The 54,199-nt window shown below is 62.6% G+C and carries 45 protein-coding genes, 1 tRNA gene and 1 pseudogene; 22 read left to right on the forward strand and 25 right to left on the reverse strand.

What is annotated here, in order from left to right; all coding sequences use genetic code 11:
* Positions 1-50 precede the first annotated feature (50 nt).
* Together GKC28_RS01675 and GKC28_RS01680 are read left to right on the forward strand one after the other, a co-directional pair.
* Positions 51-1,025, forward strand: a complete 975-nt coding sequence (locus GKC28_RS01675; RefSeq protein ID WP_174144796.1) for a DUF808 domain-containing protein — start codon at positions 51-53, stop codon at positions 1,023-1,025.
* Positions 1,026-1,200: 175 nt separating this feature from the next.
* On the forward strand, positions 1,201-1,758 hold the full coding sequence (locus tag GKC28_RS01680; protein ID WP_174144797.1) for an ankyrin repeat domain-containing protein: 558 nt from the start codon (positions 1,201-1,203) through the stop codon (positions 1,756-1,758).
* 118 nt (positions 1,759-1,876) lie between these two features.
* Here the strand turns inward: GKC28_RS01680 and tkt are convergent, their stop codons facing one another.
* Entirely contained in the window at positions 1,877-3,898 is a 2,022-nt protein-coding gene (gene tkt / locus GKC28_RS01685) for a transketolase (protein ID WP_174144798.1), read from the reverse strand.
* Between the two features lie 243 nt (positions 3,899-4,141).
* Here tkt and GKC28_RS01690 point away from each other — a divergent pair, with 243 nt between their 5' ends.
* On the forward strand, positions 4,142-4,987 hold the full coding sequence (locus GKC28_RS01690) for a colicin transporter (protein WP_174144799.1): 846 nt from the start codon (positions 4,142-4,144) through the stop codon (positions 4,985-4,987).
* A complete protein-coding gene (locus GKC28_RS01695; RefSeq protein WP_174144800.1) occupies positions 4,987-5,382 on the forward strand; it encodes a cell division protein ZapA in 396 nt (131 codons plus the stop codon). Before GKC28_RS01690 ends, GKC28_RS01695 begins: the two co-directional genes overlap by 1 nt.
* An 83-nt stretch (positions 5,383-5,465) precedes the next feature.
* Here GKC28_RS01695 and grxD read toward each other — a convergent pair whose 3' ends face one another.
* The 7 genes from grxD to GKC28_RS01730 form a co-directional block, all read right to left on the reverse strand.
* Positions 5,466-5,828, reverse strand: a complete 363-nt coding sequence (grxD, locus tag GKC28_RS01700) for a Grx4 family monothiol glutaredoxin (RefSeq protein ID WP_174144801.1) — start codon at positions 5,826-5,828, stop codon at positions 5,466-5,468.
* Between the two features lie 144 nt (positions 5,829-5,972).
* Positions 5,973-6,209 (reverse strand): BolA family protein, encoded by a 237-nt coding sequence (locus tag GKC28_RS01705; RefSeq protein WP_174144802.1) that lies wholly within the window; start codon positions 6,207-6,209, stop codon positions 5,973-5,975.
* Between the two features lie 65 nt (positions 6,210-6,274).
* Positions 6,275-6,793: a hypothetical protein gene (locus tag GKC28_RS01710; protein WP_217433942.1), complete on the reverse strand. Its 519-nt coding sequence runs from the start codon at positions 6,791-6,793 to the stop codon at positions 6,275-6,277.
* A 93-nt stretch (positions 6,794-6,886) separates the two neighbouring features.
* Complete coding sequence (gene purL / locus GKC28_RS01715; RefSeq protein ID WP_174144803.1) at positions 6,887-9,052, reverse strand: phosphoribosylformylglycinamidine synthase subunit PurL; 2,166 nt, start codon at positions 9,050-9,052, stop codon at positions 6,887-6,889.
* Positions 9,053-9,155: 103 nt separating this feature from the next.
* Positions 9,156-10,226 (reverse strand): BamA/TamA family outer membrane protein, encoded by a 1,071-nt coding sequence (locus GKC28_RS01720; protein WP_254604114.1) that lies wholly within the window; start codon positions 10,224-10,226, stop codon positions 9,156-9,158.
* A gap of 43 nt (positions 10,227-10,269) precedes the next feature.
* On the reverse strand, positions 10,270-12,540 hold the full coding sequence (locus tag GKC28_RS01725; RefSeq protein WP_174144804.1) for a mechanosensitive ion channel family protein: 2,271 nt from the start codon (positions 12,538-12,540) through the stop codon (positions 10,270-10,272).
* Between the two features lie 376 nt (positions 12,541-12,916).
* Entirely contained in the window at positions 12,917-13,822 is a 906-nt protein-coding gene (locus GKC28_RS01730) for a LysR family transcriptional regulator (protein ID WP_174144805.1), read from the reverse strand.
* A gap of 169 nt (positions 13,823-13,991) precedes the next feature.
* Between GKC28_RS01730 and GKC28_RS01735 the strand changes: the two genes are divergently transcribed.
* The 11 genes from GKC28_RS01735 (at position 13,992) to GKC28_RS01785 (ending at position 26,492) form a co-directional block, all read left to right on the forward strand.
* On the forward strand, positions 13,992-17,411 hold the full coding sequence (locus GKC28_RS01735; RefSeq protein ID WP_174144806.1) for an indolepyruvate ferredoxin oxidoreductase family protein: 3,420 nt from the start codon (positions 13,992-13,994) through the stop codon (positions 17,409-17,411).
* Positions 17,412-17,758: 347 nt separating this feature from the next.
* Positions 17,759-18,235 carry a dimethylsulfonioproprionate lyase family protein gene (locus tag GKC28_RS01740; RefSeq protein WP_254604115.1) on the forward strand — a complete coding sequence of 159 codons (477 nt, stop codon included), beginning with the start codon at positions 17,759-17,761 and terminating at the stop codon, positions 18,233-18,235.
* Between the two features lie 119 nt (positions 18,236-18,354).
* Positions 18,355-19,233 (forward strand): lysophospholipid acyltransferase family protein, encoded by an 879-nt coding sequence (locus GKC28_RS01745; protein ID WP_174144808.1) that lies wholly within the window; start codon positions 18,355-18,357, stop codon positions 19,231-19,233.
* A gap of 9 nt (positions 19,234-19,242) precedes the next feature.
* Entirely contained in the window at positions 19,243-20,052 is an 810-nt protein-coding gene (gene murI, locus GKC28_RS01750; RefSeq protein ID WP_174144809.1) for a glutamate racemase, read from the forward strand.
* A gap of 113 nt (positions 20,053-20,165) precedes the next feature.
* Positions 20,166-21,194, forward strand: a complete 1,029-nt coding sequence (gene argC / locus GKC28_RS01755; protein WP_174144810.1) for an N-acetyl-gamma-glutamyl-phosphate reductase — start codon at positions 20,166-20,168, stop codon at positions 21,192-21,194.
* Between the two features lie 38 nt (positions 21,195-21,232).
* Positions 21,233-21,676: a cytochrome c maturation protein CcmE gene (gene ccmE, locus GKC28_RS01760; protein WP_174144811.1), complete on the forward strand. Its 444-nt coding sequence runs from the start codon at positions 21,233-21,235 to the stop codon at positions 21,674-21,676.
* Between the two features lie 196 nt (positions 21,677-21,872).
* A complete protein-coding gene (locus GKC28_RS01765) occupies positions 21,873-22,484 on the forward strand; it encodes a holin-associated N-acetylmuramidase (protein ID WP_174144812.1) in 612 nt (203 codons plus the stop codon).
* A complete protein-coding gene (locus tag GKC28_RS01770; RefSeq protein WP_174144813.1) occupies positions 22,475-23,050 on the forward strand; it encodes a holin family protein in 576 nt (191 codons plus the stop codon). Before GKC28_RS01765 ends, GKC28_RS01770 begins: the two co-directional genes overlap by 10 nt.
* A 108-nt stretch (positions 23,051-23,158) precedes the next feature.
* Positions 23,159-25,123: a heme lyase CcmF/NrfE family subunit gene (locus tag GKC28_RS01775; protein WP_174144814.1), complete on the forward strand. Its 1,965-nt coding sequence runs from the start codon at positions 23,159-23,161 to the stop codon at positions 25,121-25,123.
* Positions 25,120-25,602, forward strand: a complete 483-nt coding sequence (locus GKC28_RS01780; protein ID WP_174144815.1) for a cytochrome c-type biogenesis protein — start codon at positions 25,120-25,122, stop codon at positions 25,600-25,602. Before GKC28_RS01775 ends, GKC28_RS01780 begins: the two co-directional genes overlap by 4 nt.
* Positions 25,603-25,712: 110 nt before the next feature.
* On the forward strand, positions 25,713-26,492 hold the full coding sequence (locus GKC28_RS01785) for an enoyl-CoA hydratase-related protein (protein ID WP_174144816.1): 780 nt from the start codon (positions 25,713-25,715) through the stop codon (positions 26,490-26,492).
* 27 nt (positions 26,493-26,519) lie between these two features.
* Here the strand turns inward: GKC28_RS01785 and GKC28_RS01790 are convergent, their stop codons facing one another.
* The 3 genes from GKC28_RS01790 to gltX form a co-directional block, all read right to left on the reverse strand.
* Complete coding sequence (locus GKC28_RS01790; protein WP_174144817.1) at positions 26,520-27,347, reverse strand: calcium-binding protein; 828 nt, start codon at positions 27,345-27,347, stop codon at positions 26,520-26,522.
* A 277-nt stretch (positions 27,348-27,624) separates the two neighbouring features.
* Entirely contained in the window at positions 27,625-28,920 is a 1,296-nt protein-coding gene (locus tag GKC28_RS01795; RefSeq protein ID WP_174144818.1) for a citrate synthase, read from the reverse strand.
* Positions 28,921-29,048: 128 nt separating this feature from the next.
* A complete protein-coding gene (gene gltX / locus GKC28_RS01800) occupies positions 29,049-30,449 on the reverse strand; it encodes a glutamate--tRNA ligase (protein WP_174144819.1) in 1,401 nt (466 codons plus the stop codon).
* Between the two features lie 79 nt (positions 30,450-30,528).
* Between gltX and GKC28_RS01805 the strand changes: the two genes are divergently transcribed.
* Positions 30,529-32,592 (forward strand): ComEC/Rec2 family competence protein, encoded by a 2,064-nt coding sequence (locus tag GKC28_RS01805; RefSeq protein ID WP_174144820.1) that lies wholly within the window; start codon positions 30,529-30,531, stop codon positions 32,590-32,592.
* On the opposite strand, the gene lexA is transcribed toward GKC28_RS01805, so the two are convergent.
* From lexA to GKC28_RS01840, 7 genes are all read right to left on the reverse strand, one after another.
* Complete coding sequence (lexA, locus tag GKC28_RS01810; RefSeq protein WP_174144821.1) at positions 32,586-33,293, reverse strand: transcriptional repressor LexA; 708 nt, start codon at positions 33,291-33,293, stop codon at positions 32,586-32,588. The two genes, GKC28_RS01805 and lexA, sit on opposite strands and share 7 nt — an antisense overlap.
* 146 nt (positions 33,294-33,439) lie before the next feature.
* The gene (gene glp / locus GKC28_RS01815; protein ID WP_174144822.1) at positions 33,440-34,612 is read right to left on the reverse strand and encodes a gephyrin-like molybdotransferase Glp; all 1,173 of its coding nucleotides are present in this window, start codon (positions 34,610-34,612) and stop codon (positions 33,440-33,442) included.
* Entirely contained in the window at positions 34,613-35,083 is a 471-nt protein-coding gene (gene moaC / locus GKC28_RS01820; RefSeq protein ID WP_174144823.1) for a cyclic pyranopterin monophosphate synthase MoaC, read from the reverse strand.
* An 11-nt stretch (positions 35,084-35,094) separates the two neighbouring features.
* Complete coding sequence (trpC, locus tag GKC28_RS01825; protein ID WP_174144824.1) at positions 35,095-35,907, reverse strand: indole-3-glycerol phosphate synthase TrpC; 813 nt, start codon at positions 35,905-35,907, stop codon at positions 35,095-35,097.
* Positions 35,904-36,575: a uracil-DNA glycosylase gene (locus GKC28_RS01830; RefSeq protein WP_174144825.1), complete on the reverse strand. Its 672-nt coding sequence runs from the start codon at positions 36,573-36,575 to the stop codon at positions 35,904-35,906. The genes trpC and GKC28_RS01830 overlap by 4 nt, the downstream gene beginning before the upstream one ends.
* Positions 36,572-37,591, reverse strand: a complete 1,020-nt coding sequence (gene trpD / locus GKC28_RS01835; protein ID WP_174144826.1) for an anthranilate phosphoribosyltransferase — start codon at positions 37,589-37,591, stop codon at positions 36,572-36,574. Before trpD ends, GKC28_RS01830 begins: the two co-directional genes overlap by 4 nt.
* Positions 37,588-38,169, reverse strand: a complete 582-nt coding sequence (locus GKC28_RS01840; protein ID WP_174144827.1) for an aminodeoxychorismate/anthranilate synthase component II — start codon at positions 38,167-38,169, stop codon at positions 37,588-37,590. The genes trpD and GKC28_RS01840 overlap by 4 nt, the downstream gene beginning before the upstream one ends.
* A 188-nt stretch (positions 38,170-38,357) precedes the next feature.
* Here GKC28_RS01840 and GKC28_RS01845 point away from each other — a divergent pair, with 188 nt between their 5' ends.
* Positions 38,358-39,929, forward strand: coding sequence for a divergent polysaccharide deacetylase family protein (locus tag GKC28_RS01845; protein ID WP_174144828.1), 1,572 nt, complete (start codon positions 38,358-38,360; stop codon positions 39,927-39,929).
* Between the two features lie 96 nt (positions 39,930-40,025).
* Here GKC28_RS01845 and trpE read toward each other — a convergent pair whose 3' ends face one another.
* From trpE to fabI, 5 genes are all read right to left on the reverse strand, one after another.
* Positions 40,026-41,537, reverse strand: coding sequence for an anthranilate synthase component I (gene trpE, locus GKC28_RS01850; RefSeq protein ID WP_174144829.1), 1,512 nt, complete (start codon positions 41,535-41,537; stop codon positions 40,026-40,028).
* Between the two features lie 16 nt (positions 41,538-41,553).
* Positions 41,554-43,395: a peptidylprolyl isomerase gene (locus GKC28_RS01855; RefSeq protein ID WP_174144830.1), complete on the reverse strand. Its 1,842-nt coding sequence runs from the start codon at positions 43,393-43,395 to the stop codon at positions 41,554-41,556.
* A 118-nt stretch (positions 43,396-43,513) separates the two neighbouring features.
* On the reverse strand, positions 43,514-44,689 hold the full coding sequence (locus tag GKC28_RS01860; RefSeq protein ID WP_174144831.1) for an aminotransferase: 1,176 nt from the start codon (positions 44,687-44,689) through the stop codon (positions 43,514-43,516).
* A gap of 148 nt (positions 44,690-44,837) precedes the next feature.
* The gene (gpt, locus tag GKC28_RS01865) at positions 44,838-45,341 is read right to left on the reverse strand and encodes a xanthine phosphoribosyltransferase (RefSeq protein ID WP_174144832.1); all 504 of its coding nucleotides are present in this window, start codon (positions 45,339-45,341) and stop codon (positions 44,838-44,840) included.
* Positions 45,342-45,422: 81 nt separating this feature from the next.
* Positions 45,423-46,226 (reverse strand): enoyl-ACP reductase FabI, encoded by an 804-nt coding sequence (fabI, locus tag GKC28_RS01870; RefSeq protein WP_174144833.1) that lies wholly within the window; start codon positions 46,224-46,226, stop codon positions 45,423-45,425.
* 132 nt (positions 46,227-46,358) lie between these two features.
* On the opposite strand from fabI, the gene pdxH reads away from it, so the two are divergent.
* The 5 genes from pdxH to GKC28_RS01895 all read left to right on the forward strand — a co-directional run bounded on the left by pdxH (position 46,359) and on the right by GKC28_RS01895 (position 52,608).
* Positions 46,359-46,964, forward strand: coding sequence for a pyridoxamine 5'-phosphate oxidase (gene pdxH, locus GKC28_RS01875; RefSeq protein ID WP_174144834.1), 606 nt, complete (start codon positions 46,359-46,361; stop codon positions 46,962-46,964).
* Positions 46,965-47,096: 132 nt separating this feature from the next.
* Positions 47,097-47,636: a cold shock domain-containing protein gene (locus tag GKC28_RS01880; RefSeq protein ID WP_174144835.1), complete on the forward strand. Its 540-nt coding sequence runs from the start codon at positions 47,097-47,099 to the stop codon at positions 47,634-47,636.
* Between the two features lie 55 nt (positions 47,637-47,691).
* The gene (locus GKC28_RS01885) at positions 47,692-48,120 is read left to right on the forward strand and encodes a DUF192 domain-containing protein (RefSeq protein ID WP_254604125.1); all 429 of its coding nucleotides are present in this window, start codon (positions 47,692-47,694) and stop codon (positions 48,118-48,120) included.
* Positions 48,121-48,163: 43 nt separating this feature from the next.
* Positions 48,164-48,240: transfer RNA gene (locus GKC28_RS01890), tRNA-Pro, on the forward strand.
* 723 nt (positions 48,241-48,963) lie between these two features.
* Positions 48,964-52,608, forward strand: coding sequence for a vitamin B12-dependent ribonucleotide reductase (locus GKC28_RS01895; protein ID WP_174144837.1), 3,645 nt, complete (start codon positions 48,964-48,966; stop codon positions 52,606-52,608).
* Between the two features lie 267 nt (positions 52,609-52,875).
* Here the strand turns inward: GKC28_RS01895 and GKC28_RS01900 are convergent.
* Positions 52,876-53,085 (reverse strand): annotated as a pseudogene (locus GKC28_RS01900) (transposase); the annotation flags it as partial.
* A 40-nt stretch (positions 53,086-53,125) separates the two neighbouring features.
* Positions 53,126-54,136, reverse strand: coding sequence for an IS30 family transposase (locus tag GKC28_RS01905; RefSeq protein ID WP_174144838.1), 1,011 nt, complete (start codon positions 54,134-54,136; stop codon positions 53,126-53,128).
* Positions 54,137-54,199 lie beyond the last annotated feature (63 nt).

The following is a 54,199-nucleotide window of genomic DNA, read 5'->3' on the forward strand; positions in this document are numbered from 1 at the left end:
AAGCGGGCAGATTGCCACTCAGACGCGAACAGGGATAAAAGGGATTTGGCATGAGCGGTTTGCTGGCGCTGCTGGATGACGTGGCGGGGATTGCCAAGGTGGCGGCGGCCTCGGTCGACGATGTGGCGGCGGCGGCGGGCAAGGCCGGTGCCAAGACCGCCGGTGTGATCATCGACGATGCCGCGGTGACCCCCAAGTACCTGCAGGGCTTTGCACCTGCGCGCGAACTGCCGATCATCTGGCGCATCACCCGCGGGTCGCTTTTCAACAAGCTGATCCTGCTGATGCCGGTCGCCATGCTGCTGGCTAATTTTGCGCCCTGGGCAATCACGCCCTTATTGATGCTGGGCGGGTCATACTTGTGCTTTGAAGGCGCGGAAAAGATCTTTCACGTGCTGTTCCCGCACGCGAGCCACGCCATTGACGAGGACATGAGCATCAAGGACCCCGGCCATCTTGAGGAGCAGAAGATCAGGGGTGCGATCAAGACCGACTTCATCCTGTCGGCGGAAATCATGACCATCGCGCTGGCTGCCATCGAGGCGCCGAACGTCTGGATGCAGGCGGCAACGCTGGCTGTGGTGGCGATCGGCGTGACGGTTGCGGTCTACGGGTCTGTTGCGCTGATCGTGAAGATGGACGATGTCGGCCTGTTCCTGGCCGAGAACGCCCGCACCGGTCTTGGCCGCGGGCTGGGGCGCGGGCTGGTCAAGTTCATGCCGGTGCTGATGAAGATCCTGTCGGTGGTCGGCACCGCAGCGATGCTGTGGGTCGGCGGCTCCATCATCATCCACGGGCTGGAGGTGCTGGGCTTTGGCTGGTTGGGCCACCACATCCACGACTGGGCCTATGCCGTGGGCCACGCGGTTCCAGAAGGCTGGATGGGCTTTGCCGAGTGGACCGCCAAAGCGGCGATGGACGGGGTGTTTGGCCTGGCACTGGGGCTCTTGCTGATCCCGGTGGCGACCAAGGTGATCGGGCCGGTAGCCGGCAAACTGTCCGGCAGTTTCGCTTCCAAGCGGTGAACCGACAGTCATGAAAACGGCAAATTCGACGGAAGATTTACTGGCAGATAACCTCTGCCGGCTTTAATGCGCGGCGGGTTCCGGCCTGGATGCGGCGGCAAGCACCTGGTGGCGGACGTCAGGCGGCAGCGGTAGCATCCGGCTGGATTGTCATTGATTAAAAGAGGGTTACACAGTGAAAAAACCGATCCTTGGCACCGTTGTGCTGTGCATATCTGCCGCCACGCACGTCTTTGCAGAGGAAACTTGCGGCACGTTGTGCCAGCCGGAGTTCTATCAAACTGCCACGCCCGCTGCGGTGCAGCAGCTGATTGCAGAGGGCGAGGACGTCAATGCCCTGGGATCAATGGGTCGCTCGCCGCTGCATTTTGCCGGAAATGCCAGCCCGGAAACCATCCGCTCGCTGATTGACGCCGGCGCGGTTATCGGGGCCCCTGACTCTCTCGACCGAAAACCGATCCATTTTGTTTCGGCCGTTGCCGGTCCCGAGAATGTGCTGGTTCTGCTCAAGGCCGGTGCGGACCCGAATGCACGCACTGCCAACAATTGGACGCCGCTGCACGGGGTGGCGAAATGGGGGCGGCCGGAAACCATCCGGGTGCTGCTGGATGCCGGTGCGGATCCTGCAGCCGTAAACGACATGGGAGAAACTCCCTATGACCTGGTAGGCAACAATACCCGGGTTCTGGAATCGGAAGAATTTCAAGTTCTGAAAGACGCCAAGAAGCAGTAGCCGGCCGAGGGCCCGGCGGCTGCATCCGGCAGGACGGCCAATCGGGCAAGACGACCAAAAAGAAAGGACGCCAGCAGCTGACGTCCTTTCCCTGTTCAACCTGCACCTAAAGCGCGGTCTAGCCCAGCAGATCTTTCACCTTTGCCACTGCACCCTCGGCGGTGATGCCGAAGCGCTCGAACAGCTCGCCTGCCGGGGCAGAGGCGCCGAAACGGTCCATGCCGACGAAACCGGCTTTCTTCTCCTGGCCGCGCTCGCCCAGCAGCCAGCGGTCCCAGCCGCCGTCGCGCACGGCCGCCTCGATGCCGACGCGCACCGGGCCTGCGGGCAGGACCTTGCGGCGGTAGGCTTCGTCCTGCGCGGCAAACAGCTCCATGCAGGGCATGGAGACCACGCGGGTGCCGATGCCTTCGGCTTCCAGCTTGGCCTTGGCTTCCATCGCGACGGAGACCTCGGAGCCGGTGGCGATCAGGATCACCTGGCGCTTGTTTTCTGCTTCGGCCAGCACGTAGGCGCCTTTTTCGACCATGTTGGTCAGCTTGTGCTCGGTCCGGACGGTCGGCAGGTTCTGACGGGTCAGGGTCATCACCGACGGGGTTTCCTTGGCGGTCAGGGCGATTTCCCAGGCCTCGGCGGTTTCCACGGTGTCGGCCGGGCGGAACACATAGGTGTTCGGGGTGGCGCGGCAGATCGCCAGATGTTCCACCGGCTGGTGGGTCGGGCCGTCTTCGCCGACACCGATCGAGTCGTGGGTCATCACGAACACAGTCGGGATCTTCGACAGGGCCGCCAGGCGCATCGCCGGGCGGGCATAGTCGGTGAAGCAGAAGAAGGTGCCGCCATAGGGGCGCATGCCGCCGTGCAGCGCCATGCCGTTCATTGCTGCGGCCATGCCGTGCTCGCGGATGCCCCAGTAGACATAGCGGCCCTTGCGGTTGTCGGTGTCGAAGACGCCCAGGTCGCCGGTCTTGGTGTTGTTGGAGCCGGTGAGGTCGGCGGAGCCGCCCACGGTTTCCGGCATGATCGGGTTGATCACTTCCAGCGCCATCTCAGACGACTTGCGGGTGGCAACCTTGGGCTGGGTCTCGGAAACCTGCTTTTTCAGCGCCTTGATGGTCGCTGACAGCTTTTTCGGCGCGTCCAGCGCATAGGCACGGTTGAAACGGTCCTGCTTCTGCTGGGAGATTTCCGCGAAGCGGCCTTCCCAGGCTTCGCGTTCGGACTTGCCGCGGGCACCGATCTCTTCCCACTGCGATTTGATCGCTGCCGGGACCTCGAACGGGCCGCCAGTCCAGCCGTAGGCGTCCTTGGCCGCCTGCAGCTGGTCCTTGTCGGTCAGCGCGCCGTGGCCCTTGGAGGTGTCCTGCGCGGCGTGGCCCAGGGCGATGTGGGTCTTGCAGGCGATCATCGAGGGTTTCTTGGACTTCTTCGCCGCGATGATGGCCTCGTCGATGGCCTTGGGGTCGTGGCCGTCGATCTCCAGCACCTGCCAGCCGGACGCCTTGAAGCGCTGCACCTGATTGGTGCGGTCGCTGAGGTCCACGGTGCCGTCAATGGTGATGTTGTTGTTGTCCCAGAAGACAATCAGCTTGCCCAGCTGGTGGCGCCCGGCGAGGCCGATCGCCTCCTGGCTGATGCCCTCCATCAGGCAGCCGTCGCCGGCAATCACATAGGTGTGGTGATCAACCACCTTGCGGCCGTAGTGGGCGCGCTGCATTTCTTCGGCCATGGCAAAGCCGACGGCGTTGGAGATGCCCTGGCCCAGCGGGCCGGTGGTGACTTCAACCGCGTCGATCAGGAAGTTCTCCGGGTGGCCTGCGGTAATCGCACCGGTCTGGCGGAAGTTCTTGATCTGATCCAGGGTAACCTGCTTATCGCCGGTGAGATACAGCAGCGCGTAGATCAGCATTGAGCCGTGGCCCGCCGACAGGATGAACCGGTCGCGGTCCGGCCAAGCCGGGTTGGATGCGTCGAATTTCATGTGCTTTTCGAACAGCACGGTGGCCACGTCGGCCATGCCGATAGGCATGCCGGTATGGCCGGAGTTGGCGGCGGCGACGGCGTCCAGAGCCAGCGCGCGGATGGCGGCGGCTTTGTTCCAATGTTCGGGATTGGCGGTGCGCAGGGCTGTCAGGTCCACTTGGATTGTCCTTTGGCGTTAACAGGCATTTGCAGCGCTCAATAACAGCGATGAGCCAAAGATCAAGCGTGGTTGCGCCGATCGCCGGTATTCTGCGCGAACTTGGCGCGGCAAGTGGTTGAAACGCAAAGGGGGGTGATTTATCCCTGAAACGGAAGAACTGGCCCATGCCGGCCGCGCGTGTTCGATTCGGGCAGGCAGCGGGGCGACAAAGGAACGGCAGGGTGCGGGTGAGGGACAGGCATGAACCAGATTGAAGAATTGCAGGGCCGCATCCAGGCCGCGCTGGAGCGCATCAGCGCAGGCTCTGCCGCGCTGCAGGAGGCACGCGCGGCGGACAAGGTCAAGGCGGAGGAAGCTGCGGCCGCCGCTGTTCAGGCCGCTGAGGCCGCTGCTGCCGGGGCTGCAAATGCAGAGCTGGAGCAGGCGCTCGACGAGGAAAGGACTGCCAACGCCCAGCTGGAAGAACGGGTGAAGGTGCTGCATGCCCGTCTCAAGGAGGCCGAAAGCAGCGCGCCTGCCGGTTCCGCCAGCAGCGCAGATGTCGCCGCGATGGAAGCCGAGTTGCAGCTGTTGCGCAACGAGGCCGGCGACCCGGCCGAGAAACAGGCGCTGCGGGCTGAAGTTTCCCGTTTGAAGGCCGATATGGAGGCGGCAGCCAATACCGCTGCCAGTGCCCGTGAAGCGCTGGAGGATGAGCTGGCCGAGGCCAGGGCGGCCATTGACGGCCTCAAGGCGCAGCTGGAGGCTGCGCAGGCCGCAGATGGTGCGGCGGCGGAGCAGCCCGCCGTGGTGCCGGATATGAGCGCCGAACTGGAGCGCCAGAACGAAGCGCTGGTGCGGCTGGACAGCGAATTGCAGCAGCTGCGCCAGGCCAATGAGGAGCTGCGCGCCTCCAATGCCGCCTTGCGCGAGGCCAACGCGCAAAGCCTGGGGGATGCCGGGCTGATCAATACGGCAATGGAAGCTGAAATCGAAGGGCTGCGCGCCGCGCAGGCCAGCGATCAGGCCCAGGTCAACGCTGTTCTGGCCAAGCTGGAGCCGCTGCTGGTCAACGCCCGCAACCTGCCCGAAGGAGAGGAAGTCTGATGCCCGAAGTGACCATTCATATCGGCGGCCGCGGCTTTGAAGTCTCCTGTCAGGAGGGTGAGGAAAGCTATCTGCACGCTGCAGCCAAGATGCTGGATGACGAAGCGCAAGTGCTGTCGGACCAGATCGGCCGCATGCCCGAAGCGCGGATGCTTCTGATGGCGGGGCTGATGCTGGCGGACAAGACCGCCGCGGTCGAGGACCGGATCAAGGAAGTCGAGGCCGAACTGGCCGAACGCATGCAGGAGCTGGAAGCGCTGAAAGCCGCGCCGCCGCCGGAGCCTGAACGGATCGAAATCCCGGTGGTGCCGCCGCAAGTGACCGAAAGCCTGGCCGAGCTGGCAGCCCGCACTGAGGCGCTGGCCCAGGAGATCGAGGAACAGGCGGCAGGCTGAGGCCGTTGCCCCAAGACATTGCGATAAAAGGAAAAGGCGCCGCAAGGGCGCCTTTTTTTGGTTGCGGAGGATGGCGCCTGGGATCAGGCGTTGGCTTCGCGGATCTTGTCGGCGGCGTCCTTGTTGAAGGCGATGCCGTTGTCCTCGAACAAGGTGTCCAGCTCCGACGACAGGGCCATCTCGGTGATGATGTCGCAGCCGCCCACGAATTCACCCTTCACATAGAGCTGCGGGATGGTCGGCCAGTCGGAATATTCCTTGATGCCCGAACGGATCTCTTCGTCAGCCAGCACGTTCACGTCGGTGTAATCCACGCCGATGTAGTTTAGCACCGCTGCCACGCGCGAGGAGAAGCCGCACTGCGGCATTTCCTTGGTGCCTTTCATGTAGAGCACCACGTCATTGGCTTTGACGGTTTCGTCGATGCGGGTCTTTGCGTCGGTCATATGTCGTTGTCCTTTTCGTCGTGCCGCCGAGGGTGGACCGGCATGAAGTCTTTGAGTGCGAGATACGTTACAATGGGCAGCAATAAAAGGGCTGCAGCCGCAGAAACTTGCTCTCCCGCAAACTCTAGCAGCCAGTCCAAGAGGTTATTCCGGCGCCTTGGTGGTCAGCGCCAGCGCGTGCAGCTCGCCGTCGGGGCCGTCCATCTTGCCTTTCAGCGCGGCATAGACGGCGCGTTGCTGCTGGACGCGGTTTTTGCCGCGGAAGCTTTCGTCGACAACCATCGCTGACATGTGCACGCCGTCGGAGCCGCCGACCTGAATTTCAGCGTCCGGGAAGGCTTCGCGCAGCAGTTCTTCGATTTCGTGGGCTTGCATGGGCATCCGGGGAAGTCCTTTGTCTTGTTTGGTAAAAATGTAGGTGTGCGCCGTCGGCTGTGCAAGCAGGATTAGGGCTGGCCCGGTGCAAAAGGCGCGATGGTTTCGACAAATTCCGGCACCGCCGCCAGGGCCGCCTGCACCGCGTCTTCCTCGAAATCCCAGATCGAGGACGGGGTGCCGGGGCACAGTGCGGCGGTCAGCTCCGAGCAGCGGTTTCGCAGGTCCTTGGGCAACGGCAGCGCCGCGGCTTCCTGCAGAACCAGCAGCGCCTCGTGGATCGGCCGCAGCACCCGCAGGGCATAGGTCATATGGGTCAGCAGATCCGGGTCGTCGTGCCAGGTCTCGCCTTCGAACAGTTCCTGTATCACCCGCTGGCCAGCGCCTGCGCAGGAATAGGCGACGCAGCCGCCAAAGCCGCAAGCGTCCAAATCGCTGTGGATGCTGCAGTGAAAATCCGGTGCAAGATTGGGGCAGGGCGCGTCTGCCGCCTTCAACAGGCCGAAATCCTCATGCGCCTCAAACGGATAGGCCACACAGCACAGGGCTGCGCAGCGGCTGCAATCCTCTGTCAGCTCAGGCAGGGTCATGGGCGGGCGCTCCCAGGGGCAAAGAAAAAGGCGGGACGGCTGCGCCATCCCGCCAATGTTCATGTATCAATCGCTGCCTGCTTGGGCCAGCGATCAGGCCACTGCGGCGGTAAAGCTGGAGCGAAAGATGTCCTTCAACTCGGCCAGCGGTGCCTCAGAATTGCCGATCTTCACCATGTCGCCGCCGAATTTGCCGACGGTGGTGATGGCGACACCGGCCTGGCCCGCGGCAAGCATCAGCGCCTCGGCCTGGTCGAAGTTGCAGGCGATCAGGTAGCGCGCCTGGTCCTCGCCGAACACGGTCTGGGTATCGCCCGCGTCGATCTGCACGCCGACGCCGGCCTCCTCGGCCATCTCGAACGCTGCCAGCGCCAGGCCGCCATCGCCGAGGTCGGTGCAGGCCTTGATCAGATCCCGGTTTGCGCGGATGAATTCGCCGTTGCGCTTCTCGGCTTCCAGGTCCACCGCCGGGGCGTCGCCGTCCTCGCGGTTGAAGACCTCTGCCAGCAGCGCCGACTGGCCCAGATGGCCGGTGGTTTCACCCACCAGCAGCGCCACATGGCCGTCGCGGGCTTCGCCGATGATCGGCTCCTCGCCCGCGGCAATCAGGCCCACGGCGCCGATGGTCGGGGTCGGCAGGATGCCCTTGCCGTCGGTTTCGTTGTACAGCGACACGTTGCCGGACACGATCGGCATATCCAGCGCGGCGACTGCCTCGCCGATGCCCTTGATGGCGCCGACGAACTGACCCATGATTTCGGGCTTTTCGGGGTTGCCGAAGTTCAGGTTGTCGGTGGTCGCCAGCGGCTTGGCACCCACGGCGGTCAGATTGCGGTAGGCTTCGGCCACCGCCTGCTTGCCGCCCTCGAAGGGGTTTGCCTTGACGTAGCGCGGGGTCACGTCGGAGGTGAAGGCCAGCTTCTTGTCGGTGCCATGCACCCGCACGATGCCGGAGCCTGCGCCCGGACGGCGCTGGGTGTCGCCCATCACGGTGGTGTCGTACTGCTCGTAAACCCACTGCTTGCCGGCATAGTTCGGCGAGGACAGCAGCGCCTTCAGGCCGTCGATTGGGTCGATGGTCGGCACGTCCGCGTCCGTCAGCGGTTCGGCAGCCGGGGTCGGAACCCACGGGCGGTCGTATTCCGGTGCGGTGGAGGACAGTTTCGACAGCACCAGATCGGCCTTCACTTCGCCGTTGTGCATGATCAGGAAGCGGTCTTCGGCAATGGTTTCACCGACGATCGCGAAATCGAGGTCCCATTTCTCGAATACGGCGCGGGCCTCGGCTTCGAGTTCCGGCTTCAGCACCATCAGCATCCGCTCCTGGGATTCCGACAGCATCATCTCATAGGCGGTCATGTTCTCTTCGCGCTGCGGCACCTTTTCCAGATCCAGCCGCACGCCCAGTTTGCCCTTGTCGCCCATTTCCACGGCCGAGCAGGTGAGGCCCGCGGCGCCCATGTCCTGGATCGAGATCACCGCGCCGGTCTGCATCAGCTCCAGCGTGGCTTCCATCAGGCGCTTTTCGGTGAAGGGGTCGCCGACCTGAACGGTGGGGCGCTTTTCCTCGATTGTATCGTCGAATTCTGCGGATGCCATGGTGGCGCCGCCAACGCCGTCCCGGCCGGTCTTGGCGCCCAGGTACACCACCGGCATGCCGACGCCGGAGGCGGCGGAGTAGAAGATCGAGTCGGTGCGCGCGAGGCCCGCTGCAAAGGCATTCACCAGGCAGTTGCCGTTGTAGGCGGGGTGGAAGCGGACTTCGCCGCCGACACAAGGCACGCCGAAGCAGTTGCCGTAGCCGCCGATGCCCTCAACCACGCCGTTGACCAGCTGGCGGGTCTTGTGGTGGGACGGCTCGCCGAAGGACAGCGAGTTCATCGAGGCGATGGGCCGCGCGCCCATGGTGAAGACGTCGCGCAGAATGCCGCCGACCCCGGTTGCCGCGCCCTGGTAGGGTTCGATGTAGGAGGGGTGGTTGTGGCTTTCCATTTTGAAAACAACGGCATCGCCGTCGCCGATGTCCACGATGCCCGCGTTCTCGCCGGGGCCGCAGATCACCTGCGGGCCGTCGGTCGGCAGGGTGCGCAGCCATTTCTTGGAGGACTTATAGGAGCAGTGCTCGTTCCACATGGCGGAGAAGATCCCCAGCTCGGTGAACGTCGGCTCCCGCCCGATGATTTCGAGGATCAGATCGTATTCCTCGGGCTTCAGCCCGTGGTTTGCAATCAGTTCAGGCGTGATGGCGGGTTCCTGCATCCGTAAACGTCCCCAATGGCTGCGATTGCGCGCCTTTTAGAGCAAGCTTTGCCATTGGGAAAGAGGGGTTGCGCAAACGGATGCACGCAGAGTGGCCGCAGGGTCAGAACCGCTGCCCGACATAGACATACAGCTGGGTTTCCTGCGCGTTGTTGCGGCTGAGATCAATGGAGAAATCGACCGGGAATTTCTTTGAGACCCGGTAGCGGAGGCCTGCGCCGGCGGCGCTGTGGCTGCCGCCCTGCGTCAAATCGCCGAACTCCGGCCCCGTCCAGCCGGTGCCGGCAAAGACCACGCCGCCCCAGCGCTTGGAAAACCGCCTGCGGTACTCGGCCTGCACCGAGGCAGAGTGCGCGCCGATGAACTGCGTGCTGTTGAAGCCCCGCATGTTGTCGGTGGCGCCGATGGAGCATTGGTCGAAGAACGGCGTATTGCCGGAGGCAGCGCAAAAGGTGCCGCGCAGAGCAAGCACACCGCGCCGACCCAGCGGGCGGTAGCCGTCAAGAATGGCATAACCCTTGTCATACCGGCGGCTGAGCCCGCCCAGGGTGTGGGACCGGGTGGCAAAGGCAGTCAGCCGTGTGCCTTGCGTGGGATAGTCACTGTCATCGCGCCGGTCCCAGTCAAGGCTGAGACCGAAGGTTCCGATTTCCAGATCAGCATCCGGCTGCAGGCTGGACGGCAGCAGCCCCGCGTTTGGCGTGATGCCCGTCTCCAAGTAGCGCAGCAGGATCCCGGCAGACAGCTCCGGCGTCACCCCATACGCCGCGTTGATCCGCACCAGCGACCCGTCCTGCCTGACCGGCAGCACGCCAAGTCCGGTATACAGGTCATAGGCCGCGTCCGCCCGCGCCGCGAGGGCCTTGATCTGCCAGCGGTTGCCCGGCAAGGCGAAGTTGATCATACCCGCCGTTGCCCGGCTGCCATTGTCCGACCTGAGACCACCCAATCCAATCACAGAAGTGTTGGCATCCTGACTGGTCTTGAACAGATACCCCGCGCCCAGCGCCAAGCCAGTGCCGATCATCGGGCTGGAAAACGGCACTGGTGCAACCACGACAGAGCCGTTGCGGAAGCCATAGCCTTCGGCCTTCTGCGCGGCCTCGATGTTCCCCAGTTGCCGCTCCGTCTGTTCTGGCCCCGCAGTAAGCCCGGCAGTGGCCAGAAGCGCCAATCCTGCAGCCGCGGCCGCTGTTCTGGCGGCGCGGCACAGGGGATTACTTCTTCTGCCCGGCACCGCCCTCGGTCCCCTCAGCCGCCTGCTGTTGCGCGACGCTGCCGGCGGCAGCGGCCACGGCGGCCTTTTCGGAGTCGTTCAGCTGGTCCGTGTCGTCCAGCCCCGGGATCGCCACCCGGACCTCGCGGCGGGCAAAGTCGATGCCGTTCTCGGCAAAGGCCGCCTTCACCCGGTTGTAGATCTCCTTGCGGATGGTGAACTGGGTGCCCGGCTTGGCCATGAACTTGCCGCGGATGATCATCCCGACGTCATCAAAGTCGAAGACACCCTGGCTTTTGAACGGCTGCAGGAAATCGTCCTTGTACAGCTCATCCTCCAGCATCGAGGCGCCGATCTTCTTGAATATCTTCTTCACTTTGTTGGGATCGGTATCAAACGGCACAGTGAAGCGTAGCTTCATGATCACCCAGTCGCGGCTGTAATTCGTCAGTTTGGGGATTTCGCCATAGGGGATGGTATTGATCGGCCCTCGGTGGTGGCGCAGCTGCATTGAGCGGATCGAAATCTTCTCGACGGTGCCGCGGGTGCCTTCAACCTCGACGTATTCGCCGACCCGGAAGGCATCATCGACCAGGAAGAAGATGCCGGAAACCACGTCCGATACCAGCTTCTGCGCGCCAAAACCGATGGCGAGTCCCAAAATACCAGCTCCGGCAAGAAGCGGCGTGATATCGATGCCCAGCGCGCCGACAGCCAGCAGGCCGAATATCACCACGATGGCGATCTGGGCGGTGACCAGCAATAACGGAAGCACGGTTGCCAGCCGCGATCCGCCCGCGCCGCCGCCTTCGCCGCCGGCCTCGGCCTCTTCACCGGAAGTCTGTTCCTTGGCTAGCCGACGGTTGATCCACAGCGACACGCCCTCATAGACCACATAGCCCACCGCGACGGTCATCAGGCAGCCGATGATATTGCCGGCGATGCCTTCGGCACCGGTCGCAATATCCATCAGATCCACATCCCAGGCATTGGAAATGATCACAAGCACAATGCCCGCCACCAATACACGGCCGATCCGGATATAGCTGCGTTTGGTCGATTTATAGGCTTCAGCCGCCAGCCGGCCTTCGCCGGACATCGGAGGCACCAGATGTTTGACCAACCCGCGAATGGCGGTGTCCAGCGCCGGCGCGGCCAGCAGCCAGAACATGGTGACATAGTGGGCGCCGTGGATCAGCTGCGCCACCTTGCCGAGACCGACGAGCGTTCCGACCACCACCCATGTCAGTGCTGCGACGGCCATCGCGAAGTAGGGGTAATAATGTGCCGCCACCTCGTCATAACGGGTGCTGTCCGGGTCGGTGCCGCGCATCATGTCGGTCAGCCCTTCGCGCGCGGTCCATGCGATCCAGATGATGTAGACATAGACCAGGCTGTCCAGCCAGTAGGCCAGACGGATCGACTCCGGCGGCACACCGTTAACGGTGTTGAAGTTGACCGAGAAAATGGTCAGCCCGGCAAGGAATATCAGGCCGATGGTGTGCAGATGCAGGAAATCCGCCCAGCGGTCGCTGGCGTTGACCAGCCGCCGGTCCGGCCGTTCCGGCGCCATGATGAAGCGGGACACGGCCGCACCCACCCGCGGCATCCAGATCAGATAGGTGACCATCGGTGCCGCAAACTGCAGCATCTGCGCGTCCAGCAAACTTCGGCCCACCGCACGGATCACGAGGTAAAATACCACCAGGCCGATCATCTCGCGCAGGAACCGGCGGCCCAGAAAGCTCAGCGCCCCTGCCAGCGTGTCCGCTTCGCCACTGACTGCTTCAAGGTTGCGCCAGCGCGCAATCAGCTTGCGCACCGCAAACTCCGCGGCCAGCCCGATGGCGAGTGTCAGGGCAATCAGGCCCAGCATTTTCAAAACACCGCCCAGACCGCCGTGTTTTTGCACAAAGTTACTGATCGCCCGCGCCTGGCCCTCCGGAAGCACCGGCAGTTTACGCGCCGCATCAGTTACCGGCAGCGTGAAGGCAGTCCACAGCCGCACCACCCGCCCGGTCAGGGTTGGCGGCGCCGCTTCGCTTTCTTGGCGGGCCGCCACGGCGTCCAGCCTTTCAAGCAGCAGCGCCCGCACCTGGTCGTCGGACATCCGGGCAACCATCTCGTGAATGGCATCCTCGGTCAGCGGATCAGGCAGGGCAGGCGCCTCGCTGTTCTGCGCCATGGCCGGCGCCTGTAAGACTGCCCCAAGAACCAGAACTGTCAAAATTACGCTGAAAATGCGGGCGAAGTGATGAAAAATAAACGTCATCGGAACCTCCTGGGCCAGGAAATCTGGCTGGGTGCGGGTAACCTCTGTCCCAGTTGAACCGATGAGTTGTATTCAGGTCAAAGGAAAATGGCTTTCTCCGCAGCGCGTTAGTCAGCAGCTGGCAGCCGTATGGCCAAAAAAAAGGCCGAGCACTAAGCTCGGCCGAAGTCCAACAGGGAGGTATGAAGGGGGGCGAAGCCGCCGCCTTCATGAGGATCATTTAGGGTGATGAAGGGCACCCTTCAAGAGGATTAACGCCAATTCAGCATCAATGCTGCTATGCGATTTTTGCATGGCTGGCGATTGCGTTTGCGGCGGACAGTCTCAGCAGCCGTGAAGCAGCCACAAAAACGGAAAGCCAGACAGGTCCGGGAGTTCAGAGTTTGCCCAGTTCCTTCATGTGCTTGCGGTGGGCCATGATCTCGCTTTGAACAAAATCCCGGAAAGCACCGACGCGCTGGGAATGGCGCAGTTCCTCGGGGTAGGCGAGGTAGACCGGAACTTCGTTCTGGACCTCTTCGGTCAGCACTTCGACCAGCTGCGGGAATTCTTCTGTCACATAGTCAGGCAGAATACCGATGCCCAGATTATGCAGCACCCCCTGCAGCACCCCGAAGTAATTGTTCACGGTCAGCAGCGAACCGGGGTTCAGTGCCATCAGCTTCTTGCCCAGAACAGCAGCCGACCCCACCTGGGCTGAGCGCTGGTTCTGGCAAATCAGACGGTGATTGGAAATATCCTCTGACGTTTCCAGGTTGCCGTGCTTCTCCAGGTATGAGGGTGTCGCATAGAGTCCCATCCGAACCGTCATCAGCCGCTTGCGCACCAGATCAGCTTGGCTTGGCTCCTTCATGCGGATCGCCACATCAGCCTCGCGCATGGGCAGGTCCAGCACCCGTTCCTCCAGCATCAGGTCGATCTTGAGGTTGGGGTACTGCTCATACAGCTTGGTCAGCCGCGGTGCCAGCCACAAGGTGCCAAAGCCGACGGTGGTGGTGACGCGCAACTCGCCGAACACTTCCTCCTCGCTGTCGCGGATGCGGGCAGAGGCCGCCTCCAGCCGCGCGGACATGGATTGAGTGGCGTCAAACAGCAGTTCGCCCTGCTCGGTGAGAATCAGTCCGCGCGCATGGCGGTGGAAAAGCGTCGCATTGAGGCTCTCTTCCAGTGCGCGGATCTGGCGGCTGACCGCCGATTGGGACAGATTCAGCTTGTCACCCGCATGGGTCAGGCTGCCCGCATCGGCCACTGCGTGAAATATTCTGAGCTTATCCCAATCCATATGTGTTACTTTCTGTCCGTTCGGGGCCGACTGTATGAAATCTTAGTTATGTATCAGTTTTCGCGGCGCAAGCGAGCAAAATCGAAAAAAATGCGGCTATTCAGGTCAGTATTTATGACCTATTCTTGACGGCAGAAAGTGCAAGCTAATCCCGGTTGAGGAGGCCACGATGAGCACGCCGAAAATCACTCTGAACGACAAATACGATCTGACCAAGTCGCCCGTGCTGCTGAACGGCACCCAGGCGCTGGTTCGGCTGATGCTGATGCAGAAGCATCGCGATAAGGCGGCGGGTCTCAACACCGCCGGGCTTGTCACCGGTTACCGCGGGTCCCCGCTGGGGGCAGTGGATCTGCAGATGTCCCGCGCCGAAAAACAGCTGAATGAGGCTGACGTCACCTTTCAGTACGGCTTGAACGAGGACCTTGCTGTAACCGCCCTGTGGGGTGCCCAGCAGGCTGAGGTGCGCGGCGAAGGAAAGTATGACGGCGTCTTTGGCCTGTGGTACGGCAAGGGGCCGGGCGTTGACCGTTCCGGTGATGCGATCCGCCACGCCAACATGGCCGGTTCCTCCAAACACGGCGGCGTGCTGCTGGCAATGGGCGACGACCACACCGGCGAAAGCTCCACCGTGCTGCACCAGTCGGAATGGTCGCTGCTGGACTGCTACCTGCCGATCGTCAGCCCGGCGGGCGTGCAGGAGATCCTGGATTACGGCATTTACGGCTATGCGCTCAGCCGGTTCTCCGGCCTTTGGGTCGGCCTCAAGACCATGAAGGATACCATCGAGGTGACCTCGGTTGTCGATGCCCGCCCCGAACGGATGCAGCTGGTCACCCCGGACTTCGACATGCCGGCCGACGGGCTCAACATCCGCCTGGATGACGACCGCTTCCGCCAGGAAAACCGCATCATCGACTACAAGCGCTTTGCGGCAGAGGCGTTCAGCCATGCCAACAAGATGGACAAGCGCATGTGGGGCAAGCCCGGCGCCAAGATCGGTTTTGTGGCCGCGGGCAAGAACTGGCTCGACCTGGTGCATGCGCTGAAACTCTTGAACATCGACGAGAACATGGCTGAACGGCTAGGTATCACCACCTACAAGGTGGGCCAGACCTGGCCAATGGACATGAAGGGCTTCAACGACTGGGCAGAGGGCCTGGACCTGATCGTCGTGGTCGAGGAAAAGCGCAAGCTGATCGAGATTCAGATCAAGGAAGCGATCTTTGACAACCGCCGCGGCCGCCGGGTGTACGGCTGGTACAAGGGCGGCGCCGGCGGCATGCACCGCGACGAGCTGTTCCCGACGAAATACGCCCTGGACCCGATCATGATCGCCGAGAAACTGGGGGGAATCCTGATCGAGGAAGGCCGCGAGACCGAGGCGATCCGGGCCGGCTTGGAAGCACTGGCGGAGGCGCGCCGCGCGGACAACGCCGAGGAAATCGCCACCCGTCTGCCATACTTCTGCTCCGGCTGCCCGCACAATTCCTCCACCCGCCTGCCGGACGGCTCCCGCGCTTATGCGGGCATCGGCTGCCACTTCATGGTGCAGTGGATGGACCGTGAGACCACCGGCTTCACCCATATGGGAGGCGAAGGCGTCAACTGGGTGGGCGAGGCGCCGTTCTCCACCCGCAAGCATGTGTTCCAGAATCTGGGCGACGGTACGTACAACCACTCCGGCGTGCAGGCAATCCGCGCAGCACTCGCCGAAGGCACGAACATCACCTACAAGATCCTCTTCAATGATGCTGTGGCGATGACCGGCGGCCAGCAGGCCGAGGGCGGGCTGACCGCGCAGCAGATCGCGCATGAGCTGAAGGCGATGGGCGTCAAGACCATGGCGGTCGTCTATGACGGGAAGGAAGACGTGGACGCCTCCCTGTTCCCGGCTGGCATGCGGATGCATGAACGCGCCGAGATGATGAAAATCCAGCGCGAGTTCGAGCAGGTCGAAGGCGTTTCCGCCATCATCTACATCCAGACCTGCGCCGCCGAAAAGCGCCGCCGCCGAAAAAAGGGCCAGTTCCCGGATCCGGATCAGCGGGTGTTCATCAACACCGACGTCTGCGAAGGCTGCGGCGATTGCGGGGTGCAGTCGAACTGCGTCTCCATTGTGCCCAAGGACACCGAACTGGGCCGCAAGCGCGCCATCGACCAGTCCTCCTGTAACAAGGACTTCTCCTGCCTCAACGGCTTCTGCCCGTCCTTTGTGACCGTTGAAGGCGCCAAGATCCGCAAGGAAGCAACCGCCGACATCGACCTGCCGCATCTGCCGAAACCGGAACTGCCCGCGATTGACGGCACCCATAACGTGGTGATCACCGGCGTCGGCGGCACCGGCGTTGTGACCATCGGCGCGGTGCTGGCGCAGGCGGCGCAGATCGACGGCATGGGCGCCGGGCTGATGGAAATGGCCGGCCTCGCCCAGAAGGGCGGCGCGGTGCATATCCACTGCCGGATTGCCAACAACCCGGAGGACATCTCAGCGATCCGCGTCGCTACCGGCGAGGCGCATGCGCTGATCGGCGGCGACCTGGTGGTCAGCGCCGGCGCCAAGACCCTGGGCCTGACCACCTCCGGCCAGACCGGCGCAGTTGTGAACAGCCACGAGATCATCACCGGCGAATTCACCAAGAACACCGAGTTCAAGGTGCCGGTCGATCGTCTGGAACTGGCGCTGCAGGCGCGTCTGCGCGACCGGCTGGACCTGTTCGATGCCTCCGAGCTGGCCCGCGCCACCATGGGCGACTCGATCTTCTCGAACATGATGGTGTTCGGCGGCGCCTGGCAGAAGGGGCTGGTCCCGGTCAGCCACGAGGCGATCGAACAGGCGATCGAGATGAACGGCGCCGCGGTGGAGCGCAACAAGCGCGCCTTCGACATCGGCCGCTGGGCGGTGCTGCACCCGGAAGAGGCCGCCAAGCTGATCCAGCCCAAGGCCGCGGCGGCGCCGAAGACGCTGGACGAGAAAATCGCCTTCCGCGCCGATCACCTGGTGGCCTACCAGGGCAAGGGGCTGGCGAAACGCTATAACAAGCTCGTTGACGGAATCAGCGATCCCGCGCTGAAGGAAGCCGTGGCAAAGGGGTACCACAAGCTCCTGGCCTACAAGGACGAATACGAGGTTGCCCGTCTGCTGCTCGACAGCCGCGCTAAGGCGGAGGCGGAGTTCGAGGGCGACCTGAAGCTCTCGTACCACCTGGCTCCGCCGATGCTGGGCGGAACCGATCCGAACGGCCGCCCGAAAAAACGCAAGTTCGGCGCAAGCATGGTTCGCGGCTTCCGCCTTCTGGCTAAGCTGAAAAGTCTGCGCGGCACACCGCTGGACATCTTCGGCTATACCGAGGAACGCAAGATGGAGCGCGCGCTGATCAAGCAATATGAGGCGGACATGAAGGAATGGCTGCCCAAGGCCGCGCCTGAAATCATGGAGCCGCTCATCGCACTCGCTGAACTGCCGCTGCAGATCCGCGGCTTTGGCCCGGTAAAGATGGAGAACGAGCAGAAGGCCGCCAAGCGCCGTGAGGAACTGCTGGCAGCCCTGCGCCAGGGCGGCGTGCCGCTGAAACAGGCGGCAGAGTAATACAGGGTAGGGCGGCGCACTCCCGCCCGCCTTGATCCTTTCAAGGAAAGGCCCAAGTCAGTTGGGCCCGGCGCCGCGCTGACGCGCGGCGTTTGCCGTTTCGCCTGCAAATTTTCCCTCCATGGTCGTTTCTGGCGCATTTTTCAGCGATTTCAGCGCGCGGATAGACGCGCCGCCGCTAGGCTCGGCCCGGATTGCATGTCCTCGCTGCACCGGAAAGGAGCCGCCCGATGTCCCTCTCTCAGGCCTTGCAGGCCGCCCGTGATCTGCACACAAAACTACCCGCCTTGAGGGAGTTCGCGCCTTGGCCCAGTGATCTTGAGCCCGCCGCGCTGGGACCCGTGACGATGCCTGCGCAAGACCAGGTGGCGGGGTTCACCCAGCAAGGCACGGCTGAGACCCAGCCCTTGATCGATGCGCTGCACACCGCGGCAGGCGAGGCGCATTGGACGCAAACCTACACCGAGGCCGAGGTGGGCGCGCATTTCCTGCAGAACTACGGCTATTTCGAGCTGTTCGGACCGACCGGCCATTTCCGCAGCACCCAGCTGCGCGGCTATATCGCCTATTGGGGCGCCGGGCTGAAATACGACTGGCACAGCCACGAGGCCGAGGAACTCTATGTGGTGCTCGGCGGCGGGGCGCAGTTCCTGACCGAAGAGAATGAGAGCTGGCTGGGCGCGGGCGACACGCGTCTGCATGGCGGCTGGCAGCCGCATGCGATGAATACCGAAGCTGAGCCGATCCTGACTTATGTCCTGTGGCGTGGTGCCGGGCTCACCGGCCTGCCGCTGATGGGCGGCTCGCGGGAAGTTGCGGCCTAGGCAGGAAACGGCCCTGAACGGCCGTTTCCCGCAAGGCGTCACAACGCTGTCACAGATCTGTTGCATAGAGCGCTGCCGGCCTTATCTGGCCGGGTAACACCAGACGGAGACCCGCCCAGATGCAGGCACAGCGCCATCTTGCCCGCGACATTTCCTACGCCCATTCCGCCTCGACCCGTGCCGGACGCGCGGTGATCCGGCTGATGGAGAATTCTACCGGCCGGCTGAACCTGATCCGCCGCGCCGCCGGGTATGAGCAGGAAGTTGCGGCGGGCCGCAACTTCTGGACCGTGATGGCAGAGCGCTACGGGCTGACACTGGATATCGCCGGCGGCGCGCTGAGCAATATCCCGCTGGACAAGCCGGTGATCCTTATCGCCAACCACCCCTACGGTATCCTCGACGGGCTGATGATGGGGCACATCCTGGCCGAAACCCGCGGCGACTTCCGCATTCTGGCGAACCAAGTGTTCCGCCGGGCGGAAGACCTGAACAAGGTGGTCCTGCCGGTGGATTTTGCGAAGACGAAGGAAGCCATGCGCACCAACCTGGAGACCCGCAAGGAAGCGCTCAGCTATCTGGGGCAGGGCGACGCCATCGGCATTTTTCCGGGCGGCACCGTCTCTACCGCCGCGCGTCCCTTGGGGCATCCGATGGATCCCGGCTGGCGCGGCTTCACTGCCCGGATGATTGCCAAGTCCGATGCGGTGGTGGTGCCGGTGTTCTTTGACGGCCACACCTCGCGCCTGTTCCAGATCGCCAGCCACCTGCACGCGACCCTGCGCATGGGACTGTTGATCCAGGAGTTCCGCAAGCGTGTCGACACCCCGGTCCGGGTGGTGATCGGCGAGCCCATTGGCCGCGGCGTTCTGGCGCCGCTGGCGGGTGATACAAAAGCCCTTATGGATTTCTTGCGCAAAGCCACGTATGAGCTTTCTCCAGAACCTCTCAAATCCTATGCGTACGGGTTTGAGTTCGAAGAGAAACACCGCGCGTGAGAAGGCGACATGGCTGTAGGCATCTTTGATTCAGGCCTGGGCGGGCTGACCGTCCTGGAGGCGGCGCAAAAGCGCCTGCCGGATGTGGATTTCCTCTATTTCGGCGACAACGCCCGTGCGCCCTATGGCGTACGCGACGCGGAGGATGTGTATCAGCTGACCAAATCCGCGGTTGCCGACATGTGGGACAAGGGCTGCGATCTGGTGATCCTGGCCTGCAACACCGCCTCAGCCGCCGCGCTGCGCCGGATGCAGGAGGGCGGGCTGCCCGCAGGCAAGCGGGTGCTGGGCGTCTTTGTGCCGCTCATCGAGGCGCTGACCGAACGGCAGTGGGGCGACAACTCGCCGCCGCGCGAGGTGGAGGTGAAGCACGTCGCGCTGTTTGCCACCCCGGCCACCGTCGCCAGCCGCGCTTTCCAGCGGGAATTGGCATTCCGCGCCATCGGCGTTGATGTCGAGGCGCAGGCCTGCGGCGGCGTTGTCGATGCGATCGAGGACGGCGATATGATCCTGGCCGAAGCGCTGGTGCGCTCCCACGTCGATGCGCTGAAACGCAAGATGCCGCATCCGGAGGCCGCGATCCTCGGCTGCACCCATTACCCTCTGATGGAACAGACCTTTCAGGAGGCGCTGGGGCCGGACGTCAAGGTCTTCAGCCAGGGCAGCCTGGTGGCCGACAGCCTGGCGGATTACCTGCAGCGGCATCCAAACATGTACGGAAATGGCGGCGGCGGGTTCTTTACCACCGGCAACCCGGGCCGCGTCAGCGACCGCGCGACCCAGTTCCTCCGACGGGAAATCACCTTTCAGGCAGCCTGACAGCATCCGCCCGGAACCTTGTTCCAGGTCAAAGTGCGCGGGCGCAGTTTTCCCTATTTCTCTCCGCAGATGGCTGCGGAACCGGCATATCACATCGAAAGACGAGGTCTGACATGACCCATAAAGTGGCTATCCTTGGCGCTTCCGGCTACACCGGCGCCGAACTGGTGCGGCTGATCGCCCAGCACCCGAACATCGAGATCGCAGCGCTCTCCGCCGACCGCAAGGCCGGTATGACCATGGCCGAAGTGTTCCCGCACCTGCGCCATATGGAGCTGCCGGTGCTGTGCAAGATCGACGAGATCGACTTTGCGGGTATCGACCTCTGCTTCTGCGCTCTGCCGCACAAGACCAGCCAGGAAGTGATCGCGGCACTGCCGAATGATCTGAAAATCGTCGATCTGTCGGCGGACTTCCGGCTGCGCGACCCGGCCGAATACGAGAAATGGTACGGCAACCCCCACGCCGCGCTGGAGCAGCAGGAAGAAGCGGTTTACGGCCTCACCGAGTTTTACCGGGAAGAAATCAAGGCCGCGCGCCTCGTGGCTGGCACCGGCTGCAACGCTGCCACCGGCCAGTTTGCCCTGCGGCCGCTGATCGCGGCAGGCGTTATCGACCTGGACGAGATCATCCTGGACCTGAAATGCGCTGTCTCCGGCGCCGGCCGCTCGCTCAAGGAAAACCTGCTACATGCGGAGCTGAGCGAGGGCTACAACGCCTATGCGATCGGCGGCACCCACCGGCACCTGGGCGAGTTTGACCAGGAATTCAGCAAAATCGCCGGCCGCCCAGTCAAGGTGCAGTTCACCCCACATCTGCTGCCCGCCAACCGCGGCATCCTGGCCACCGTCTATGTCAAGGGCGATGCGCAGGCCATTCACGAGACCTTTGCCAAGGCCTATGCCGATGAGCCCTTCATCGAGCTTCTGCCGTTTGGCGAGGCGCCGAGCACCCATCATGTGCGCGGCTCGAACTTCTGCCATATCGGTGTTGCGCAGGACCGGATCGAAGGCCGCGCCATCGTCTTTGCGGCACTGGATAACCTGACAAAAGGAAGCAGCGGCCAGGCCTTGCAGAACGCAAACCTGATGTTAGGTGAGGAAGAGACCGAGGGCCTGATGATGGCGCCACTGTTCCCGTAACCGGGGCGGCGCTGAATTGGGCCTGAATAGAGGACACCATGAAGAATCTGAAGAAACAGCGCCGTATCCAGGTCATCGCGGTTGCCGCGGTGGCCCTGATCGTGGCCACCGCCCTGATCGGTTATGCCATGCGGGACGGGATCAACTACTTCCGCTCGCCCAGTCAGGTGGCCGAAGCGCCGCCGAAACCGTCCGAGGTGTTCCGCATCGGCGGGCTGGTGGCCGAAGGCTCGCTGCAGCGCGGCCAGGGCGAGACCGTGCGCTTTGCCGTCACCGACGGCGGCGCCACGGTTCAGGTGGCCTACACCGGCGTTCTGCCCGACCTGTTTGAGGAGAACCAGGGCATGGTCGGCACCGGAAGCTACGTGAACGGCGTGTTCGAAGCCACTGAAATCCTGGCAAAACACGACGAAACCTACATGCCCAAGGAAGTCATGGATGCGCTGAAGGAGCAGGGGGTTTATCAGGAGCCCGAGACCTGATCTTTGCAGTCGGCACAGAGCGCTGCCGCCCCAAAGACGCCTCCCTTCCGGGGGGCGTTTTGCGTTGGGCCGGGCGCCGCGCGATGCGCGGCGCGGCAGCGCCTTGCGGGGGTGTTGCGTACCCTGCGTACGGTGGTGTCAGGGGATCTTAGCGTCTGTTCGTCAGTATGACCCAAACCTGAAGTGGTGAGGTGACATGCTGACAGTAACTGAGATTGCAGAACAGATCGTGGCGCGCGAAGGCGGTTTTGTGAATGATCCGGATGATCCGGGCGGCGCCACCAAACACGGGGTGACCGTTGGCACAATGCGGCGGCTGGGGCTGGATCTCACCGGCGACGGGACAGTCGGGGTTGAAGACGTCAGGGAGCTGAATCGCAGGCAGGCGGTGGAGATTTTCACGCGCCATTATTTCGAAGCCCCCCGGATTGCCAGCCTGCCGGCCTGTCTGCACGCAACAGTGTTCGACATGTACGTAAATGCCGGCAGCAATGCGGTGCGTATCCTGCAGCGCTTGCTGCGGGATATGGGGTTTGCCGTTACCGTGGATGGCGCCATCGGACCGCAGACCGCCTCCGCGGCAGAGCAGGCGGCCTTGGTTGACGCTGACGGCCTGCGCGACGCTTACGGAATTGCCCGCCGCAATTACTATTTCCGCCTGGCGGACCGCCGCGCCGCCAGCCGCAAATTCGCCCGCGCCCGCGACGGCACCAAGGGCGGCTGGATCAAACGGGCGGAGGAATTCATCTCAGCCCAGTACCACCTCAGCCGCCAGGCGTTTCAGCGGAGGACGGCGGCATGGGGCTGATCACCGATGTCTTTGCGTTGCTTTTTGGAAGCCCGCGCAATGCCTTGCAGGAAACTGTTGAGATATTCCGGGAAAACGCCGAAGCCAGTGCAGAACGGGCACATGAGATGCAGGGTGCCGCGCTGAGCCAGCTGGCAGCCGAATTCCAATACGGCGGCAAAAGCCGGTTTGACCGGTTCATGGATGGCGTGAACAGGCTGCCGCGTCCCTTGCTGGCACTTGGAACTCTTGCGCTGATGGCGACAGCCTTGTCGGATCCGGTCTGGTTTGCTGCAAGAATGCAAGGGCTGGCGCTGGTGCCGGAGCCACTGTGGTGGCTCTTGGGCGTCATCGTCTCCTTCTACTTCGGCGCGCGCCACCAGATGAAAAGCCAGGAGTTCCAGCAGGGGCTGGCCGCCAGCATGGCACGGGCGCCGCAGGTGGCCCGCAACATCGCAGCGCTGGAAAGCGTGCGGGCAGACTCGCCTGCCGCCGCCGCTACTGGCACCGATGCCGCTGCCCGGCTGGACGCCACCGAAACGGAGGTCAACCCGGCCTTGCGGGCCTGGAAAGCCCGCCGCGGCTGATCACAATTTGCCCTCTGCGGCGGCGTGGCGCGGCGTTTACCATTGGCCCTCCCGTCAGACAGGCGTATAGGAAAACCCAATCCTTTCAGAGCATGGACACCCCGGCAAATGATCACAGAACTCGGACATTTCGCCCTAATTCTCGCCTTCATGATTGCCATCGTGCAGGCCATTATCCCCTTGATCGGCGCGCACAAACGCTGGCCCGGCTGGATGGCCGTGGCGGAACCGGCTGCACAGGCGCAGTTCCTGTTCACCGCCTTTGCCTTTGGCGCGCTGATGTGGGCCTTCATCACTTCCGACTTCTCGCTGAAACTGGTGACGCTGAACAGCCACTCGGCCAAGCCGATGCTCTACAAAATCTCCGGCACCTGGGGGAACCACGAGGGCTCGATGCTGTTGTGGGTGCTGATCGTCAGCCTGTTCGGGGCCATGGCATCCGTCTTCGGCGGCGGGCTGCCGCCGACACTGAAGGCACGGGTTCTGTCGGTTCAGGCCGCCATCGGAGTTGCGTTTTTTGCCTTCATCCTGTTCACCTCGAACCCGTTCCTGCGGCTGACAGTGCCGCCGTTTGACGGGCAGGACCTGAACCCGCTCTTGCAGGACCCGGGCCTCGCCTTCCACCCGCCGTTCCTCTACCTCGGCTATGTGGGGCTTTCGATGGCGTTCTCCTTTGCCGTTGCCGCCCTGATCGAAGGTCGCGTCGACGCCGCCTGGGGCCGCTGGGTGCGGCCCTGGACTCTGGCGGCCTGGATCTTCCTGACCATCGGCATCGCGCTGGGTTCATGGTGGGCCTATTACGAACTGGGCTGGGGCGGGTTCTGGTTTTGGGACCCGGTTGAAAACGCCTCCTTCATGCCCTGGCTTCTGGCGGCGGCGCTGCTGCACTCGGCCATCGTGGTGGAAAAGCGGGAAGCCCTGAAAAGCTGGACTATCCTGCTGGCGATCCTGGCTTTCGGCTTCTCGCTGATCGGCACCTTCATCGTGCGCTCCGGCATCATCACCAGCGTGCACGCCTTTGCCAACGACCCGGAGCGCGGCGTGTTCATCCTGTTCATCCTGGCGTTTTTCACCGGCGGCGCGCTGACGCTGTTTGCCGCCCGCGCCCAGGCGATGGAGGCCAAGGGGCTGTTTGGCATGGTCAGCCGCGAAACCGCGCTGGTGGCCAATAACATACTGCTGGCCGTCAGCTGCTTCGTGGTTTTCTTCGGCACCGTCTGGCCGATCGTCGCAGAGATGCTCTTTGCCCGCAAGCTGAGCGTCGGCGCGCCGTTCTTCAACTCTGCCTTCACCCCGTTCATGGTGGTGCTGGGGCTGATTATGCCGGTCGGGGCCATGCTGCCGTGGAAACGCGGCCGGGTCGGAAAGGCCGCCTGGCAGCTGCGCTATGTGTTTCTGCTGGCGGTGTCACTGGGCGTTCTGGCCTGGGCTATACAGTCCGGCAAGTCGGCGCTGGGTCCGGTGGGGCTTTTCCTCGGCTCCTGGATGGTGTTTGGCGCACTGGCCGATCTTTGGCAGCGCAGCGGCAAATCGAACCGTCTGCAGCGGATGCTGCGGTTGCCGCGGGCAGACTGGGGCAAGGCCGTAGCCCATGGCGGTTTGGGCATCACCATCTTTGCCATCGCGGGCCTGACGGCCTGGGAGCAGGAGGACATCCGCGTTGCCCGCATCGGCGAGCCGTTTGAGGTGGGCGCCTTCACCCTGATGCTGACCGACGTCAGCCGCGAGCAAGGTCCGAACTACTTCACCACCATGGGCCGTGTCGAAGTCACCCGCCAAGGGCGACCCGAGGCGGTTATGTTCCCGGAGAAACGCGACTACCCGGTGGCCAAGATGCCCACCACCGAAGCGGCCATCGACTATCGCGTGACTCGCGACCTCTATGTTGTGCTGGGTGACCAGCAGGCGGACGGCAGCTGGACCATGCGCACCTATATCAAACCCTTTGCCAACTGGATCTGGGCGGGCTGCATCCTGATGTCGCTCGGCGGGCTCCTGAGCCTCAGCGACCGGCGCTTCCGGGTGGCGGCGGGTGCGCGCAAGACACCATCGGCGGGAGTGCCAGCGGAATGAAACAGATACGTCTTTTGGTCCTTGCCCTGGCGGCGATGATGGCTATGGCCGTGTTCGTTCCGGCGCCGGTGCTGGCGGTGGAGCCGGATGAGGTGCTGGAGGACCCGGTGCTGGAGGCCCGCGCCCGCGAGCTGTCCGAAGGGTTGCGCTGCCTGGTCTGCCGCAATGAAAGCATCGACGAATCCAACGCCGATCTGGCCCGCGACCTGCGGGTGCTGCTGCGTGAGCGGCTGGTGGCCGGAGACAGCGACCGCGAGGCAATCGATTTCATTGTTGACCGTTACGGCGAATACGTGCTGCTGAAGCCCACGGCACGCGGGGCCAACCTGCTGCTTTGGGCGGCAGGTCCCCTGATGCTGCTGGCGGCGCTGGTGATTGGTGTCTTCTATGTCCGCAGCCGCGCGCAGTCGCCCAAGGCGGCTGAACAGCAGCTGAGCGCTGAAGAGCAGGAACGGCTCAAGAAAATCCTGGAGGATTGACGCCGGGTCTGCCTTTCCGGCCCGCGCGCTTTGCGCCACCATGCCTGCCAACCGGCTGCGGCGGCAGACAGATCCCGCGGTCCAGGACTTCAGTTAGGTAGGGCACTCCGATGGAATACAAAGAAATCCTGTTTTCGCTGCTGGACGGGCTGGCGGTGATCACGCTGAACCGGGAGGCGCGCAAGAACGCGCTGACCAGCCGGATGCGCTCTGAGATCACCCATGCGATGCGGCTGGCCGCGGGCGAGGCGCGGGCAGTGGTTCTGACCGGCGCAGGCGATGCCTTCTGCTCCGGCCAGGATCTGAGCGATGCGGGCAGCAACGGCGGCCCGCTCGACCTGGAGCGCACTCTGCGCGATGAGTATCTGCCGATGCTGCAGGCGATCTACGACTGTCCGGTGCCGGTGGTGGCGGCGGTCAATGGCGCCGCAGCCGGGGCAGGGGCCAACCTGGCGCTGGCGGCGGATGTGGTGATTGCCTGCAAAAGCGCGTTCTTCATGCAAGCCTTCACCAGGATCGGGCTGATCCCCGATGCCGGCGGCACCTGGTTCCTGCCGCGCCAGATCGGCCTGGCCAAGGCAATGGGGGCGGCCCTGTTTGCCGACCGCATCAGCGCCCAGCAGGCTAGCGACTGGGGGATGATCTGGGAAGCGGTGCCGGACACGGAATTCGAAGCGCATTGGCGGCAGCGCGCAGCCTATCTGGCCAGCGGCCCCAGCAAGGCCTTTGCCGCCACCAAATCCGCCCTGCGCGAAAGCTATGGCCGAACCCTGGCAGAACAGCTGTCTGAAGAGGCGCATTTGCAGGGGCAATGCGGCAAGACACGTGATTTCCTGGAGGGGGTCACGGCCTTCATGGAAAAACGCCCCGCGAAATTCGAGGGGCGCTGAGAGCCGAAAAAGGAAAGCCAGGCCGCATTAGAAGAACAGGCGGCCGTTTTCTCCGTGGTCGACAATCGACAGATTGCCCAGTGAAAAACTGCCGCCTGCGCCTGACAGACGGGCGACGAGAACACCGTCAGCGAAAACCAGAGCTGAGCCTTGGCCTTCACCGGTCCCGTCATCGTCCCGCGTGACCGAGAATTCGGGAAGCGGTCCCTGGCCGTCATGCGAATACACCAGGACTTCTTCACTTGTATTGAAATCCGTCACAGTGACCGCGTCATCTTTAGCATCGATCCAGTCCCCTACAATTATCGAATCCTCGCCCTCACCGAGGGACACAATGTCCCCATCGCCGGCAATGACTGTGTCATCCCCATACCCCGCGTAAATTTCATCAGGATCTGAATCTGTGTCTGCGCTCCAGTCAGGTTCCAGAAAAATGTCATCGTCAGGGTCTTCGAGAGCAATGTAGTCCCGTGCAGCTTGCACCGCCTGATCAGAGCCAACAGCACTGGTCGAGACAATCAAGTCGCCCCCCAAGTCTCCATAAATGGTGTCACTGCCGGTGCCGTCAATGATCAAGTCCGGGTCCGAACCGCCGCGCAGGAAGTCATTGCCTTCGCCGCCCACTAGCAAATCCTCTCCGTCCTGGCCGAACAGCCTGTCGTCGCCTCCGTTTCCGTCCACAATGTCGATGCCGTCCCCGGCAAAAACCGTGTCGTCGCCTTCGCCCCCAGCGATGTCATTATCTTCTTCTGTGCCGGTAACTTTTTCACCCTCCACGCCATCGTCATTATCGTCCAGCGCCAGTGCGATGCCGCCTATGGTCAGACCGATGCCAAGCAGAAGCAGTATTTCCATTTCTTCAATTCCATAGTTGCTGGCGGAGCACATTCAGCAAAACGCGCGGTAGTGAACCGCCAAATGAAAGTAAACTCCACTGTTCAGTATTGGGTTGCGCGGGTTCAGTCAAATACACTTAAATATTGAGCTGCTGGCGGAAACAGTTTCGCCCTGCAGCCTTCGAGTAGAGTAAGAGGGCGCTGTGCCTCTTGATTGGCAATCACTGCGCCGCCGGGACTACAATGGACAAAACGCCCCGCGAATTGCGGGGCGTTTGAAGCAGATGAAACTGGTTTTAGCGCTGTTCGATGTCGACGTAGTCGCGCAGGGTCTCGCCGAGGTACAGCTGGCGCGGGCGGCCGATCTTGTTCTGCGGGTCGGCGATCATTTCCTTCCACTGCGAGATCCAGCCGACAGTGCGCGACAGCGCGAAGATCGGGGTGAACATCGAGGTCGGGAAGCCCATCGCCTCCAGGATGATTCCGGAGTAGAAGTCAACGTTCGGGAACAGCTTCTTCTCGATGAAGTAGGGATCGTTAAGCGCGGTCTGCTCCAGCTCTTTGGCAACCTGCAGCAGCGGGTTGTCCTCGACGCCGAGAAGCTCCAGAACCTCGTCCGCGGACTGTTTCAGCACCTTGGCGCGCGGGTCGGTGTTCTTGTACACGCGGTGGCCAAAGCCCATCAGGCGGAACGGGTCGTTCTTGTCCTTGGCGCGGGCAATGTACTCCGGAATGCGGTCGACGGTCCCGATTTCCTTGAGCATCTCCAGGCAGGCCTGGTTGGCGCCGCCGTGGGCCGGGCCCCAGAGGCAGGCGATGCCGGCCGCGATGCAGGCAAACGGGTTCGCTCCGGAGGAAGACGCCAGGCGCACGGTTGAGGTCGATGCGTTCTGCTCGTGATCCGCGTGCAGGGTCAGGATACGGTCCATGGCCCGGCTGAGGATCGGGTTCACATGGTATTCCTCGGCCGGAACAGAGAAGCACATGTGAAGGAAGTTGGCCGCGTAATCCAGATCGTTGCGCGGATACACAAACGGCTGGCCGATCGAATACTTATAGGCCATCGCGGCAATGGTCGGCAGCTTGGCGATCAGGCGGACCGCGGCAACTTCACGCTGCCAGGGGTCGGTCACATCCAGCGAGTCGTGGTAGAAGGCCGACATTGCGCCGACAACACCCACCAGGGTCGCCATCGGGTGCGCATCGCGGCGGAACCCGCGGAAGAAGTTGTGCATCTGCTCATGCACCATGGTGTGACGGGTCACACGGGTCTCGAAATCCTCGAGCTGGGCTGCGGTCGGCAGTTCACCGTAAAGCAGCAGGTAGCAGACCTCGAGGTAGTGCGACTTGGACGCCAGCTGGTCGATCGGGTAACCGCGGTGCAGCAGCTCACCCTTGTCACCGTCGATATAGGTGATGGTGCTGTCGCAGCTGGCGGTGGAGGTGAAGCCCGGGTCATAGGTGAACACACCTGCCTTTGCATAGAGCTTGCGGATGTCGACAACATCGGGCCCGGCCGTCGGCGAGAAAATGGGCAGCTCGTAAGATTCGCCATTCAGCGTGAGCGTGGCAGATTTCTGTGTCTCGGTCATAGATGTCCCTTCCTGTTGCAGGCACGAAAGCTGACCCGTCCGGGCGTCTTCATGCGGGGCAGCGCCTGCGCGGATTCGCGCAGGGGTTGTCGTATCAAAACAGGCTTTCCCGGGTGTTAAGACCGCAGTCAGCCTGTTGCGTCTTTGAGCCGGGCGAGGGTTTCCTCGCGGCCCAGAATCAGCATCATGTCGAACACCGAAGGCGTTACCGCCCGGCCTGCCAGCACCGCCCGCAAGGGGCCGGCCAGTTTACCGAACTTGGTATCATGAGCTTCTGCAAATCCGTTCAGAAGCGCCTCCAGATCGTCACGGACCCAGCTAGCATTTTGCAGCTGCGGCGTCAATTCTTCCAGTATACCATCGGATACAGAAGACAGGGCCTTTTCTGCCTTCCCGTCCCGTTCAAGAGGCCGTGAGGCCAGGATAAAATGCGCTTTTTCAAGCAGTTCAGGAAAAGTGCGCGCCCGGTCCTTGAGGCAATACATCGCACGCTCCAGCCCTTGTGACTGCGCGTCAGTCAGGGCGGGTTCCCCGGCAGCCGCCAGGTAAGCGCAGATTTCCTGCCGCAGTGCGGCATCATCGCTGATGGCAATGTGCTGGCCGCAGAGATTCTCCAGTTTCTTGGTGTCGAACCGGGCGGGACTTTTGCCGATGCCAGCGAGATTAAACCACTCTTTGGCCTGGCTGTCCGTAAAAAACTCGTCATCGCCATGCGACCAGCCAAGACGGGCCAGATAGTTGCGCATGCCTGCAGCCGGATAACCCATCGCCTGGTATTCCTGCGCGCCAAGCGCGCCGTGGCGCTTGGAAAGCTTCTTGCCGTCGGCACCATGGATCAGAGGAATATGTGCCCAGACCGGAATGTCCCAGCCCATCGCCTGGTAGATCATCATCTGGCGGGCGGCATTGTTCAGGTGGTCATCACCGCGGATCACATGGGTCACGCCCATGTCGTGGTCGTCAACCACCACCGCCAGCATGTAGACCGGTGTGCCGTCGGAGCGCAGCAGGATCATGTCATCAAGCTGGTCGTTGCGGATGGTCACATCGCCCTGCACCTCGTCCTTGATCACGGTGGCGCCGTCCTGCGGTGCCTTGATGCGGATCACGTAAGGCGCATCCGGGTGGCTGGCCTCATCCGCGTCGCGCCAGGGCGAACGGTAGAGGGTCGATTTGCCCTCGGCCTTGGCCTGATCGCGGAAGGCGGCGATTTCCTCCTGGGTGGCAAAGCACTTGTACGCTTTGCCTTCGGCCAGCAGTTGCTTGGCCACTTCAGCATGGCGGTCTGCGCGTTCAAACTGGCTGATCACCTCGCCGTCATGGTCCAGGCCCAGCCATTCCATGCCTTGCAGGATGGCGGCGGTAGCCTCCGGTGTGGAGCGTTCGCGGTCTGTGTCCTCGATCCGCAGCAGGAATTTGCCGCCCCTGCCGCGGGCATACAGCCAGTTGAACAGCGCGGTGCGGGCGCCGCCGATGTGCAAATAGCCGGTGGGAGAGGGCGCGAAACGGGTGACAACCGGTTGGGTCATGTGCAGGATTTACCTTTTGGAAACCATGTGAGGCGTAGTGTTTCCGCCTGTCTACCGGGCCAGAAGGCGGGGGGCAAGCATGCGGCTTGGAGCTGCAGTCAGCGACGTTCTGCAACGCCAGCGCGGCAACCTGTTTCCCTGGGTGCCGGTGTTTCTGGGCGCGGGCATTGGCGTCTACTTCAGCCTGAAAATCGAACCAGGCACGGCAGCGATTGCCGCCCTGGCTGCAGCCGCTTTGCTTTTTGGCGCCTGCGCTTTGATGCAGCGGCCATTGGCGTTTCTATACTGGGTTCCAGCGCTGCTGGCGGCGGGGGTATGCCTGGCCTATGCACGCTCCCACCTGGTGGCCGCCCCGGTTCTGGATTTCCGCTATTACGGTCCGGTTGAAGGGCGGGTGGTTGCGGTAGACCGTTCGCCCACCGATGCGCTGCGGCTGACGCTGGATCAGGTGCGGCTGGACCGGGTTGCGCTGGCTGATACGCCCGCCCGCGTCCGCATCTCCTTGAAAGGGCAGGAAGACATACCGCCACCCGGCGCGCGGGTGATGACCACCGGGCATCTGCTGCCGCCGCAGGGGCCGGTGGAGCCGGGCGGCTTCGACTTCCGCCGGCACGCCTGGTTCAAGCAATTGGGCGGGCTGGGCTATTCGCGGGTTCCGGTGCTGCTGGCGGAGGCCCCGGGTGATGACAAACCCGTTGAACAGCTGCGCAGATCGCTGGCCCGATATCTTCAGAAGCGGCTGCCCGGGGAAACCGGCGGGTTTGCCGCTGCTGTTACCGCCGGCGACCGCAGCGGCGTGGGCGAGGAGACTCTGACTGCGCTGCGGCAAAGCAACCTGGCGCATCTTCTGGCGATCTCCGGCCTGCACATGGGGCTGCTGACGGGTTTTGTTTTTGCAGCGCTTCGTACCCTGATGTGCCTGGTGCCTTGGATTGCGCTGCGCTGGCCGGTCAAGAAGATGGCGGCGGGTGCTGCACTGGCCGCCGGGGCCGGGTATCTGCTGCTGTCGGGCGGCAATGTGGCGACAGAGCGCGCCTTTGTCATGGTGGCGGTGATGTTCGGCGCGGTGCTGCTGAACCGGCGCGCGATCACCCTGCGGGCAGTGGCCGTGGCAGCGCTGATCGTGCTGCTGCGGCGGCCGGAAAGCCTGCTCAGCCCCGGTTTCCAGATGAGCTTTGCCGCCACCGCAGCTCTGGTGGCGGTGTTTGCTGCGCTCCGGGACGGAGAAGTACCGCTGGGGCCGCGCTGGCTGAGGGCTGTTGCGGCTCTGGTGATCTCATCTGCCGTGGCCGGAGCCGCCACCGCGCCATTTTCTGCAGCGCATTTTAACACCGTCCCGCACTACGGGCTGCTGGCGAACCTGTTGTCGGTGCCAGTGATGGGAATGGTAGTGATCCCTGCCGCCGTGATTGCGCTATGCTTGGCGCCCATCGGATGGGAGTGTATCGGGCTAAAAGTAATGAAATGGGGTATGGACTGGATTCTGCTGGTGGCCCGGACCGTATCCGGACTTGAGGGATCGGTGTCGCATGTAGCTGTTCCGGGACCATGGGTGCTGCCTCTGCTTGCTGGCGGGTGTGTCTTTGCAGTGCTTTGGCAGGGGCGGCTGCGACTGGCGGGTCTGATCCCTTGCGCTTTCGCCTTCGGAATCTGGTCAATGGCGGAGCGCCCGCACATCCTGATTGCCGATTCCGGTGGGCTAGTCGGGGTGATGGTGGCCGAGGGCCGCGCGCTGTCGCGTGCCAAGGGGCAGGGCTTCACTGCAGGGATATGGCTGGAAAATGACGGCGATCCGGTGTCTCAGCCCGATGCCGCAGCCCGCTGGGCTGGAGGGCTGGACGGTCTGGCTGTGTGGCACGGTGCCGGGTTCCGCCTAGTTCACGCTCCGGGCAAACGCAAACTTGCCGCCGCAAGCGATTGTAAAAACAAGGATATTATTGTTTCCACTATGCCGGGAAAGGGCCAATGCCTTCTGCTGACGCCGGAGGTGATGCGGCAGACCGGCAGCCTTGCCCTGACCCGGGAAGGCTTGCTGCTGACGGCGAGGGACGCGGCGGGCGAGCGTCTCTGGACAGCCTGGCGGCCTGAGGGGCGGGAGATCCGCCGCCTGCGGCTGCTGCTGAACAGGGGCGAAGGTCAGTAAGTGCGGATCAGGCCAACAAGGCGGCCCTGCACCTGGACCAAATCTTCAGGGTAGCGGCGGGTTTCATAGGCCGGATTAGCGGCCTCCAATGCGATCATCGAACCCTCGCGGAAATACTTCTTCAGAGTTGCTTCCTGGCCTTCGACCAGTGCCACAACGATGTCGCCGTTGTCCGCGGCAGAGGCCTCGCGGATCACCACGATGTCGCCATCGTTGATACCAGCCTCGATCATAGAGTCGCCCTTAACCTCCAGCGCATAGTGCTGGCCGGTGGCGGCGATCATGCCGCCCGGCACCGCCACCTGATGCGAGACTTGGCTGATCGCCTCGATCGGCACACCGGCGGCGATGCGGCCCATCACCGGCAGTTCGACTACTGCTTGGCGCAGCGGGTCAGCCGATGCCGGTGCCGGCGCCGTGGTCTTCGCCTGGCCACCCTCGATCACCTTGGGTGCGAAGCCCTGCGGCTCGCCGGTGCCGCCGAGGCTTTCGGGCAGACGGATGATTTCGATGGCGCGGGCACGGTGCGGCAGGCGGCGGATGAAGCCGCGTTCCTCCAGCGCCGTGATCAGCCTGTGAATGCCGGATTTCGACCTGAGGTCGAGTTCGGTCTTCATTTCGTCAAAGCTGGGGGGCACGCCATCGCGCTGCAGGCGTTTGTGAATGAATTCCAGCAGTTGAAGTTGCTTCTTTGTGAGCATCGCCGCGCCCTCCGTGCCTCAGGTTTTCTTTTGTTCTACGCATGTTCACGTTTTGTGTCAACATTGCTGTATCCCTTTGGCGTCGAGGGAACACGCCGTAGGCGGGTGCCTACGGTGAGAGTATTTTTGCATAGAATGAAGTGCGTTCAGATCGGCAGGTAGTGCACTGTTTCGCCTGCTGCACGGGCGCCATCGCCCGGCGCGCGCACAAGCAGGGCGTTGGCGGCCGCCAGAACGGTGAGCAACGAACTGTCCTGGTTTTCAAAAGCAGTCAGCTGGCCGTTTACGACCTGTGCCCGCATGTAGTGTTCGCGCGGGCCATTTTCTGGCAGGGCGGCTGCCAGCAAAGCATGCCGCAGTTGTGCTGCCTCTGCAGGCAGGCCCTGCATCGCCCGGATCATGGGCGCCAGAAAGACATGGCCACAGACCATGGCAGACACCGGATTGCCAGGCAGGCCGACCATCGCGGCGGCGCCCATCCGGCCGGCCATCAGCGGCTTCCCGGGGCGCATGGCGACCTTGTAAAAGCTTCGCTCCATGCCGAGGTCCTGCGCCACCTTGCCAACCAGATCGTGGTCGCCCACTGAGGCGCCGCCGATGGTCACCACCAGATCCGCGCCCTCTGCCAGCTCAAATGCGGTACGCAAGGAGCTTTCGGTGTCGCGGGCGATCGGCAGGATGCGGGCGCGGGCGCCCAGATCCTCGAGCATCGCCTTGAGGCCGAAGGTGTTGGAAGCGATGATCTGGTCCGGCCCCGGCGTGCCGCCGGGCATCACCAGCTCGTCGCCGGTGGAGATCAGCGCGATTTCCGGGCGGCGGGTGACGGGGACCGAAGGAATGTTCATCGCGGCCAGCAGGGCGATGTCCGCAGGCGTCAGCAGCTTGGGTGCGCTGACGGTCTGGCCATCGGTGAAATCACCGCCGCGGGGGCGGATATTGTGGTTGCTGCCGGGCTCATCCGTGATGGTGATGAGGTCGCCGTTGCGGGTCACATCCTCTTGAATGACAACGAAACTTGCGCCTTCGGGCACCGGGGCGCCTGTGAAGATCCGCACCGCCTGGCCAGCCCCGGCGCGGCCGCGGAATGCGTGGCCGGCAGCGGCCTCGCCGATCACCTTGAACATGGCGTGCAGCTCAACCTCGGCGGCGTTGACCGCATAGCCGTCCATGGCGGAGGCGGAGAACGGCGGCTGGTCGCGGCGGGCCTGCACATCGCGGGCAAGCACCCGGCCTGCGGCCTGGTCCAGCGGCACTTCCTCGGTCTCCAACTGGCTGACAAGCGCCAGAAGATGTGCGCGGGCTTCACTGACGGGGATCATTTACGCCTCATACCTGCCTGACTTTCCGCCATCTTTCAGCGTGACGCGGATGCCGCCGATCTGCATCGCCTTGTCCACGGCCTTGGCCATATCATAGACAGTGAGCGCGGCGGTGGAGACGGCGGTCAGCGCTTCCATCTCTACCCCGGTCTGGCCGGTTGTCTTGACCGTGGCCAAGATCCGAACGCCGGGCAGGTCAGGGGCCAGAGTCAGATCAACAGTGACCTTGGTCACCGGCAGCGGGTGGCAGAGCGGGATCAGATCAGGTGTCTTCTTCGCACCCATGATGCCGGCCAGGCGGGCCACTGACAGCACATCGCCCTTCTTGGCGCGGCCTTCGGCGATGATGTCAAAGGTTTCCTGCGCCATGGTGATGTGGCCCTCGGCGGTAGCGATGCGCGAGGTCACCGCCTTATCGGAGACATCGACCATATGGGCATCGCCCTTGTTGTCGAAATGCGTAAGGCTCATGGGATCCTCCCTTACATCATGCCCGGCATCAGCGGATCGGAAATCAGCGCGCGGGTTGCCGCGGCCACGTCGTCCTGGCGCATCAGGCTTTCGCCGATGAGGAAGGTGCGGGCGCCGTAGCGGGCCATGTCGCTGAGATCAGCGGGTGTGAACAGACCGCTTTCGCAGACGATGGTGCGGTCAGCAGGCACCATGCGGGACAGGGTCCGGGTGGTGTCCAGCGTCGTCTCAAACGTCTTGAGATTGCGGTTGTTGATGCCCATCAGCGGCGACTTCAGATTGCAGGCACGCTCCAGCTCTTCAGCGTCATGCACCTCCAGCAGCACATCCATGCCCCATTCAAAGGCGCTTTCCTCCAGCTCCTGCGCCTGGGCGTCGGAAACGGAAGCGAGGATGATCAGGATGCAGTCGGCGCCTAGCGCGCGGGCTTCGGCCACCTGGTAGGTGTCATACATGAAGTCCTTGCGCAGCGCAGGCAGGGAGCAGGCGTCGCGGGCTTGGGTGAGAAACTCCTTGGCGCCCTGGAAGCTGGGGGTGTCGGTCAGCACCGACAGGCAGGTGGCGCCGCCGTCCTCATAGGCTTTGGCCAGTTCCGCCGGTTCGAAATCGGGGCGGATCAAGCCCTTGGAGGGGCTGGCTTTCTTGATCTCGGCAATCAGGCCGTAACCGGTACGGCTGGCCTGCATCAGGCTTTCGGCAAAGCCGCGCACCGGGGAGGCCTCGCGCGCATCGGCCTCGACCGCTTCCAGCGGTTTGGCGGCCTTGTCTGCGGCCACTTCTTCGAGCTTGTAGGCCTTGATCTTGTCGAGCACGTTTTCGGTCATACCGGCGTCTCCGTTCCTGCATTCCAGTCTATGGCAGTTTCACCGCGGGCGGCGAGCCAATTGTTCACTTTTGAAAAGGGCCGGGACCCGAAGAAGCCGCGCCGCGCCGACAAGGGCGAGGGATGGGCGGTTTTCAGGATCAGGTGATCGCCCGGTTTGATATGTTTTTCAAGCTTTTGCGCGGCATTTCCCCACAGAATGTATGCCGTTGGGGTTTCCGAGGTCAGCGCCAGCACTTGATGCACCAGATGGTGCCATCCAAGGTGCTTGTGGCCGTTTGCCTCTCCCGCCGGGACCGACAGGGCGGTGTTCAGCAGCAGAACGCCCTGACGCGCCCAAGGGCGCAGGTCCGCGCTTGCACGGGTTACGCCAAGATCCTCCTGCAGTTCCTTGTAAATATTGGACAAGGATCGGGGAAACGGGCGCACATGCGGTTCGGCCGAGAAGGCCAGCCCGTGGGCGTGGCCGGGGGTCGGATAGGGGTCCTGGCCGAGGATCACCACCCGTGTGTCCTCAGGCCGGGTCATCTCCAGCGACGCAAACCGCTGGTGCGCCGGCGGCAGGATGACCCGGCCATCCGCTGCGATTGCAGCGGAGATACCGGGCCAGCGGTCATTGAAAAAGGGCAGGCTGGACCAAGTACCCAGCCCCTGCGGAAGGTCGGTCATGCGGCTGAGGTGATCCGGGCCAGCGCCTCGACTTTGGCCTTGGCGGCACCGCTGTCGATCGACTCCGCAGCGCGGGCTACGCCTTCCCTGAGATCGGCAGCCTTGCCCGCGACAACCAGCGCAGCGGCGGCGTTCAGCAGCACCGCGTCGCGGTAGGCCGAGGGGGTTCCCTGCAGCAGCACGCGGAAGGCCATGGCGTTTTCTTCCGGGGTGCCGCCGACGATCTTGTCGAAGGAATGCACCGGCAGGCCCGCGTCCTCCGGGTGCAGTTCAACCTCGCGGATTTCGCCATCTTCCTCCAGCGCCGAGACCCAGCTGACACCGGTGATGGTCAGCTCATCGGTGCCGTCGGAGCCGTGCACCAGCCAGGCGCGCTCGGAGCCGAGAGCCTTGAGGGTTTCGGCCATCGGGCGGATCATCTCGCGGCTGAAGGCGCCGGTCAGCTGCCGCTTGACGCCGGCCGGATTGGTGAGAGGGCCGAGGATATTGAAGATGGTGCGGGTTCCCAGCTCTTGCCGGGTCGGCATCACATGCGCCACCGCCGGGTGGTGCATTGGCGCCATCATGAAACCGATGCCTGCCTCATTGATTGCCTTTTCAACAACTTCCGGGCCAACCATCACGTTGATGCCCATCTGGGACTGCATGTCGGCAGTTCCGGACTTGGAGCTCAGATTGCGGTTTCCGTGTTTGGCAACGACCACGCCTGCACCCGCTGCCACAAAGGCAGTAGCAGTGGAGATATTCAAGGTGTTCTTGCCATCGCCGCCGGTGCCGACGATGTCCATGGCGCCTGCGGGGGCCTTGACCGGGTTGCATTTGGACCGCATCACGGCGGCGGCGGCCGCGTATTCATCGACGCTTTCGCCGCGGGTGCGCATCGCCATCAAAAGCCCGCCGATCTGGCTGGGCGTGGCTTCGCCCTCAAACAGCAGCGTGAAGGCCTTTTCGGCTTCTTCGCGGGTCAGTGAACGTTCGGCGGCGGCGCCGATCAGCGGCTTCAGCTGGTCGCTCATGCGGACACCTGCATCACGTCGAGGAAGTTTTTCAGAAGCGCGTGGCCGTGTTCCGAGGCAATCGATTCCGGGTGGAACTGGACGCCGTGAATCGGCAGCTCCTTGTGCTGGAGCCCCATGATGGTGCCGTCTTCGAGCTCCGCGGTGATTTCCAGACTGTCAGGGAAGCTCTCGCGCTCCACCACCAGGGAGTGGTAGCGGGTCGCCTCAAATGGCGACGGCAAACCTTTGAAAACGCCGGTGTTCTTGTGATGCATCTTGCCCATCTTGCCGTGCACGATCTCGTGGCAGCGCACCACCTTGCCGCCGAAGGCCTGGCCGATCGTCTGATGGCCAAGGCAGACGCCCATCAGCGGCGTGCGGGTCTCCGCTGCGGCTTCGGTCAGCGCCAGACAGATGCCGGCCTGATCCGGGTCGCAAGGGCCGGGTGACAGCAGGATGCCTGCGGGCTTCATCGCCATCGCTTCCTGCACGTTGATGGCGTCGTTGCGGTGCACTTCCATTTCGGCGCCAAGCTCGCCGAGGTAGTGGACGAGGTTGTAGGTGAAGGAATCGTAGTTATCGATCAGCAGCAGCATCTTGCGGGCTCTTTTAAGGGTGGCGGGCGGTGCGCGCGCCGCAGTATAGTGGTTTCAACATACTTGTTCAGGGATACGGGGCAGCGTCAAGGGCAGGAAAGGCGAATGCGGGGGCGAACCGGCACATGGTTCGCATCAGCAGGCTGGAACGGCGCAGCACGGCAGAAAGATTGAGAGGCAAAACAGGCATGCGGGGATTTTTGGGCGGCGTGAGTGTCGGGGCTTTGCTGGCGGCTGGCGGGTTGGCGATGCTGTCTTTGTCGGTGCCTCTGCCGCAGACGGCAGTCAAACCGGAACCAGCGCCGGAACCTGCCAGCCTAGCTGGGGGCGCTAAGCCGGAGCCGACGGAAACTCAAGAAGCTGAGGCGCCGCAACCGGTTGCTCATGATCCCGGCGAGGTGCCGCAGATGCCCAATGGCGGCGGCGAGGAGGCGGCTATTCCGGGCAACGGCCAGCGGGACGCTGACCTGGCGGAGGTTCAGCCGGAAGCGCCCGGCGCAGTCGTCGCAGGGGATGACCTGAGTGCCTTGGCTGACGCCGATACTTCCCCGGCAGACAAGCCGGCGGTGGACCTTGTCACCACGATGCAAGGTACGGGAAAGGTTGCACCGGCGGAGGCTCCGGACCCTGCCGTGGCAGTCGCTGAGCACCAGCCGCAAGCGGCGTTGCCCGCAGCGCCTGAAGCGCCAGGCCGCGAGAGTGTCATAGAAGCAGCTACGGAGCCAGCAGCAGCGCCTGGGGAAAACGCCGCGGCACAGGGCTTTGGCGCGGTTGAGCAGCCTGTTCAGGAGCAAACGCCCAAGACCGTGGAAGCCCCTGTTTCCAGCACCGTTCAGGTTCCGGATATCGGCAGCGCGCCTGCGGAGATCACGCTTCCGGTGATTGGAGCTGCATCCGGCGTGCCGCCAGCGGAAAGCGGCAGCGTTTCCGGTGAGAGTGCGGACCCCTCTGAAACTGCTGCAGTTTCGGATACGGCGGAGCCTGCCCCGTTGACGCCCGGCATCGGAACGCCGGTTGTACCGCTGACCGAGCGGGACAAGCAGGCAACCGGCTCTGCCGAAAGCGGCGGCGCGCCGGGGGCTACCCCATTCACTGCCCATGCAGAACCGTTCTTTAACCCGGAAGACCGGCCCTTGATGTCCATTGTGCTGATTGATGACGCCAACGCTTTCGGGTCGGAGGCCCTGGCGGACTTCCCTTATCCCTTGAGCATTGCGATCGACCCGGAGGATCCTGAGGCGACTGCGAAAATGGCCGCCCGCCGGGAGGCCGGTTTCGAGGTGCTTATGCTGGCGGACCTGCCGCGCGAGGCCACACCTCAAGATGCGGAAACGTCCTTCGAGGTCTGGCGCGGCAGGCTGCCCGAGGCGTTGGCGATTCTTGAGGGGGTTGATACCGGCGTGCAGGGCAACCGGCCGCTGGCGGACCAGGTGGCGGCGGTAGCGGCCTCCGCCGGTTATGGGCTGGTGACGCAGGACAGCGGCCTGAATACCGTGCAAAAACTGGCACTGCGCGATGGTGTGCCGGCCGGGGTGGTGTTCCGCGACTTTGACGGAGCTGGCCAGGACCCGCGAACAATCCGGCGGTTCCTGGATCAGGCTGCGTTCCGGGCCGGGCAGCAGCGTGCGGTGATCATGCTGGGCCGGCTGCGCCCGGATACAATCTCGGCATTGCTGCTGTGGGGTCTTCAGGACCGTGCCGAACGGGTGGCGCTGGCGCCGGTTTCGGCCAGTCTCGACGCACTGCTGCCGGCGAAGTGAACCTCCGAAATGTGAACCGGCGCCCAAAGCGGGCGCCGTTGCCTTCAGCAAGATAATTTCCGCTATGAAGAAGCTGGCCGGTCTGCCGTCTTGATGTCAGCTGTTGCCGTTTCCGGTGAAGCGCGCGGCGTCCGCGGCTGCGCGGCGGATGGCGTTGGATTTGTGGACAGTCTCCATGTACTCGGCCTCCGGGTCGCTGTCATAGACAACGCCGCCGCCGGCCTGGATATAGAGGTTCTGATCCTTGACGATGGCGGTGCGCAGCGCGATGCACATGTCCATGTCGCCGCCCGCAGAGAAATAGCCGACGCCGCCGCCGTAGATACCGCGCTTTTCCGGCTCCAGCTCATCGATGATCTCCATTGCGCGCACCTTGGGCGCGCCGGAGACGGTGCCTGCGGGCATGCCGGCAAAGAAGGCGTCCAGCGCGTCTTTGTCCTCTGCCAGCTCGCCGACCACGTTGGAGACGATGTGCATGACGTGGCTGTAGCGCTCGATGATGAATTTCTCGGTCGGGCGAACGGTGCCGATCTTGGATACCCGGCCGGTGTCGTTGCGGCCCAGGTCCAAGAGCATCAGATGTTCGGCAAGTTCCTTCTTGTCGGCCAGCAGATCAGCCTCCAGCGCCTTGTCCTCCTCCGGCGTTGCGCCGCGGGGACGGGTGCCCGCGATGGGCCGGATAGTGACTTCCTGCCCGAACACCCGGACCAGGATTTCAGGGCTCGCGCCCACCACCTGGAAGCCGCCGAAGTTGAAGTAGAACATGAACGGCGACGGGTTGGTGCGGCGCAAAGAGCGGTAGAGCGCGAAGGGCGGCTGGCGGAATTCCTGGGTCCAGCGTTGCGCTGGCACGACCTGGAAGATGTCGCCCGCGCGGATGTATTCCTTGGCCTTTTCCACCGCGGCCATATAGCATTCTTTGGTGAAGTTTGAGACCGGCGGCGAGACTTCGTGCGCATCTCCGAGGTCACGGCTTTCGGCCGGCATGGCGCGCTCCAGATCCCGCACCGCATCCATCACCCGTTCGGCGGCCTGAGCGTAAGCTGCTTTGGCGGTCTGGCCATCGCTGGACCAAACAGGAGACACAACGGTCACCTCACCCTTGACGCCGTCCAGAACGGCTATGACCGAGGGGCGCAGCATCAGCGCGTCGGGCAGGCCGAGGGGGTCGGGGTTCACGTCCGGCAGATGCTCCACCAGCCGGATCATGTCATAGCCGAGGTAGCCGAAGAGGCCCGCTGCGGCCTGGGGCAGGTCATCCGGCAGGTCGATTTTGCTTTCGGCAATCAGCGCCCGCAGGTTGTCCATCGGGTTGCCGTCCTGCGGCGTGAAGTCATCCGCATCAAACCGGGCCGAGCGGTTCAGGGCCGACTGTTCCCCGTGGCAGCGCCAGACCAGATCCGGTTTCATGCCGATGATCGAATAGCGCCCGCGCACCTCGCCGCCGGTGACGGACTCGAGCATGAAGGCGTCCTTCTGAGCGCCAGTGAGCTTGAGCATCAACGACACCGGCGTGTCGAGATCGGCGGCAAGGCGGGTGTAGACGACCTGGTTTTCTCCGGCCTCGTAAGCCTTGGAGAACGTGTCGAAATCGGGGGTCAGGGCCATGAGTCGGGTGCCTTGGTTACTGGAAGTTTGCCTGCGCTGCGTTCAGCGCCTGCTGGTCAACACGGGGTTCGGCACGGGCCTGGACGTCCTGCACATAGGCTTGGAACAGCTCCTGAGCCAGCGACTGGTCCAGTTGCGCCTGCAGCGCTTGGGTAAGCAAGGTCATGTCGTCGCTTGCTTCCGGCGGCAGGATGGCATTGAGACGGACAACCACTGCCGACTCTGTGTCCTGCACCAAGCGGAAATCGCCGATCTCCATCCCGAACACATCAGCGACAAGGCTGGCGGGCACAGTGTCGATATAGGCGGTGCGGGTCAGGCCGCTTTCGGTGTTCACCTCGGCGTCTTCGGCAAAGCCGCCTACAGCTTCTGCCTGCGCCAGAAGTTCCTCCCCTTGCGCCTTCAGCGCAGCGGCCAGACGGTCTGCCTGCCAGGCCTCCAGCACTTCTTCCTTGGCATCGGCAAAGGGTTCCGGGCGTTCCAGCAGAACCTCATCAAGCCGCAGCGCAAACAGGCTTCCGTCCTCCAGAAAGCCAACCTCCGGGAAATCGTCGGCGGTGACGGCGGCGGCCGCGGTGCGGAATTCCTCATAAGCTGCAATGTCGCCGCTGCTTTCCTCGGTCCAGTTGATCTGGGCCAGTTCCAGCCCGCTTTCGGTTGCCAGCTCCTCGAGTGTGGCGCCACCGGCCAGCATGTCGTCGATGTCCTCTGCCTGAGACTCTACCAGACGGCGGGCCCGGTCGGATGCAAGTTCCTCGACCAGTTCCGGCTTGGCGTCCTCAAAGTTCGTGATCTGCGCCTCAAGACGGCCGTTCACGCGGTAGAGCGCCGGGCCGAGGTCGGAGGGCAGGGGGCCGGCCACAGTGCCCACTTCCGCGGCAAAGACTTCGGTTCCGGCCGCGCCAAGGTCGCCCATGGTAACGTCGCCCATATCGATGTCCTGCAGGGTCAGGCCACGGCCCTCAACCAGGCTTTCAAAGGTGGCGCCGCCGGTTTCAAGCTGCGCCTTGGCGCTGGCGGCGGCCTCCTCATCGCCAAACACCAGCCGTTCAACCAGGCGGCGTTCCGGCACCTGATACTGGTCGGAGCGGCCCTCGAACAGGCGCTGCAGCTGGGCCTCGTCCACCTCGATCTCGTCCAGCAGCATCGAGGGACGCAGGGCGGCGTAGGTGATAACTTTGGTTTCCGGCAGCATGAACTGGTCCTGGTTGGCCTCGTAGAAGGCTTGCAGATTCGCGTCAGACGGCACCTCAGCTGTCAGGGTGATATCCGCTGCGCTGATCTGCACATAAGAGAAGCTGCGGCGGGCGCCGATATAGCTGGTCAGGGTTTCGGTCAGGATTTCGGACATCTTGGCACCGGACAGAACTGCGCCTTGCACGATGGTGCGTGCGGCCTCGCGGCGCAGGTCTTCTTCGAATTCTTTCTCCGTCAGGCCCGCGTTGCGCAGGGCATAGCTGTAGGCCTCGCGGTCGAACTGGCCGTTCACCCCCTGAAAGGCGTCGATGGCGGCCAGTTCCTCGATCAGGTATTCATCACCCAGCGACAGGCCGAGGCTTTTGGCCTCATGGTCCAGGGCGGCAATGGAAATCAAGCGCCCCAAAACTACCCGGTCGAGGCCGAAGGCGGTCATTTGCGCCATCGACATGGCTTGGCCGGTCTGCGCCTGCAGGGCGCGCTGTTCACGCTGAAGTTCGCGGACATAGGTGCCGATACTGACATCCTCGTCACCAACCTGGGCAACGGAGGAGGAGGAACTGGAGAAGTTCACAGCGCCAAAGCCGGCAAGGCCGACGATCAGCATCCCCATCAGGATCCAGACGAAGGTTTTGGATAGATGTTTCATGCCTGCGGCCATGATGCCCTCTTTATTGTTCTGCCGCGCAAGGGAGTGCCCTGCGGCGGGAAATGCCGCTGACTGAATACGCGGCTGCCCGCAGAGGGGCAAGATGATTGCAGCGCAAACTGCTGGATGATCAGGGATTAAAGGCAGCCAGGCGTTCAAACAGCGTATGAATGCCCGCGCGGTCCACATTGGCGAAGGCAATGCGGAACTGACGGGCGCCATCCGGATCGCCCTCGGGCATGAACATGGAGCCCGGCAGCATCAAGATGGACGCCTCCTTTACCAGCTTGCGGGCGATCTGGTCCGAGGGCTGATCGTAGGGATGTTCGACATAGGCGAAATAGGCGCCGCAACCGAGCAGCTTCCAGCCTTTCGCGGCCAGCAGCGGGAAGCCTTCCTCGATCGCCAGCCGTCGGTCGAGGATTTCCTGACGCTCGCCTGCCAGCCAGTGATGCAGGTTTTCGATACCCCACAGGGCGCCAGCCTGGCCCAATTGCGAGGGGCAGATTGTGGTGGTGTCGAGAAACTTCTCCATCTCAACCAGGCGGTCCAGCGAGGAGGCGATAGCGCCGACGCGGTGGCCGGTCAGCCGGTAGGCTTTTGAGAAGGAATAGAGATGGATCAGGGTGCTGTCCCAGTCCTGCATTTGGAACAGCCCGTGCGGGGCTCCGCCGCGACTGTCGAAATCGCGGTAGGTTTCATCGACGATCAGCGCCAGGCCGCGACTGCGAGCGAGGCTGAAGAAAGCCTGAACCAGAGCGCTCGGGTATTCGACGCCGCAGGGGTTGTTGGGAGTCACGAGCACTATGGCGCGGGTTCGGTCCGTGATCAGGGCTTCAGCCACGGCCAGGTCCGGCAGCATGCCCGCGCCGACATGCAGCGGAATTGCGGTGACGCCCGCCATGTCCAGCCACATTTTATGATTGAAGTACCAGGGGACCGGAATGATCACCTCATCCCCTTCACCGCAAAGCGCCGCGATGGCCGCGGCAAAGGCCTGGTTGCAGCCGGAGGTGATGCCGACCTGTTCCGGCCGGACCTCTGCCTGATAGTGGCGGCACATTTGATGCGCCAGCGCGTAGCGCAGCGGTTCATTGCCGAGGACCGGGCCATAGAGATGCGCGGAGACATCATTCAGCGCTACATCCGCCAGCGCCTGGCGCAAACCTTCGGGCGGGGCCTCTGCCGGTGCGGCCTGGCTTACGTTCAGGAGCGGGCGGTCCGGCGGGAAATCCGCCCCGGCCACCCAGCGGCGCGTTTCGACGATGGGTGAGACAAAGGTGGCTTGGGTGCGGGGCAGGGGCATAGGCGGCTCCGGGCTTCAGCTGGTTCAGGCGCGTCCTGATGTGCGCCGAGATATGTCTGGCATGGTGTTCTTCTCGGCTCAAGCCGGAAGGGCCAAAAGAAAAGGCGCACTGTGAAGCGCGCCTTGGAAATTCCAGAACCGGGCCGGGTCAGTCCTTGCCGCGGTAGGGCTCCACATACTGCAGCGCCATATCCCAAGGGAAGAAGATCCAGGTGTCCTGGCTGACTTCTGTGATGAAGGTGTCCACCATCGGGCGACCCTTGGGCTTGGCATAAACGGTGGCAAAATGCGCCTTGGGGTACATCTCGCGCACCAGCTCAAGGGTTTTGCCGCTGTCGACCAGGTCGTCAATGATCAGTACGCCCTCGCCGTCACCCATCAGGCCTGCGTCCGGGGATTTCAGCACTTCCGCCTCCCCCTGGGCCTGATGGTGGTAGGAACGCACCGAAATCGTGTCGACGGTCCGGATGTCCAGCTCCCGGCTGACAATCATGGCCGGGGCCATGCCGCCGCGCGTGATCGCCACAACAGCGCGCCAGGCGCCGTCATCGGGGCCTTGCCCGTCCAGACGCCAGGCCAGCGCGCGGCTGTCGCGGTGGATCTGATCCCAGCTGATGTGAAAGCCTTTTTCGTGCGGCAGACGGTCGGTCATGGTTCTTGCTCCCCGCGAGATCGCGCCAGAGTGCGGGAACCGGGGGTTATCCCGGATCCGGCTGGAGTGGCTGTTTCAGTGTTACTTGGTGATGTCCGGCGCGTCCACGGCCTTCATGCCGACGACATGATAGCCCGCATCCACATGCAGGTTCTCCCCGGTCACGCCGGAGCTGAGATCGGACAGCAGATAGAGAGCGGATTTGCCGACATCATCGATGGTCACATTGCGGCGCAGTGGTGAGTTGTATTCGTTCCACTTCATGATGTAGCGGAAATCACCGATGCCGGAGGCAGCCAGCGTCTTGATCGGACCGGCGGAAATCGCGTTGACGCGGATGCCGTCCTTGCCCAGATCTTCTGCCAGGTATTTGACAGACGCCTCCAGCGCGGCCTTGGCGACACCCATCACATTATAATGCGGCATCACCTGCTCGGCGCCGTAATAGGTGAGGGTCAGCAGGGAACCGCCTTCGGACATCATCTTTTCCGCGCGGTTGGCGACGGCGGTGAAGGAAAACACCGAGATGTCCATGGTCATCTGGAAGTTGCTGCGGCTGGTGTCGACATAACGGCCGCGCAGCTCGTTCTTGTCGGAGAAGCCGATGGCATGGACTACGAAGTCCAGTTTGCCCCATTTGGCCTCCAGCTCGGCGAACAGCGCGTCGATGGATGCTTCGTCCGAAACGTCGCAAGGCAGGACGATGTTGCTGCCCAGCTGTTCAGCCAGCGGGTCGACCCGCTTCTTCAGCGCTTCACCCTGATAGGAAAAGGCAAGCTCAGCGCCGGCATCGGCGCAGGCCTTTGCAATGCCCCACGCGATGGATTTGTCGTTGGCCAGGCCCATGATGAGGCCGCGCTTACCGGCCATCAGTTGACTAGACATGCAGGTTCTCCGCCTGTGATCTGATAATTTAGCGGTGTTTAGTATGCCGCGCGGGTCGCTTCAAGGGTTCACGCCCTTGTAGGCAGAAACGAAGGTCCCTAGGTTGCATTCGAATTCCCGTTTGAGGTGCCCATGTCCGACCGTACAGGTATTTTTGCAGGCGACGATCCATTTGCAATTGCCAGATCCTGGCTGGCAGAGGCGGAGCTGACCGAACCCAACGATCCGAACGCCATTGCGCTGGCCACGGTGGATGAGACCGGGCTTCCGAACAGCCGCATGGTTCTGCTTAAGGAAATTGAGGACGGCGCATTTGTCTTCTACACCAACTATGAAAGCACCAAGGCCCGGGAGCTGGATCACGCTGGAAAAGCAGCCTTTGTTATGCATTGGAAGTCGCTGCGCCGCCAAATCCGGGTACGCGGCACGATCACCCGCGAGGACGGGCCAAAGGCGGATGACTACTACAAATCGCGTTCGCTCAAGAGCAGGCTGGGGGCTTGGGCTTCGAAACAGTCTCAGCCGCTGGACAGCCGCGGCTCGCTGATGGCGGAGGTCGCAAAAGTGACCGCGATGAAAGGCCCGAATCCTGAACGCCCGACGTTCTGGGGCGGCTACCGGCTGGTCCCGGTTGAGATCGAGTTTTGGGCCGATGGTGCATTCCGGTTGCACGACCGTTTCCGCTGGCGCCGCGATGACGCATCTGCGGCATGGGAGATCAATCGTCTCAATCCCTGACAGGAATCGTCAGTTTACCTTGGGTCAAGGGGTCTTTCGTGACAATTTCAAGACTTTTTAGCTTGAATTCCAAGGTCAGTTTGGCGCATCAGGTCAGCATCAAAAAACAAGAAACGCGGTAGGGAAAATCCAGTGGCAGAAGATCTCAGCAGCTTGCAGCAAGTTCAGGGGCTGGTGAAATGGTTCGACCCGGCGAAGGGCTATGGGTTCGTCGTTTCCGACACCGGCGGGCCGGACATTCTTCTGCATGTGAATGTGCTGCGCAATTTCGGGCAAAGCTCTGTCGCGGACGGCGCCCGGATTGAGATCGTGACGCATCAGACCGGTCGCGGTGTTCAGGCTGTCGAGGTGATCTCGATCCAGCCTCCGGAGCGCGAAGACACCCCGGTGCTGAGCGACTTTGCCGAACTGGACATGGTCAGCCTGCAGAATGAGCCGCTGGAGCCTGCGCGCGTCAAATGGTTCGACAAGGGCAAGGGCTTCGGCTTTGCCAATGTGTTCGGCCGCGGCGAAGACGTGTTCCTGCATGTCGAGGTCCTGCGCCAGTCCGGCCTTGCGGACCTGCAGCCGGGTGAAGCCCTGGCGATGCGGGTGATCGACGGCAAGCGCGGCCGCATGGCGGTTGAAGTGCTCGCTTGGGAAGCTGCTTTGGCAGTTGAAAGCCAGGACTGACCAGATGCTGCGGCGACTTCTGTTCTGGAGTTCTGCCGCTGTTGCATTTTCCGTAATGGCCGCCCCGGTGTCTGCCGGGGAATGTCAGGCTGGCCGGGTGGACCTGCGCGGCAGCTGGGGGCAGACCGGGTTCTCTGTTGAAATTGCCGATGACGAGCAGGAGCGCGCCCAGGGGCTGATGTTCCGCGAGTCGATGCCGCGCGGGGCAGGGATGCTGTTCGTTTACGAGCGCCCCCAGCCGGCGGCGTTCTGGATGAAGAATACGCTGATCCCGCTCGATATCATTTTCCTGGACCAAAACGGCCTTGTGACCTCAGTTCACGAGAACGCCACACCTGGCGATCTGACCCCGATCCCGGGCGGTGATGAGGTATTTGCCGTGCTTGAAATAAACGGTGGACTGGCCCGCCGCTACGGCATCGCCCCGGGCAATCAGATGCGGCATGAAATTTTTTCTGCCGGAAGCGCAGTTTGGCCCTGTTAGGGGTTTTCAAATCACTTCGCCGGAGATAGGAAGGCGCACGGTCCGGGGCGTGGCGCAGTCTGGTAGCGCACCTGTTTTGGGTACAGGGGGTCGTGAGTTCGAATCTCGCCGCCCCGACCACTTCTCTCCATAAAATTGCAGCGAGTCTTTGCCAGGTAAAACCGCTTGAAGGATTCGCTTCCCGCTTTTGTTGAGAACAATTGGCTTGATGCAATCTTGAGTGTTAATACTTCTTTAATACCCTGTTAACACTCCCTTAACCAACTGCCGCTGAACCGCATCAGTTTGTTAAGGGCTCCACGGGGTCCAATGCTGCAGCGCCATGATACCATCGGAAGATCACCGTAAAGTTGTTTGTGCATGCCACTTGCCGCCGGCCGCTCAAGGGATGTGAATCATTGCCCGAATGAGCTGCCGTTCCGGCGCCTCTGCGACGCGGCAAGTTACTTGCTTGGCATAAGAAATCCGGGTTGCCCGTAAACTGGATTTTTACACTGCCGGACGTGGCAGCCTGTGGATGAATCAATGGTCGTCGCCGGACCCTTGAAACCGCGAATAGCGTCAACAGCAAAGATCGTTGCCAAGGGGTAAATTTAACGTTGACCCTTTGTGTGTGAATACGCCAAATTGTGGACACCGGTTGCGATGGCACTAAATCTGGTGGGTTAAGGGGCCACAGCAACAACGCTGAAGACAGCAGACAGTCCTTTGTAGAATGGCCGGCGAGGGCCGCAAGTGCGCCATATGGGGCGTGCGCTGGATATCTGCGTGTTGCGTGGCCGGACTGGCTGGTGCGGGGGCACCGTGACACTTGACCGATGTGTGCTTGAGAAGGGGCAGAGCATGAAGATCGAACGGAAATTCACCAAACCCGGGCAGGATGCTTACGCCGATCTGGCTTTTGTCTCTGCAACCTCGGAGATCCGCAACCCGGACGGGACCATTGTTTTCCGGCTCGACAATATCGAGATTCCCGCGTCGTGGAGCCAGGTGGCCAGCGACGTTATTGCGCAGAAGTATTTCCGCAAGGCCGGTGTGCCGTCCCGCCTCAAGAAGGTCCGCGAAAAGGACGTGCCGGAGTTTCTGTGGCGCTCTGCCCCCGACAAAGGGGCCGAATTCGGAGGAGAGACGTCCTCCAAGCAGGTGTTTGACCGTCTGGCGGGCGCCTGGGCCTATTGGGGCTGGAAAGGCGGCTACTTCTCCTCCGAGGAGGACGCGCGCGCCTATTACGACGAGATGCGCTATATGCTGGCGACCCAGCGCTCGGCGCCGAACTCGCCCCAGTGGTTCAACACCGGCCTGCACTGGGCCTATGGCATCGACGGCCCGGCGCAGGGGCATCATTATGTCGACTACAAGACTGGCAAGCTGACCAAATCCGACAGCGCCTATGAGCACCCGCAGCCCCACGCCTGCTTCATCCAGTCGGTCTCTGACGATCTGGTCAAGGACGGCGGCATCATGGACCTGTGGGTGCGCGAGGCGCGGCTGTTCAAGTACGGTTCCGGCACCGGCACCAACTTTTCCCATCTGCGCGCCGAGGGTGAGCCGCTGTCTGGCGGCGGCAAATCCTCTGGCCTGATGGGCTTCCTCAAAATCGGCGACCGCGCGGCGGGCGCCATCAAATCAGGCGGCACAACCCGTCGGGCAGCAAAAATGGTGATCGTGGACGCCGATCACCCGGATATCGAAGACTTCATCCAGTGGAAGGTGATCGAGGAGCAGAAGGTCGCGTCCATCGTCGCGGGCTCCAAGATGCACGAGAATATGCTGAATGGTATCTTCGAAGCGATCCGCAGCTGGGATGGCGGCGAAGCCGATGCCTATGACCCGTCGGTCAACTGCGGGCTGAAATCGGCGATCCGCGAAGCCAAAAAGGTGGCGATCCCGGAAACCTACATCAAGCGGGTGCTGGATTACGCCAAGCAGGGCCATACCTCGATCGAATTCCCGACCTATGACACGGATTGGGATTCCGAGGCCTACAGCTCTGTTTCCGGCCAAAACTCCAACAACTCGATCCGGGTGACCAACGCCTTCCTGCATGCGGTCGAAAAAGACGCCGATTGGGAATTGTTCAACCGCACCGACGGCAAGGTCGCCAAGGTGATCAGGGCCCGCGATCTGTGGGAGAAGGTGGGCCACGCGGCCTGGGCCTGCGCCGATCCGGGCATCCAGTTCCACGACACCGTAAATGAATGGCACACCTGCCCGGAAGACGGTGAAATCCGCGGCTCAAACCCTTGCTCTGAATACATGTTCCTGGACGACACTGCCTGCAACCTGGCGTCTCTGAACCTGCTGAGCTTCTTGAAGGACGGTCAGTTCCAGGCAGACGATTACATGCATTGCTGCCGCCTGTGGACGCTTACGCTGGAAATCTCGGTGATGATGGCGCAGTTCCCGTCCAAGGAAATCGCGCAGCGCTCCTACGACTTCCGCACCCTTGGCTTGGGATATGCTAATATCGGCGGCCTCTTGATGAACATGGGCTACAGCTATGACTCGGATGAGGGCAGGGCGCTTTGCGGTGCGCTGACCGCGCTGATGACCGGCGTTGCCTATGCGACCTCTGCGGAGATCGCATCGGAGCTTGGCGCCTTCCCAGGCTATGCCAAGAACGCAGATCATATGCTGCGGGTGATCCGCAACCACCGCAACGCGGCAAAGGGCAATGCTGACGGCTATGAGGCGCTGTCCGTGAAGCCGGTGCCGCTGGACATCGCCAGCTGTCCCGATGCGCTGCTGACCGATCTGGCCGCAAGCGCCTGGGACGAAGCGCTGGAGCTGGGCGAGAAACACGGCTACCGAAACGCGCAGACAACGGTGATTGCGCCGACCGGTACCATTGGTCTGGTGATGGACTGCGACACCACCGGGATCGAGCCGGATTTTGCCCTGGTTAAGTTCAAGAAGCTGGCCGGGGGCGGTTACTTCAAGATCATCAACCGTTCGGTGCCGTCGGCGCTGGAGGGGCTGGGCTACAGCTCTTCCCAGATCGAGGAAATCGTGTCCTACGCGGTGGGCCATGGCTCTATCGGCAATGCGCCTGGCATCAACCACACCTCGCTGGCAGGCCACGGCTTCGGCCCCAATGAGCTAGCCAAGGTGGATGCGGCGCTGGAATCGGCCTTTGATATCCGCTTCGTGTTCAACCAATGGACCCTAGGCGAAGATTTCTGCACCGGCGTGCTGGGTATACCGGCGACCAAGCTGAACGATCCGACCTTCGACCTTCTGCGCCACCTGGGTTTCACCAAGGCGGATATCGAGGCGGCCAACGACCACGTCTGCGGCACCATGACCCTGGAGGGCGCGCCGCATCTTCAGGAAGAGCATTACGCGATCTTTGACTGCGCAAACCCGTGCGGCAAGAAAGGCAAGCGTTTTCTGAGCGTTGACAGCCATATCCTTATGATGGCGGCGGCCCAAAGCTTTATCTCGGGTGCTATCTCAAAGACCATCAACATGCCGAATTCGGCGACCATCGAGGACTGCCAGAAGGCCTATGAGCTGAGCTGGAGCCTGGGCATCAAGGCGAACGCGCTCTACCGCGACGGCTCCAAGCTGAGCCAGCCGCTGGCGGCGGCGCTGGTCGAAGATGACGACGATGCGGCAGAGGTTCTCGAGAGCGGCGCGCCTCAGGAAAAGGCGGCGGTTCTGGCCGAGAAGATCATCGAGAAGGTGGTCATCAAGGAGGTGCTGAAATCGCACCGCACCAAGATGCCGCAACGGCGCAAGGGCTATACCCAGAAAGCGGTCGTCGGCGGCCACAAGGTGTATCTGCGCACCGGCGAATACGAGGACGGCAATCTGGGCGAGATCTTCATCGACATGCACAAGGAAGGCGCGGGCTTCCGGGCAATGATGAACAACTTCGCCATCGCGGTGTCGGTTGGCCTGCAGTACGGAGTGCCGCTGGAGGAGTTCGTTGACGCCTTTACCTTCACCAAGTTCGAACCCGCGGGCATGGTCCAGGGTAACGACTCGATCAAGAACGCGACCTCGATCCTCGACTATGTTTTCCGCGAACTGGCGGTTTCCTATCTGGACCGCACCGATCTGGCTCATGTGAAGCCGGAAGGCGCGACCTTTGACGATCTGGGCCGCGGCGAAGAGGAAGGCGTGTCGAACCTTTCGGAGCTGAGCGAAAGCGCAGCGACCCGCTCGCTGGAAGTGCTGAAGCAAATCTCCTCGACCGGCTACCTGCGTAAGCGGCTTCCACAGGACCTGGTGGTATTGCAGGGCGGCCAGATGGACGCAGGTGTTCTGGGCACCGGAACCGATCCGGTGGCGGCGTTGCAAACTCTGGTGCCGGAAACCACTGACGCACCTGCGCAAGCCTCCGGCGGAATGGATGCGCGCACCAAGGCAAAAATGCAAGGCTATGAAGGAGAAGCTTGCGGCGAATGCGGCAACTACACGCTGGTTCGCAACGGCACCTGCATGAAATGCAACACCTGCGGGGGAACCTCCGGCTGCAGCTGAGGAACCTCTGCCTGCGGCACCGGCATACCCCCGACGGTGCCGCAAAAAACACCTCAAGCGGGCTGCGTTCCGCTTCGAACAAGATCAGGAACGGGTGCGCCCGTTCTGAACACCGGGATGGCCCAGGTAAGAAAAAACTTTCGGGCAGTCAATGAAGGAGCCTGACCGGTGACAACTGGCTTCCTCTGGATCAGAGGGAGCCATTTTCTTTTTAGGGGGCTGCGTTTTTGTGAACTCACGCTGAAGCGCAACTTCTGATATGTCGTTTTATTCCAAACGGTTCTGGATTTCCATCAGCTTGCTTTCGAAGACTTCTGCTGGTGTCTTGTAGCCGAGGCACTTGCGCGGGGTGGAATTGAGGCGGTGGCAAACCGACCTTAAATATCGGTTTGTCAGCACCGTCGGCTCGGTCGAGCGAGGCAGGTATTTTCTCAGCCTGTTGTTGGTGTTCTCGACGGTGCCTTTCTGCCACGGAGCNTGTGAACTCACGCTGAAGCGCAACTTCTGATATGTCGTTTTATTCCAAACGGTTCTGGATTTCCATCAGCTTGCTTTCGAAGACTTCTGCTGGTGTCTTGTAGCCGAGGCACTTGCGCGGGGTGGAATTGAGGCGGTGGCAAACCGACCTTAAATATCGGTTTGTCAGCACCGTCGGCTCGGTCGAGCGAGGCAGGTATTTTCTCAGCCTGTTGTTGGTGTTCTCGACGGTGCCTTTCTGCCACGGAGCTTGCGGGTCACAGAACCAACTGTCCGCCCYGATGCCGTCCTTTAGATGGCGCCATGCCGAGAACTCCGTGCCGCGGTCGAAGGTGATCGACTGGCGTGCATCGGCGGGCAGGGGAGCCAGACCGCTGATCAGCGCCTCCATGATCGGTTTGGATTGCCGGTCCTCGTTGCGCATCACGACAGCATACCGGCTCACGCGCTCGACGAGCGATGTCACGTTCACCTTTCCATGTTCTTTGCGGAACATCATCAGATCGCATTCCCAGTGCCCGAACTCTGTGCGCTCTGAGATGCGGTCAGGCCTGTGAGACAGGCTCTGCACGTCGAAGATGTGAGTTCGATTGTGCCGCCGGTGCCCACGCGGCCTGCGGCGCTTTCGATGCTCTGGCAGATGGCGATAGAACTGTTCCTCGCGGCCATCCTTGGAATAGGCGAAACGGTAGATCGTCTCGTGGCTGACCCGGACCGGATGACGCTCGAGCCGCATCCGGCCGGCGATCTGCTCTGGTGACCATCCGGCCTTGAGGCGGTCTTCGACCGCTTCTTTCAGTTCCGGGTGGACGATCAACTTCCGGTGTACCGCGCGCCGCTGCTCGTACATCTCCTGGGCGGCCACTGCGTGGTATCCGTTCAGCTCAGGAAGTTCCTTGTCATCAAAGAAATTACGCTTGAGTTCCCGGTAGATCGTAGACGCTGCGCGGCCCAGCCGGTCTGCGATCTCAGGCACCGGCATTTTGGCTTCACGCCACTTGGCAATCTTCCGGCGTTCTTCCAAACTCAGGTGAGGGTAATTGCGTCCCATTCAATAGCCTCCATGCAAACATCTGTTTTGATACAGAATTTGCACTTCGGATGTGAATCCACC

The organism is Leisingera sp. ANG59 (assembly GCF_013317235.1).
In the GTDB taxonomy this organism is placed as follows: domain Bacteria; phylum Pseudomonadota; class Alphaproteobacteria; order Rhodobacterales; family Rhodobacteraceae; genus Leisingera.

Excerpts from the sequence above, each read along its gene's own strand:
- GKC28_RS01675 (WP_174144796.1), top strand. The coding sequence starts at position 51 with ATGAGCGGTTTGCTGGCGCTGCTGGATGACGTGGCGGGGATTGCCAAG.
- GKC28_RS01690 (WP_174144799.1), top strand. The coding sequence starts at position 4,142 with ATGAACCAGATTGAAGAATTGCAGGGCCGCATCCAGGCCGCGCTGGAG.
- GKC28_RS01695 (WP_174144800.1), top strand. The coding sequence starts at position 4,987 with ATGCCCGAAGTGACCATTCATATCGGCGGCCGCGGCTTTGAAGTCTCC.
- grxD (WP_174144801.1), bottom strand. The coding sequence starts at position 5,828 with ATGACCGACGCAAAGACCCGCATCGACGAAACCGTCAAAGCCAATGAC.
- GKC28_RS01705 (WP_174144802.1), bottom strand. The coding sequence starts at position 6,209 with ATGCCCATGCAAGCCCACGAAATCGAAGAACTGCTGCGCGAAGCCTTC.
- GKC28_RS01710 (WP_217433942.1), bottom strand. The coding sequence starts at position 6,793 with ATGACCCTGCCTGAGCTGACAGAGGATTGCAGCCGCTGCGCAGCCCTG.
- purL (WP_174144803.1), bottom strand. The coding sequence starts at position 9,052 with ATGCAGGAACCCGCCATCACGCCTGAACTGATTGCAAACCACGGGCTG.
- GKC28_RS01725 (WP_174144804.1), bottom strand. The coding sequence starts at position 12,540 with ATGACGTTTATTTTTCATCACTTCGCCCGCATTTTCAGCGTAATTTTG.
- GKC28_RS01730 (WP_174144805.1), bottom strand. The coding sequence starts at position 13,822 with ATGGATTGGGATAAGCTCAGAATATTTCACGCAGTGGCCGATGCGGGC.
- GKC28_RS01735 (WP_174144806.1), top strand. The coding sequence starts at position 13,992 with ATGAGCACGCCGAAAATCACTCTGAACGACAAATACGATCTGACCAAG.
- GKC28_RS01740 (WP_254604115.1), top strand. The coding sequence starts at position 17,759 with ATGCCTGCGCAAGACCAGGTGGCGGGGTTCACCCAGCAAGGCACGGCT.
- GKC28_RS01745 (WP_174144808.1), top strand. The coding sequence starts at position 18,355 with ATGCAGGCACAGCGCCATCTTGCCCGCGACATTTCCTACGCCCATTCC.
- murI (WP_174144809.1), top strand. The coding sequence starts at position 19,243 with ATGGCTGTAGGCATCTTTGATTCAGGCCTGGGCGGGCTGACCGTCCTG.
- argC (WP_174144810.1), top strand. The coding sequence starts at position 20,166 with ATGACCCATAAAGTGGCTATCCTTGGCGCTTCCGGCTACACCGGCGCC.
- ccmE (WP_174144811.1), top strand. The coding sequence starts at position 21,233 with ATGAAGAATCTGAAGAAACAGCGCCGTATCCAGGTCATCGCGGTTGCC.
- GKC28_RS01765 (WP_174144812.1), top strand. The coding sequence starts at position 21,873 with ATGCTGACAGTAACTGAGATTGCAGAACAGATCGTGGCGCGCGAAGGC.
- GKC28_RS01770 (WP_174144813.1), top strand. The coding sequence starts at position 22,475 with ATGGGGCTGATCACCGATGTCTTTGCGTTGCTTTTTGGAAGCCCGCGC.
- GKC28_RS01775 (WP_174144814.1), top strand. The coding sequence starts at position 23,159 with ATGATCACAGAACTCGGACATTTCGCCCTAATTCTCGCCTTCATGATT.
- GKC28_RS01780 (WP_174144815.1), top strand. The coding sequence starts at position 25,120 with ATGAAACAGATACGTCTTTTGGTCCTTGCCCTGGCGGCGATGATGGCT.
- GKC28_RS01785 (WP_174144816.1), top strand. The coding sequence starts at position 25,713 with ATGGAATACAAAGAAATCCTGTTTTCGCTGCTGGACGGGCTGGCGGTG.
- GKC28_RS01790 (WP_174144817.1), bottom strand. The coding sequence starts at position 27,347 with ATGGAAATACTGCTTCTGCTTGGCATCGGTCTGACCATAGGCGGCATC.
- GKC28_RS01795 (WP_174144818.1), bottom strand. The coding sequence starts at position 28,920 with ATGACCGAGACACAGAAATCTGCCACGCTCACGCTGAATGGCGAATCT.
- gltX (WP_174144819.1), bottom strand. The coding sequence starts at position 30,449 with ATGACCCAACCGGTTGTCACCCGTTTCGCGCCCTCTCCCACCGGCTAT.
- GKC28_RS01805 (WP_174144820.1), top strand. The coding sequence starts at position 30,529 with ATGCGGCTTGGAGCTGCAGTCAGCGACGTTCTGCAACGCCAGCGCGGC.
- lexA (WP_174144821.1), bottom strand. The coding sequence starts at position 33,293 with ATGCTCACAAAGAAGCAACTTCAACTGCTGGAATTCATTCACAAACGC.
- glp (WP_174144822.1), bottom strand. The coding sequence starts at position 34,612 with ATGATCCCCGTCAGTGAAGCCCGCGCACATCTTCTGGCGCTTGTCAGC.
- moaC (WP_174144823.1), bottom strand. The coding sequence starts at position 35,083 with ATGAGCCTTACGCATTTCGACAACAAGGGCGATGCCCATATGGTCGAT.
- trpC (WP_174144824.1), bottom strand. The coding sequence starts at position 35,907 with ATGACCGAAAACGTGCTCGACAAGATCAAGGCCTACAAGCTCGAAGAA.
- GKC28_RS01830 (WP_174144825.1), bottom strand. The coding sequence starts at position 36,575 with ATGACCGACCTTCCGCAGGGGCTGGGTACTTGGTCCAGCCTGCCCTTT.
- trpD (WP_174144826.1), bottom strand. The coding sequence starts at position 37,591 with ATGAGCGACCAGCTGAAGCCGCTGATCGGCGCCGCCGCCGAACGTTCA.
- GKC28_RS01840 (WP_174144827.1), bottom strand. The coding sequence starts at position 38,169 with ATGCTGCTGCTGATCGATAACTACGATTCCTTCACCTACAACCTCGTC.
- GKC28_RS01845 (WP_174144828.1), top strand. The coding sequence starts at position 38,358 with ATGCGGGGATTTTTGGGCGGCGTGAGTGTCGGGGCTTTGCTGGCGGCT.
- trpE (WP_174144829.1), bottom strand. The coding sequence starts at position 41,537 with ATGGCCCTGACCCCCGATTTCGACACGTTCTCCAAGGCTTACGAGGCC.
- GKC28_RS01855 (WP_174144830.1), bottom strand. The coding sequence starts at position 43,395 with ATGGCCGCAGGCATGAAACATCTATCCAAAACCTTCGTCTGGATCCTG.
- GKC28_RS01860 (WP_174144831.1), bottom strand. The coding sequence starts at position 44,689 with ATGCCCCTGCCCCGCACCCAAGCCACCTTTGTCTCACCCATCGTCGAA.
- gpt (WP_174144832.1), bottom strand. The coding sequence starts at position 45,341 with ATGACCGACCGTCTGCCGCACGAAAAAGGCTTTCACATCAGCTGGGAT.
- fabI (WP_174144833.1), bottom strand. The coding sequence starts at position 46,226 with ATGTCTAGTCAACTGATGGCCGGTAAGCGCGGCCTCATCATGGGCCTG.
- pdxH (WP_174144834.1), top strand. The coding sequence starts at position 46,359 with ATGTCCGACCGTACAGGTATTTTTGCAGGCGACGATCCATTTGCAATT.
- GKC28_RS01885 (WP_254604125.1), top strand. The coding sequence starts at position 47,692 with ATGGCCGCCCCGGTGTCTGCCGGGGAATGTCAGGCTGGCCGGGTGGAC.
- GKC28_RS01895 (WP_174144837.1), top strand. The coding sequence starts at position 48,964 with ATGAAGATCGAACGGAAATTCACCAAACCCGGGCAGGATGCTTACGCC.